Source organism: Paenibacillus nanchangensis (genome assembly GCF_046543445.1).
In the GTDB taxonomy this organism is placed as follows: domain Bacteria; phylum Bacillota; class Bacilli; order Paenibacillales; family Paenibacillaceae; genus Paenibacillus_AQ; species Paenibacillus_AQ nanchangensis.
This window is the reverse complement of record NZ_JBHOFD010000038.1, coordinates 1-57,671: the sequence shown is the minus strand read 5'-3', so window position 1 is coordinate 57,671 and position 57,671 is coordinate 1. Positions and strand designations below refer to the sequence as shown.

General features: G+C 54.6%; 57 protein-coding genes, 1 pseudogene and 1 riboswitch. Of the genes and pseudogenes, 3 read left to right on the top strand and 55 right to left on the bottom strand.

All coding sequences use genetic code 11. The annotated features are described in order from the left end of the window. Positions 1–38: 38 nt before the first annotated feature. The 30 genes from folP to pth form a co-directional block, all read right to left on the bottom strand. Positions 39–896, bottom strand: coding sequence for a dihydropteroate synthase (gene folP, locus ACE6ED_RS24650; RefSeq protein ID WP_410830080.1), 858 nt, complete (start codon positions 894–896; stop codon positions 39–41). Then, complete coding sequence (gene pabC, locus ACE6ED_RS24645; RefSeq protein WP_410830079.1) at positions 877–1,776, bottom strand: aminodeoxychorismate lyase; 900 nt, start codon at positions 1,774–1,776, stop codon at positions 877–879. Before pabC ends, folP begins: the two co-directional genes overlap by 20 nt. Beyond that, the gene (gene pabA, locus ACE6ED_RS24640) at positions 1,773–2,354 is read right to left on the bottom strand and encodes an aminodeoxychorismate/anthranilate synthase component II (protein WP_410830078.1); all 582 of its coding nucleotides are present in this window, start codon (positions 2,352–2,354) and stop codon (positions 1,773–1,775) included. The genes pabC and pabA overlap by 4 nt, the downstream gene beginning before the upstream one ends. Further along, positions 2,351–4,072, bottom strand: a complete 1,722-nt coding sequence (locus ACE6ED_RS24635; RefSeq protein ID WP_410830077.1) for an anthranilate synthase component I family protein — start codon at positions 4,070–4,072, stop codon at positions 2,351–2,353. Before ACE6ED_RS24635 ends, pabA begins: the two co-directional genes overlap by 4 nt. A 256-nt stretch (positions 4,073–4,328) precedes the next feature. After that, positions 4,329–5,267, bottom strand: coding sequence for a cysteine synthase A (gene cysK / locus ACE6ED_RS24630; protein WP_410830076.1), 939 nt, complete (start codon positions 5,265–5,267; stop codon positions 4,329–4,331). 207 nt (positions 5,268–5,474) lie between these two features. Beyond that, positions 5,475–6,413 carry a SurA N-terminal domain-containing protein gene (locus ACE6ED_RS24625; protein WP_410830075.1) on the bottom strand — a complete coding sequence of 313 codons (939 nt, stop codon included), beginning with the start codon at positions 6,411–6,413 and terminating at the stop codon, positions 5,475–5,477. A gap of 9 nt (positions 6,414–6,422) precedes the next feature. Further along, a complete protein-coding gene (hslO, locus tag ACE6ED_RS24620) occupies positions 6,423–7,307 on the bottom strand; it encodes an Hsp33 family molecular chaperone HslO (protein WP_410830088.1) in 885 nt (294 codons plus the stop codon). A gap of 67 nt (positions 7,308–7,374) precedes the next feature. After that, positions 7,375–8,148, bottom strand: a complete 774-nt coding sequence (locus ACE6ED_RS24615; protein WP_410830074.1) for a type III pantothenate kinase — start codon at positions 8,146–8,148, stop codon at positions 7,375–7,377. Continuing rightward, complete coding sequence (gene nadC, locus ACE6ED_RS24610) at positions 8,145–9,020, bottom strand: carboxylating nicotinate-nucleotide diphosphorylase (protein ID WP_410830073.1); 876 nt, start codon at positions 9,018–9,020, stop codon at positions 8,145–8,147. Before nadC ends, ACE6ED_RS24615 begins: the two co-directional genes overlap by 4 nt. Then, positions 9,010–10,632 carry an L-aspartate oxidase gene (locus ACE6ED_RS24605; RefSeq protein WP_410830072.1) on the bottom strand — a complete coding sequence of 541 codons (1,623 nt, stop codon included), beginning with the start codon at positions 10,630–10,632 and terminating at the stop codon, positions 9,010–9,012. Before ACE6ED_RS24605 ends, nadC begins: the two co-directional genes overlap by 11 nt. 36 nt (positions 10,633–10,668) lie before the next feature. Beyond that, on the bottom strand, positions 10,669–11,607 hold the full coding sequence (nadA, locus tag ACE6ED_RS24600; RefSeq protein ID WP_410830071.1) for a quinolinate synthase NadA: 939 nt from the start codon (positions 11,605–11,607) through the stop codon (positions 10,669–10,671). Positions 11,608–11,960: 353 nt separating this feature from the next. After that, on the bottom strand, positions 11,961–14,006 hold the full coding sequence (gene ftsH / locus ACE6ED_RS24595; protein ID WP_410830070.1) for an ATP-dependent zinc metalloprotease FtsH: 2,046 nt from the start codon (positions 14,004–14,006) through the stop codon (positions 11,961–11,963). A gap of 108 nt (positions 14,007–14,114) precedes the next feature. After that, a complete protein-coding gene (hpt, locus tag ACE6ED_RS24590; protein ID WP_410830069.1) occupies positions 14,115–14,654 on the bottom strand; it encodes a hypoxanthine phosphoribosyltransferase in 540 nt (179 codons plus the stop codon). Between the two features lie 63 nt (positions 14,655–14,717). Beyond that, positions 14,718–16,136, bottom strand: a complete 1,419-nt coding sequence (gene tilS / locus ACE6ED_RS24585; RefSeq protein ID WP_410830068.1) for a tRNA lysidine(34) synthetase TilS — start codon at positions 16,134–16,136, stop codon at positions 14,718–14,720. 66 nt (positions 16,137–16,202) lie between these two features. Then, the gene (locus ACE6ED_RS24580; protein WP_410830067.1) at positions 16,203–17,147 is read right to left on the bottom strand and encodes a protein kinase domain-containing protein; all 945 of its coding nucleotides are present in this window, start codon (positions 17,145–17,147) and stop codon (positions 16,203–16,205) included. After that, a complete protein-coding gene (locus ACE6ED_RS24575; RefSeq protein ID WP_410830066.1) occupies positions 17,131–17,877 on the bottom strand; it encodes a vWA domain-containing protein in 747 nt (248 codons plus the stop codon). The genes ACE6ED_RS24580 and ACE6ED_RS24575 overlap by 17 nt, the downstream gene beginning before the upstream one ends. A gap of 202 nt (positions 17,878–18,079) precedes the next feature. After that, the gene (gene spoIIE / locus ACE6ED_RS24570) at positions 18,080–20,584 is read right to left on the bottom strand and encodes a stage II sporulation protein E (protein ID WP_410830065.1); all 2,505 of its coding nucleotides are present in this window, start codon (positions 20,582–20,584) and stop codon (positions 18,080–18,082) included. Between the two features lie 472 nt (positions 20,585–21,056). Next, the gene (locus ACE6ED_RS24565) at positions 21,057–21,548 is read right to left on the bottom strand and encodes a S1 domain-containing RNA-binding protein (RefSeq protein WP_410830064.1); all 492 of its coding nucleotides are present in this window, start codon (positions 21,546–21,548) and stop codon (positions 21,057–21,059) included. Positions 21,549–21,671: 123 nt separating this feature from the next. Next, positions 21,672–22,022, bottom strand: coding sequence for an FtsB family cell division protein (locus tag ACE6ED_RS24560; RefSeq protein ID WP_410830063.1), 351 nt, complete (start codon positions 22,020–22,022; stop codon positions 21,672–21,674). 21 nt (positions 22,023–22,043) lie between these two features. Further along, complete coding sequence (gene yabQ, locus ACE6ED_RS24555; protein WP_410830062.1) at positions 22,044–22,607, bottom strand: spore cortex biosynthesis protein YabQ; 564 nt, start codon at positions 22,605–22,607, stop codon at positions 22,044–22,046. Continuing rightward, the gene (gene yabP / locus ACE6ED_RS24550; RefSeq protein WP_410830061.1) at positions 22,604–22,888 is read right to left on the bottom strand and encodes a sporulation protein YabP; all 285 of its coding nucleotides are present in this window, start codon (positions 22,886–22,888) and stop codon (positions 22,604–22,606) included. Before yabP ends, yabQ begins: the two co-directional genes overlap by 4 nt. Positions 22,889–23,173: 285 nt before the next feature. Further along, entirely contained in the window at positions 23,174–23,452 is a 279-nt protein-coding gene (locus ACE6ED_RS24545; RefSeq protein ID WP_410830060.1) for an RNA-binding S4 domain-containing protein, read from the bottom strand. Beyond that, on the bottom strand, positions 23,452–23,724 hold the full coding sequence (locus tag ACE6ED_RS24540; protein ID WP_410830059.1) for an HU family DNA-binding protein: 273 nt from the start codon (positions 23,722–23,724) through the stop codon (positions 23,452–23,454). The genes ACE6ED_RS24545 and ACE6ED_RS24540 overlap by 1 nt, the downstream gene beginning before the upstream one ends. A gap of 232 nt (positions 23,725–23,956) precedes the next feature. Next, a complete protein-coding gene (gene yabN / locus ACE6ED_RS24535) occupies positions 23,957–25,450 on the bottom strand; it encodes a bifunctional methyltransferase/pyrophosphohydrolase YabN (RefSeq protein WP_410830058.1) in 1,494 nt (497 codons plus the stop codon). A 55-nt stretch (positions 25,451–25,505) separates the two neighbouring features. After that, the gene (locus tag ACE6ED_RS24530; protein ID WP_410830057.1) at positions 25,506–27,353 is read right to left on the bottom strand and encodes a putative polysaccharide biosynthesis protein; all 1,848 of its coding nucleotides are present in this window, start codon (positions 27,351–27,353) and stop codon (positions 25,506–25,508) included. 215 nt (positions 27,354–27,568) lie between these two features. Further along, a complete protein-coding gene (gene spoVT / locus ACE6ED_RS24525) occupies positions 27,569–28,111 on the bottom strand; it encodes a stage V sporulation protein T (RefSeq protein WP_410830056.1) in 543 nt (180 codons plus the stop codon). A gap of 332 nt (positions 28,112–28,443) precedes the next feature. Further along, positions 28,444–29,568: a peptidylprolyl isomerase gene (locus ACE6ED_RS24520; RefSeq protein WP_410830055.1), complete on the bottom strand. Its 1,125-nt coding sequence runs from the start codon at positions 29,566–29,568 to the stop codon at positions 28,444–28,446. Then, entirely contained in the window at positions 29,555–33,079 is a 3,525-nt protein-coding gene (gene mfd / locus ACE6ED_RS24515) for a transcription-repair coupling factor (RefSeq protein ID WP_410830054.1), read from the bottom strand. The genes ACE6ED_RS24520 and mfd overlap by 14 nt, the downstream gene beginning before the upstream one ends. A gap of 162 nt (positions 33,080–33,241) precedes the next feature. Beyond that, a complete protein-coding gene (locus ACE6ED_RS24510; protein ID WP_410830053.1) occupies positions 33,242–33,472 on the bottom strand; it encodes an anti-sigma-F factor Fin in 231 nt (76 codons plus the stop codon). Positions 33,473–33,543: 71 nt separating this feature from the next. Next, positions 33,544–34,104 (bottom strand): aminoacyl-tRNA hydrolase, encoded by a 561-nt coding sequence (gene pth, locus ACE6ED_RS24505; protein ID WP_410830052.1) that lies wholly within the window; start codon positions 34,102–34,104, stop codon positions 33,544–33,546. Between the two features lie 138 nt (positions 34,105–34,242). On the opposite strand from pth, the gene ACE6ED_RS24500 reads away from it, so the two are divergent. After that, positions 34,243–34,443, top strand: a complete 201-nt coding sequence (locus tag ACE6ED_RS24500; RefSeq protein ID WP_410830051.1) for a hypothetical protein — start codon at positions 34,243–34,245, stop codon at positions 34,441–34,443. Positions 34,444–34,521: 78 nt separating this feature from the next. Here the strand turns inward: ACE6ED_RS24500 and ACE6ED_RS24495 are convergent, their stop codons facing one another. From ACE6ED_RS24495 to ACE6ED_RS24435, 13 genes are all read right to left on the bottom strand, one after another. After that, a complete protein-coding gene (locus ACE6ED_RS24495) occupies positions 34,522–35,475 on the bottom strand; it encodes a ribose-phosphate diphosphokinase (RefSeq protein ID WP_410830050.1) in 954 nt (317 codons plus the stop codon). A 50-nt stretch (positions 35,476–35,525) separates the two neighbouring features. Then, positions 35,526–36,929, bottom strand: coding sequence for a bifunctional UDP-N-acetylglucosamine diphosphorylase/glucosamine-1-phosphate N-acetyltransferase GlmU (glmU, locus tag ACE6ED_RS24490; RefSeq protein WP_410830049.1), 1,404 nt, complete (start codon positions 36,927–36,929; stop codon positions 35,526–35,528). Positions 36,930–37,149: 220 nt separating this feature from the next. Next, positions 37,150–37,434, bottom strand: coding sequence for a septation regulator SpoVG (gene spoVG, locus ACE6ED_RS24485; RefSeq protein WP_019914489.1), 285 nt, complete (start codon positions 37,432–37,434; stop codon positions 37,150–37,152). Positions 37,435–37,621: 187 nt separating this feature from the next. Continuing rightward, positions 37,622–38,449: a pur operon repressor gene (purR, locus tag ACE6ED_RS24480; protein ID WP_410830048.1), complete on the bottom strand. Its 828-nt coding sequence runs from the start codon at positions 38,447–38,449 to the stop codon at positions 37,622–37,624. Positions 38,450–38,523: 74 nt separating this feature from the next. After that, a complete protein-coding gene (gene ispE / locus ACE6ED_RS24475; RefSeq protein ID WP_410830047.1) occupies positions 38,524–39,378 on the bottom strand; it encodes a 4-(cytidine 5'-diphospho)-2-C-methyl-D-erythritol kinase in 855 nt (284 codons plus the stop codon). Positions 39,379–39,609: 231 nt separating this feature from the next. After that, entirely contained in the window at positions 39,610–39,792 is a 183-nt protein-coding gene (locus tag ACE6ED_RS24470) for a small, acid-soluble spore protein, alpha/beta type (RefSeq protein ID WP_410830046.1), read from the bottom strand. Between the two features lie 188 nt (positions 39,793–39,980). Continuing rightward, entirely contained in the window at positions 39,981–40,256 is a 276-nt protein-coding gene (gene veg / locus ACE6ED_RS24465; RefSeq protein WP_410830045.1) for a biofilm formation stimulator Veg, read from the bottom strand. A 171-nt stretch (positions 40,257–40,427) separates the two neighbouring features. Then, positions 40,428–41,375: a sporulation peptidase YabG gene (gene yabG, locus ACE6ED_RS24460; RefSeq protein WP_410830044.1), complete on the bottom strand. Its 948-nt coding sequence runs from the start codon at positions 41,373–41,375 to the stop codon at positions 40,428–40,430. Positions 41,376–41,508: 133 nt separating this feature from the next. Next, positions 41,509–42,393 carry a 16S rRNA (adenine(1518)-N(6)/adenine(1519)-N(6))-dimethyltransferase RsmA gene (gene rsmA, locus ACE6ED_RS24455; RefSeq protein WP_410830043.1) on the bottom strand — a complete coding sequence of 295 codons (885 nt, stop codon included), beginning with the start codon at positions 42,391–42,393 and terminating at the stop codon, positions 41,509–41,511. Then, entirely contained in the window at positions 42,390–42,941 is a 552-nt protein-coding gene (gene rnmV / locus ACE6ED_RS24450) for a ribonuclease M5 (protein ID WP_410830042.1), read from the bottom strand. Before rnmV ends, rsmA begins: the two co-directional genes overlap by 4 nt. Before the next feature lie 228 nt (positions 42,942–43,169). Further along, positions 43,170–44,333 carry a ubiquitin-like domain-containing protein gene (locus ACE6ED_RS24445; RefSeq protein WP_410830041.1) on the bottom strand — a complete coding sequence of 388 codons (1,164 nt, stop codon included), beginning with the start codon at positions 44,331–44,333 and terminating at the stop codon, positions 43,170–43,172. A gap of 283 nt (positions 44,334–44,616) precedes the next feature. Further along, a riboswitch (cyclic di-AMP (ydaO/yuaA leader) is annotated at positions 44,617–44,844 on the bottom strand. A gap of 194 nt (positions 44,845–45,038) precedes the next feature. Further along, the gene (locus ACE6ED_RS24440) at positions 45,039–45,809 is read right to left on the bottom strand and encodes a TatD family hydrolase (RefSeq protein WP_410830040.1); all 771 of its coding nucleotides are present in this window, start codon (positions 45,807–45,809) and stop codon (positions 45,039–45,041) included. 52 nt (positions 45,810–45,861) lie between these two features. Continuing rightward, positions 45,862–47,148 carry an HD domain-containing protein gene (locus ACE6ED_RS24435; RefSeq protein ID WP_410830039.1) on the bottom strand — a complete coding sequence of 429 codons (1,287 nt, stop codon included), beginning with the start codon at positions 47,146–47,148 and terminating at the stop codon, positions 45,862–45,864. A 287-nt stretch (positions 47,149–47,435) separates the two neighbouring features. Between ACE6ED_RS24435 and ACE6ED_RS24430 the strand changes: the two genes are divergently transcribed. Beyond that, positions 47,436–47,690, top strand: a complete 255-nt coding sequence (locus tag ACE6ED_RS24430) for an AbrB/MazE/SpoVT family DNA-binding domain-containing protein (RefSeq protein ID WP_410830038.1) — start codon at positions 47,436–47,438, stop codon at positions 47,688–47,690. Positions 47,691–47,845: 155 nt separating this feature from the next. Here ACE6ED_RS24430 and rsmI read toward each other — a convergent pair whose 3' ends face one another. The 11 genes and pseudogenes from rsmI to ACE6ED_RS24375 form a co-directional block, all read right to left on the bottom strand. Next, positions 47,846–48,745, bottom strand: a complete 900-nt coding sequence (gene rsmI, locus ACE6ED_RS24425; protein ID WP_410830037.1) for a 16S rRNA (cytidine(1402)-2'-O)-methyltransferase — start codon at positions 48,743–48,745, stop codon at positions 47,846–47,848. Continuing rightward, complete coding sequence (locus ACE6ED_RS24420) at positions 48,742–49,518, bottom strand: tRNA1(Val) (adenine(37)-N6)-methyltransferase (protein ID WP_410830036.1); 777 nt, start codon at positions 49,516–49,518, stop codon at positions 48,742–48,744. The genes rsmI and ACE6ED_RS24420 overlap by 4 nt, the downstream gene beginning before the upstream one ends. A 71-nt stretch (positions 49,519–49,589) precedes the next feature. After that, positions 49,590–49,958: a DNA replication initiation control protein YabA gene (yabA, locus tag ACE6ED_RS24415; RefSeq protein ID WP_410830035.1), complete on the bottom strand. Its 369-nt coding sequence runs from the start codon at positions 49,956–49,958 to the stop codon at positions 49,590–49,592. 27 nt (positions 49,959–49,985) lie between these two features. Continuing rightward, positions 49,986–50,786, bottom strand: coding sequence for a PSP1 domain-containing protein (locus ACE6ED_RS24410; RefSeq protein ID WP_410830034.1), 801 nt, complete (start codon positions 50,784–50,786; stop codon positions 49,986–49,988). A 255-nt stretch (positions 50,787–51,041) separates the two neighbouring features. Further along, complete coding sequence (holB, locus tag ACE6ED_RS24405) at positions 51,042–52,016, bottom strand: DNA polymerase III subunit delta' (protein ID WP_410830033.1); 975 nt, start codon at positions 52,014–52,016, stop codon at positions 51,042–51,044. An 87-nt stretch (positions 52,017–52,103) separates the two neighbouring features. Next, complete coding sequence (locus tag ACE6ED_RS24400) at positions 52,104–52,547, bottom strand: YaaR family protein (RefSeq protein ID WP_410830032.1); 444 nt, start codon at positions 52,545–52,547, stop codon at positions 52,104–52,106. Positions 52,548–52,683: 136 nt separating this feature from the next. Continuing rightward, entirely contained in the window at positions 52,684–53,013 is a 330-nt protein-coding gene (locus tag ACE6ED_RS24395) for a cyclic-di-AMP receptor (RefSeq protein ID WP_410830031.1), read from the bottom strand. Positions 53,014–53,094: 81 nt separating this feature from the next. Then, on the bottom strand, positions 53,095–53,736 hold the full coding sequence (gene tmk, locus ACE6ED_RS24390) for a dTMP kinase (RefSeq protein WP_410830030.1): 642 nt from the start codon (positions 53,734–53,736) through the stop codon (positions 53,095–53,097). 1 nt (position 53,737) lies between these two features. Continuing rightward, on the bottom strand, positions 53,738–54,412 hold the full coding sequence (locus tag ACE6ED_RS24385; protein ID WP_410830087.1) for an Orn/Lys/Arg family decarboxylase: 675 nt from the start codon (positions 54,410–54,412) through the stop codon (positions 53,738–53,740). A gap of 93 nt (positions 54,413–54,505) precedes the next feature. After that, positions 54,506–55,711, bottom strand: a pseudogene (locus ACE6ED_RS24380) (aminotransferase class I/II-fold pyridoxal phosphate-dependent enzyme); the annotation flags it as partial. Between the two features lie 230 nt (positions 55,712–55,941). After that, complete coding sequence (locus tag ACE6ED_RS24375) at positions 55,942–56,127, bottom strand: sigma factor G inhibitor Gin (RefSeq protein ID WP_410830029.1); 186 nt, start codon at positions 56,125–56,127, stop codon at positions 55,942–55,944. 211 nt (positions 56,128–56,338) lie between these two features. On the opposite strand from ACE6ED_RS24375, the gene ACE6ED_RS24370 reads away from it, so the two are divergent. Continuing rightward, the gene (locus tag ACE6ED_RS24370) at positions 56,339–56,863 is read left to right on the top strand and encodes a hypothetical protein (RefSeq protein ID WP_410830028.1); all 525 of its coding nucleotides are present in this window, start codon (positions 56,339–56,341) and stop codon (positions 56,861–56,863) included. A 107-nt stretch (positions 56,864–56,970) separates the two neighbouring features. Here ACE6ED_RS24370 and ACE6ED_RS24365 read toward each other — a convergent pair whose 3' ends face one another. Continuing rightward, on the bottom strand, positions 56,971–57,363 hold the full coding sequence (locus tag ACE6ED_RS24365) for a hypothetical protein (protein WP_410830027.1): 393 nt from the start codon (positions 57,361–57,363) through the stop codon (positions 56,971–56,973). Positions 57,364–57,671: the final 308 nt, after the last annotated feature.

The following is a 57,671-nucleotide window of genomic DNA, read 5'->3' as shown; positions in this document are numbered from 1 at the left end:
TGCTTCTTGGTTTATCCTGCTGAGATTGTAATGCGCCGTTATTCTTTAACTATTGGCTGTCCGGCATAAAGCATGGCGTCACACATATCCACCGTACGTTTGATGAGTTGGACATCATGAACCCGCACAATTTGACAGCCCTGGGCAATGCCAAAAGCGACCGTAGCCGCCGTTCCTTCGACAACGTTGTCGGAAGGCTGGTTCAGCACCGTGCGGATAAACTTTTTGCGGGAGGTGCCGAGCAGCAGCGGATAACCAAGCTTCGTTATTTCGTCCAGCGCCGACATGGTTCGTAGATTCTCGGCAAAATCTTTGGCGAAGCCGATCCCCGGATCAAGAATAATTTGTTCCGTACGCACTCCCGCCTGTAATGCTGCCTGGATTTCAGCCTCCAAGTCGGCTAGGATATCGGGGATCAGCTCTCCGTAGTTCCGGTCATGGCGGTTATGCATCAGCACGATTGGACAACCGGCTTCAGCCGCCACTCGGGTCATTTCGGAATCGGCTTGTCCGCCCCAAATATCATTAATGATATGCGCACCGGCGTTTAATGCCTGCCGCGCCACTTCGGCTTTGTAGGTGTCGACGCTCAGCACCAGCTGCGGGGCTGCCCGGTGAAGACTCTCCACGATGGGAATTACCCGGGCCAGTTCCTCTTCCAGACCAACCGGTTTGTGGCCAGGACGTGTCGATTCCCCGCCGATGTCGATGATATCCGCTCCGTCCTCCGCCATTTGCAGCGCATGCCGGACCGCCATATCCGGATTATTCCATAAGCCGCCATCTGAAAAAGAGTCCGGTGTTACATTCAAAATCCCCATAATCAGCGTACGATTCCCCAGTTCCAGCACCGTGCCGCCGCAGCGGTAGGTCCGTTTATAAAGCGTCGGTCTCATGCGCCCGTTTCACCCTCTCCCGATAAAGTTGTAAAAAACGCTGCGTAATTGTTCCCGCAGTGCCCGTTCCGATCAGCCGGCTTTGCCCGTCTGTACTCCAAAGTCTGTTCACAGGTACAAGCTCTTGAATGGAATTCGTCAGGAACGCTTCGTCGGCAGCATAAAGCGCCTCTAGTTCATACAGCCCTTCTTCTACGGCCATGCCGTCCTCCCGGGCAAGCTCAAGCACCATTTCCCGGGTAATGCCCGGCAGAATCCCAGCCGAAACAGCCGGGGTGTACAATACATTTTCCCGGGTCCAAAAGATATTGGAGACGATCCCTTCGGCAATTCTGCCCTCCCGGGTCAGCATAAGTCCTTCCGCCCCTTGGGCAGCCGAAGGATAACCCGTCAGCTCACGTTTGGCCAAAATATTGTTCATATAATGCAGCGATTTCAGCCGCACTTCACCCTCGGGTGTATTTCTGCGGTGATGAAGCAGCTGAAGGCTTTTACCTTCCTTGTACAGAGTTTCGGGAAGCGCGGGCAGCGGTTTGACATACAGAACCTGACAAGGTTCTCCATAATCGCCGGACGGGAGTCCCAATGCTTCTTCGCCGGCGGTTACCGTGTAGCGGATGTACGCCTCCTGCAGACCGTTTTTGTCCATCAACAAGGCAATCCAGCGCAGCAGCCGCTGTTCCTCCGCTTCCCATGGAATGCCCAGCCCGGCGCAGCCCCGCCGCAGCCGATCCAGATGCTTTTTCAGCAAAAACGGCTTTCCTCCATACGTCCGGAAAGTCTCAAACAGCCCCATACCGTACAAGAAGCCGTGATCCCGGACGGAAATCACGGCTTCTTCAGCACGGAGCGCGCAAAAATTGATTCCTATATACTTCATGCCCGCTCGCCGGCTGTTTGATTCAGGAAATTGCGGAGCATCGTATGCCCATGATCGGTAATAATGGACTCGGGATGGAACTGAACTCCCTCAATAGGGTATTCTTTGTGCCGCAGTCCCATAATTTCGCCTTCCGCGGTCTCGGCGGTAATCTCCAGACAATCCGGCAGACTCTCTCTTTCGACAATCAGCGAATGATAGCGGGTAGCCGTAAACGGCGACTCCATTCCCTGGAATACCGAGGTTCCGCGGTGCTGGATCGGAGAGGTTTTGCCGTGCATCAGTCTTTCGGCGCGTACCACTTTTCCTCCAAAAGCCTGCCCGATCGCCTGATGTCCGAGGCATACTCCAAAGATGGGGATTTTGCCTTTAAAATGGTCAATCAGCTCCAGGCTGATTCCTGCCTCGTTCGGCGTGCAGGGTCCTGGCGAAATCAGAATATGATCCGGAGCCATCCGCTCGATCTCCTCAATGCCGATTTCATCATTACGGCGTACAGTCACATCCTCGCCCAATTCACCCAGGTACTGCACCAGGTTATACGTGAACGAATCGTAGTTATCGATGACCAGAATCATAGTTGGTTCCCCCTTGAGTCCTTAGCGCCGCTTGTCCGGTACTGCCGCTCGCTGCGGAGTACGGCCTGAACGACCGCTTTGGCTTTATTGTAGCATTCCCGGTATTCACGGTACGGATCGGAGTCGATAACGATGCCCGCGCCGGTCTGGATGTACCCGATACCTTCCTTAACGGCCAGTGTTCGTATAATAATATTTAATTCCATATTGCCGCCGTAGTCAATCCAGCCCATAGAGCCTGTATAAGGTCCGCGGCGGACCGGCTCCAGCTCCTCGATAATCTCCATCGTCCGGATTTTGGGCGCGCCGGTGATTGTCCCGCCGGGAAACAAAGCGGCGATGGTGTCGTACGCATCCTTGCCGGCGCCAAGCGTCCCCTCGACTTGGGAGACCAGGTGCATCACATGCGAGTAGCGCTCGACCGTCATCAGCTCCGGCACGCGAACCGAGCCGTAGGCGGCGATGCGGCCGATGTCGTTGCGCTCGAGATCGACCAGCATGATGTGCTCGGCGATCTCTTTTTCCGTTCCGCGCAGCTCCGCCTCCATGGCGGCGTCCTCCGCGGAACTGTGGCCCCGCCGCCGGGTGCCGGCGATTGGCCGAGCGCTGACCCGGTCCCCGTGCAGCTTGACGAGCAGCTCCGGCGAAGCGCTGGCCAGCGTGAAGCCGGGCGACCGCAGCAGCCCCATGTACGGGGACGGATTCAGCGCACGCAGCCACTCGTAGACCAGCTCCGGCGGCGACGCCAGCTGCGATTCCTGCCGCAGCGACAGGTTTACCTGGAAGACGTCCCCTTGACGGATATACTCCTGTATCCGTCTGACCGCGTCTTCAAACCGGGGCTGGGAGAAGGCCGAGCGCATTCCCGGCCATTCGCCCCGCCATGGCCCGGAGGCAGGAGCTTCCGCTCCCGCCTCCGGCTCCGGTTCGGCGGCTGGCGGAGCGGAATGGAGCTGCTTCCAGACGCCGGCCATCCGTTCGGCACGCTTTTGCGCCTGAGCGTAGCACTCGCGCAGTCCGGCCGCCGCATCCTTGGCACCATCCGCGCCAGCATACCGGACAGCAGCACCCCCGGTAACATTCGTGCCAGCATCCTCAGCAGGAGCACCCTTGGCAGCATGTCGGGATGCCTGTTGCCCCCGGACTGCAGAGTGCACAGCATTCGGTCCGGACCCATCTCCGTCAACTAAGGTATGCACCGTGCAGTAAAGCATATTTTCAGCGTGATCATAGATCCAGAGCTCTTCGAACCGCATCCACAAGTAATCGGGAAAGCCGGGTTCGTCAGCCGCCAGCACGGGAAGACGCTCCAGCGAACGGACTGCATCATACCCAAGGAACCCTATACATCCGCCCACAAAAGGAGGGAGCTCCCCGTTTACCGGTCTCGGCGCTTCGTAAGGCGCCATCCATTGCTTTAGAACCTCAAGCGGTTTGCCCAACAATACGGCCTCCAGCCGGTTCGGCTGACCTGGGTCCATAATTCTCGCCTGCTCTTCCTTGCCCTGCAGGATAGAAACCGGCTCCACCGCCAAATAAGTGTAGCGGCCGCCTTTGCCGCTTTCCAGAACCACAGAGTAAGGGTTTCCTTCCCAAGCCCGGGTCCATGCTGGAGGAAGTCCGTAGAGATCAGGACGGGTCTTAATGATCATGGGCAGCAGTTTTTTACCTTCAGCGTACCACTGTTCCCATTGTTCTATGTGCGTAACTGCTTCCAAGTCCATCCCCCTAGCTTTGGCTTACCTCGCGGCCTGTTGCCGTTCGTTCCCGGTTGATTTCCCGGGTCGCTTGCCTGTCAGTATACTGTACCCGAAGCCTTTTTGGAAAGTCCCTTTCCCGAGAACGCTGGTACAAAAAAAGCCGGCCAAGGATTATTCCTTGACCGGCTTGCCTTGCGGTTAGAGATCAGCATCCGCCAATACTGCACGGCGGCCTGCGGAATTCGACAGGATTAAGCTGCGAAGTTATACAATATTAAGCTTCGAAGTTATAAAGCGGCGTGCTCAGGTAGCGTTCGCCGTTGCTTGGAACAACTGCGACAACCCGTTTGCCCGGGCCCAGTTCCTTGGCGATCTTGATCGCCGCAAACACGGCGGCTCCGGAGGAGATTCCCGACAGGATGCCTTCTTCCTTGGCTACACGGCGGGCTGTCTCGAACGCCTCATCATTTTCCACGTGAATGATCTGGTCATACACTTCCTGGTTGAGAATTTCAGGAACAAAGTTCGCTCCGATCCCTTGAATCTTGTGCGGACCCGGCTTGCCGCCGGCCAGAATTGGGGAGGCTGCAGGCTCTACAGCATACACTTTAATGTCCGGGAAGCTCTGTTTCAGCACTTCGCCAGCGCCTGTGATCGTACCGCCGGTACCAATACCCGCCACAAAAGCGTCCAGGCTGCCGCCGATGGACTCAATTGCTTCCACGATCTCCGGTCCTGTCGTTTCCCGGTGAATCTTCACGTTAGCTTTGTTCCGGAACTGGTCCGCAATAAAGTAGTCCGGGTTCTCGCTCAAAATCTGCTCCGCTTTCTTTACTGCTCCGTTCATACCTTCCGCTCCAGGCGTCAATACAAGCTCCGCTCCATACGCGCGCAGCAGGTTGCGCCGCTCCAAGCTCATCGTTTCAGGCATCACAATGATGGCCTTGTAGCCTTTGGCTGCAGCGACCATAGCCAGACCGATTCCCGTGTTGCCGCTTGTCGCCTCAAGAATCGTCGATCCCGGCTTAAGACGGCCTTCCTTCTCAGCTTCTTCAACGATGCTGATGGCAATCCGGTCTTTCACACTGGAGCCCGGGTTCTGGTATTCCAGCTTCACATAAATTTCCGCAGCGCCTTCGGGAACCACCCGGTTCAAGCGAACAAGGGGCGTGCCCCCGATCAATTCCGTTACATTGTTGACAACTTTGGCCATGAGAATAACCTCCTTGGAATGATGAATGAAGAGTTCGTCCCTTGCGGAAAAAAGTTCACAAGCTTGGGTCCGGGTATATGATTGATGCGGCTGTCCACCGGATGATCCGGAAACGTCTTCCTGGATGCCTACGCCGCAGCGCGCCATACCAGCCCGCCGCTGTTTATTTCCGACTATTTCAGTAGGTTTTACATTATCTTCATAATATCAATCTTCCTGCCGGTTGTCAACCTCAATCGATGCACCGTACTTCGCCCTTAATTCACTCTCCACCTGATCCAGCGGAACGGCCTGTTCCAGTGCAATCTCCCGGCGGATTTCCAGCCTTACGGTTTCCATGTCAGGCACAGGGGGCTCAGTCACACTTTCGAGCCGGATGATGGCGTAATGGTCTTCCATCGCCAGCGGTCCGGCAATGTCACCGGCGGAGAGCCCAGCCGCGGTAGCAAGCACCTCTTCCGGCCAAAACGGGTCATCTTCCTCCACCATGCCGATCCGGCCGTCCCGCTTCCGGCTGTCTTCGTCAGTGGACAGCTCCCTGGCGAGCTTGCCGAAATCCTCGCCCTGCTCCAGCCTGTCCAGCACCGCATCCGCCTCCTCATACGAAGCAAGCATAATGATGGAGAGCTCCAGACTTTTGCGCGGCCGGTAACGATCGCCATTCTCCAATAAATAGCGGTCAATTTCCTGATCGGTCACATTGATGCCGTGCGTGGCCACTGCCTGCAGCAGCAGCCGGTACCGGGTTTCCTCCCGGATCTCTTTTTTCGTCAAGCCAAGCTCGTTCAGCATCTGACCGTAATACTGCTCTTCGGAGCCGTACCCCGCCATCGAATGCTGCAGCTCCCGGTCGACTTCCGCTTCGGATACCGTCAGCCCCAATGCTTCCGCCTCCCGCTCAACCGCGATCCGGTTGACCATCTGCAGCAGCACCTCATCTCCGTACCGCCGCCGAAGCTCTTCGTCCCACTGCTTCTCCGTCACATTCCGCCCGGCGATTGAAGCGACGGTTCGGGTGCCGTCCCGTTTTTCTTTTGACCCGAACCTCCCATCCGAGAAGCTCCAGACGAGCAGAAGCACCAGCAGAAGCAGCGCCAAAGCCATAATAACAACGGTTTTTCGCAGCGCCCGTTCCTGTCTGGTCATACCCGCATCCTACGCCTTCGCTTGATTCAGAATATCCTGCAGCTGTTCCCGGTCAAAACGAAACGCCTCATTGCAGTAATGGCATACCACTTCAGCTTGGCCGTCCTCTTCAATCAGCTGTTCCAGCTCATGCCGGCCTAGACTGACCAGTGTCTGTTCCACACGCTCACGCGTACACTGGCATTTAAAAGTCAGTTCCATCTCATCCAGAACAACGGTGTCCGGCAGCAGCAGCCGCAGCATTTCTTCCGGCTCGAGCCCCTGCTCCAGCAGTGCCGTTACCTGGGGAAGGGTGCTGACCGCCTGCTCGATATCAGTAATTTCAGCATCCGTTAACCCCGGCAGCAGCTGAATAATAAAGCCCCCGGCTACAATGACCGCATTATCCGTACCTACCAGCACGCCCAGGCCGACCGCCGACGGCGTCTGCTCTGAAACCGCAAAATAATAGGTAAAGTCCTCGCCCAGCTCACCCGACACAATCGGAATGCTCCCGCGGTAAGGTTCCTTCATGCCCAAGTCTTTGATGACATGTATGAAGCCTTCTGTGCCAACCGCTCCCCGCACATCCAGCTTTCCTTGGCTGTTGCTGGGAAGATGGACGTGAGGATGGTCCACGTAACCTCTGACTTCGCCCGCAGCGTTGCTGTCCACCACAATTTGGCCGATCGGCCCATCGCCGCGCACTTGTATATTCAGCTTCTCATTGCCCTTCAGCATTGCGCCCATTATGGCCCCGGCGGTAGCCGTCCGGCCCATTGCCGCCGTGGCCGTAGGATACGTATCGTGCCTGCGCCGCATCTCTTCCACCAGCTCGGTCGTCCGCGCCGCAAAAGCTCTAACTTTGCCGTTCAGCGCTGTTCCCCGTACAAGCCGGTCTTTCTTTTTTTCCACCATGGGGTGCAAAGCCTCCTTTATACAAGAGTCGGGCGCTTCTGGCGCCCGTCTCTCTCCATCAAATTTAGTGTTGCCTGTTCCGGTCGTAAATAATGCGCAGTCCTTCCAAGGTCAGCATGGGGTTCACTTCGTCGATGCAGTCGGTCTCGCCGGCAATCAGCGAAGCCAACCCGCCGGTAGCGATCACCTTCAAATCCGGTGCTTTCATCTCCGTTTTGATCCTTCTCACAATGCCTTCCACCTGGCCGGCGTAGCCATAAATAATGCCTGCCTGCATCGCATGCACTGTATTGCGCCCGATAACCTTCTTCGGCTTCTCCAATTCAATCCGCGGCAGCTTGGAAGCGCGCTGATATAACGCTTCTGTCGAGATGACGAGTCCCGGCACAATCGCTCCGCCCAAATAATTGGCATCTGCATCAATACAATCAAACGTTGTTGCGGTGCCAAAATCAACCACAACCAGCGGGCACTGGTAACGTTCAATCGCCGCCACTGCGTTAACGATCCGGTCAGCCCCCACTTCACGCGGGTTCTCGTACCGGAGATTCAAGCCCGTCTTAATGCCCGGTCCCACCATCAGCGGATCTTTGCCGATGTATTTTACACACATTTCAACAATGACCTGAACCAGCGGCGGAACAACGGAGGAAATAATGACCCCCTCCACCTCATTAAGCGACAGGCCTGACATTTGAAACAAGTTATAAATCGCTACCCCGTATTCGTCAACGGTCGATTGACGGGAAGTGCTGAGTCTAAAATGATGCAGCAGCTCCCGCTGCTTGTAGACGCCAAGCACAATATTGGTATTGCCGATATCGACGGCAAGCATCATGCGAACCGGCCCTCCTTCTTCGCGTTCAGGTCCAGACTGATATCCAGACTCGCAAAAGAATACGTAAGCCTGCCCACGGAGATTACATCCACGCCCGACTCTGCCATCCCCCGCACCGTCTCCAGCGAGACATTGCCGGAGGCCTCGGTTCGCACATGCGGCGCTTTTGCTTTGATTTTGGCCACGGCTTCTTTCATCCGCTCAGCCGGCATGTTGTCCAGCATAATGATATCCGCCCCGGCCTCCAACGCTTCCTCCACCTGCTCCAGACTTTCGGTCTCCACCTCAATGGTCATCGTATGCGGGATATTGGCCCGGGCCCGGCTGACCGCTTGGCGGATGCCGCCGGCTCCTTTAATATGATTGTCTTTAATCATCACCGCGTCGTACAAGCCAAAACGGTGGTTTGCGCCCCCGCCTACCCGAACCGCGTATTTCTCCAGCATCCGGTGTCCGGGTGTAGTTTTGCGGGTGTCGACAAGGCGTGTCGGCAGCCCTTCCAGCGCCTGTACAAACGTATCCGTACGTGTGGCGATCCCGGACAACCGCTGCATCAAGTTCAGGGCCAGCCGTTCACTGGTCAAAATGGAATGGGTGCTCCCTTCCACTTCCGCCAGAACCGTCCCTTTTTCCACCCGTTGTCCTTCTCCGACTTTCGCGGTAAAAACAAGCAGGGGATCAACCACCTGGAACACCAGCTCGGCAACGGGAAGTCCGCAGATAATGCCGGACTCCTTCGCATGAATAATCCCTTTGGACTCATGCCCCGCGGGGATCGTTGTTTGCGTGGTAATATCGCCAGCCCCTACGTCTTCACGGAGCCAGCCCTTGATCCGGTCGACCAGTTCTTCATTGTATCCGTTAAACATCATCGCTAAATTCCTCCACAATCCCGAGTTCGCGGACCTGCAGCAGATGCTTCCGCCACTGCTTGTCGTCCCGCTGCGGGTAATCTTCGCGGTAATGGGCGCCCCGGCTCTCCTGCCGCGCCAGAGCAGATTCCGTCACAAGCAGGCAGCAGGTCAGCATATTTGCGAATTCGTAAGCCTCCCGCTTGGTGAGCGCCGCATGGAAGAGCGGAAGCTGACGCTTCAATTCATCCAGCGCTTTTTCCAGCATAAGTTCGTTTCGGCGGAGACCCACATAACGCACCATAACCTTCTGCAGCTTCAGGCGGCGTTCTACAATGGGCTGGGTCGGAGCCTCTTTGCGCTCCTTGTCGAAGCCCGAAACCGCAGGCTCTGTATTGCCCAGCGGCGGAAGCTGACGAATACGCTCTATAATCCGGCGTCCAAATACCACTGCTTCCGAAAGCGAATTACTGGCCAGACGGTTCGCCCCATGCACGCCCGTCGAAGAGACCTCCCCGCAGGCAAACAGCCGGGGAATGCTGCTTTCGCCGTTCAGATCCGTCTGAATCCCGCCCATCATATAATGTGCAGCCGGAGCCACTGGAATCCAGTCGGTGGTGAGATCAAGCCCATAGCTCATGCAGGTTTCATATATGGTAGGAAAACGATGCTTCACCTTATCCGCAGACTCATGGGTAATATCCAGATACACAAAAGTCGACTTAGTCGCTTCCATCTCGCTCACAATGGCGCGGGCAACGATATCCCGCGGTGCAAGCTCCAGCAGTTCATGATACCGGTCCATAAACCGTTCCCCATGGATATTCCGCAGTACCGCCCCTTCGCCCCGGACCGCCTCCGAAATCAGAAACCGCGGCGCACCCGGATAACTAAGCGCGGTCGGATGGAACTGAATAAACTCCATGTCTTTGATCCTTGCCCCAGCCCGGTAAGCGATGGCTACACCGTCTCCTGTCGCTACCTCGGGATTGGTCGTGTACCGGTAAAGCTGCCCTGCCCCGCCGGAGCAGAGAATGGTCGCATTGCCCTGCAAAAACAGCCGGCTTCCGTCCGGACGCTGCACCAGGGCGCCGATGCACTGGGTGCCGTCATTGATCAGATCAATAACAAAATGGTCATCCCATACTTCAATATTGGGATGACCGGCCACCTGCTCAGACAATGCCCGGACAATTTCGAATCCGGTTGCATCTCCATTGGCATGCAAAATGCGCCGGTGGCTGTGAGCGCCCTCCTTCGTCAAGGCCAGCACGCCATCCTCTTGATCAAACAGGGTACCGAGGCGAATCAGCTCCTGGACCCCTTCCGGCCCTTCGTTCACCAGCACATCCACGGAAGCGGACGAGCATAGTCCGGCGCCGGCAAGCAGGGTATCCTGCCTATGATACAAAGGGGAGTCGTCTTCAGATATGACCGCGGCGATGCCGCCTTGGGCATATCGGGTGTTACTCTCCATCAGCGATTTTTTGGTGATCATAACAACCTTCCGGTCTTCTCCGGCCTTGACGGCCGTGAACAATCCCGCGATTCCTGAACCGATTACAATGCAATCGGTCCGGACCTTGGGCAGCTCCCCGAGATCGAAATCAATCAAATACTGAGGTATACTCACCGCTGTTCACCTGTTTCAACGAAAGAGTAGCGCATGCTACCGGACTTGTAGCATGCGCTCTAAGGAAGTTCTGGCTCTGTCGGCGATTGCAGGGGGTACATAAATCTGCGGCTTCATCGTCTCCAGGCATTTGACCAATTTCTTGAGATTGTTTACTTTCATATTGGGGCAGACCAGGAACTTGGAAGCAAAATGGAACGATTTGTCCGGGCTGTCCTTGCGAAGCTGGTAACCTGTGCCGTCTTCGGTTCCCACAATAAACTCCTTGCGGTCCGATTTGCGGCAGTAATCAATAATCGCGGTTGTGCTGCCGACAAAATCGCCCATCGCCACGACCTCAGGACGGCACTCAGGGTGCACGACGAACTCGGCGTCCGGGTATTTGGCGCGCATTTCCACCACATCTTTGACGGTCAGCATATCGTGAGTGTTGCAGTACCCTTCCCAGATAATCAGCTGCTTGCCCGTCTTCTGTTGAACGTATTGACCCAGATTCTTATCCGGAACCCAAATAATCTCTTCCGCATCCAGCGACTCGATTACCCGGACCGCATTGGCTGAAGTACAGCAAATATCCGTCTCCGCTTTGATTTCGGCCGATGAGTTGATATAAGTGACAACTTTGGCATTCGGATGCTGCGCTTTCAGCTTCCGCAAACCTTCCACATTAACCATATCGGCCATTGGGCAGCCGGCCCGCTCGTCGGGAATAAGCACCGTCTTATCTGGCGCAAGAATCTTCGCGCTTTCCCCCATAAAGTGCACACCGCAAAACACGATCGTCTCCGCATCGGTTTCGGCGGCTTTTTGGGCAAGCAAAAACGAGTCCCCGCGAAAATCCGCGACCTCCTGAATTTCATCCCGCTGATAATAATGGGCTAAAATAATGGCGTTCCGTTCCTTCTTCAGCTGTTCCAGACGTTCGCGCAGTTCCCGGTTTTGTTCCTGTTTGCGCTCCAGCGCCAGAGCTTCCACGTTTCCTTCTCCCCCTTATGTCTTCGCGGCGGTAGGCCGGCGCAAATCCGTTAAAATCCCCCGTAAATTACCTAAAAATAAAGATTGTTAATATAATCACTAATGTACACAACGATCAACTTGCTGTCAATCGACGAACGGAGGCCTAAACAGGGGAATCTTAATGTATACTCCCCGCTTTTTTTCTCCCATACAAGGTGAGAAGCGCTGCAAAAACTTTTTCTCCCCTGCAAAAACCAAGCTGCTCTCATAACGAACATAAAACGGAAACTTGTCCGCTTTTTACTAATTAGCATACGTACAAAAAAGGCAGGCCGGAAAAGTCCGGTCTGCCTTTTTTTGAGCGGGGCTTCTTAGGATAACGGGCCTCCGCCTTTGTTGTCGTCGCCAGGATCGCTGTCCGTGCCGCTGCCCGGATTGTTCGGAATATCTTTGGACAGATCCGGCGCTGCCGGCTGCGCGCCCTCCGATTTGCCTTGAATCCGAACCCGCACGTCGCCGAGCGAGTCGATTACCGGTTCGCCGGCTTCGTCTTCGGACTTCGGTTCCGGTTTGCCGTCTTCGGTCAGATAGCCTTGCTCGATCAGTTCCTTGATCTGATCCAGTTCCAGCGTTTCCTTCTCAAGCAGCGTGTTGGCGATCAAGTGCATTTCCTTGCTGTGTTTGATCAGGAGATCTTTACAACGCTCGTAGCATTCGGTGATGAAGCGCTGCATCTCTTGATCGATTTCGTAAGCGATCGAATCGCTGTAATTCTGCTCGTGCCCGATATCGCGGCCCAGGAACACCTGTCCTTGGGACGTACCGAACTGCATCGGGCCAAGCTTATCGCTCATCCCGTATTCCATAATCATGCTGCGCACGATCCGTGTAGCTTGCTGGAAGTCGCTGTATGCGCCGGTACCGATTTCGCCGATGAACAATTCTTCGGCAACCCGGCCGCCAAGCAGGCCGGTGACTTTGTCCAGCAGCTCCTGTTTGGTTACCAGCATACGGTCTTCCTTAGGAAGCATGATGACATATCCGCCTGCGCGGCCGCGAGGGATAATCGTAACCTTGTGAACCATATCGGCATTCTCCAGGAAGTACCCGGCAATGGTATGGCCCGCTTCATGGTAAGCGACGATCCGTTTCTCCCGGTCGCTGATGATGCGGCTGCGTTTCTCCGTACCAACGATAACGCGGTCGATTGCTTCGTCCACCTCGCGCATGGAGATATCCTTGCGGTTACGGCGTGCGGCAAGCAGTGCCGCTTCGTTCAGCAGGTTCTCCAGGTCGGCGCCGGTAAAGCCGGTCGTCCGCTTGGCAATCGTGTCAAGCTGAACATCTGTTGTCAGCGGCTTGTTGCGGGCGTGTACTTTCAGCACCGCTTCGCGGCCCTTCACATCCGGACGGTCAACCGTAATCTGACGGTCAAAACGTCCCGGACGGAGCAGCGCCGGGTCAAGAATATCGGCGCGGTTCGTCGCAGCTACGATGATAATGCCTTCGTTGCCGCCGAAGCCGTCCATCTCGACAAGCAGCTGGTTCAGCGTTTGTTCGCGTTCATCGTGACCTCCGCCGAGTCCGGCGCCACGTTGGCGGCCGACAGCGTCGATCTCGTCAATAAAGATGATACACGGTGCGTTCTTCTTCGCGTTCTCGAACAGGTCGCGGACACGGGATGCGCCTACACCTACGAACATTTCCACGAAGTCCGAACCGGAAATACTAAAGAAGGGTACGCCTGCTTCGCCGGCTACTGCACGGGCAAGCAGCGTTTTACCGGTACCCGGAGGGCCCACGAGCAGTACGCCTTTTGGAATGCGGGCGCCAACCGCGGCGAATTTGCGGGAGTCTTTCAGGAACTCGACGACTTCGACAAGCTCCTGCTTCTCTTCATCCGCACCTGCGACATCCTCAAAGGTGACTCGTTTCTTCTCTTCATTGTATAAGCGGGCTTTGCTTTTGCCGAAGTTCATGACTTTGCCGCCGCCGCCCTGAGCCTGGTTGAACAGGAAGAAGAACAGAATAAACATGATCACCAGCGGGATCATCGAGGAGAGGAACGTCAGCCAGATGCTATCGCCTTCCATCTTCTTCTGCGTAAACTCGATCCCGTTGCTCTCACTGGCCTGCACCAGTTCCTGGACCGCAGCGTCGGTAGGAGGAATGTATGTGGAGAAACTGTCCGATTTCTGGCCTTCAGGTGCATTCCGGTAAGTACCCTGTACCAGGAAGGCGTTCCCTTCGAATTGGACCGTCAAATCCTTAACATTATTATCCTTAAGCTCCTGCCGTAACTCGTCGTATCTAGGGAAATCGGCGGCTTCATTTCCTCTGCTGACAAATTGGACGATGCCCACCACGACCAGAAATAAAATCAAATAAAAACCAGAATTTCGGATGAACCGATTCATCCCCTACCTCCTCTCGCAACACTTAAGTTATTTTAACATAGCCTGTCGGAGCACCTCAAATAGAGGAAGTCCGGGTCGCTGATCCGGATGATCAAGGCTGTCAATAGTCTAATTGGAATAAATCTCCGGCTTCAGCACCCCAATGTAAGGGAGATTCCGGTATTTCTCGGCATAGTCGAGCCCGTATCCCACAACAAATTCGTCGGGAAGCACGAATCCCTTGTAGTCGGCTTCCAGCTTAACCGTTCTTCCAGCCGGTTTGTCGAACAGGGTAACCACGGAGATCGAGGCCGTTCCCCGGCCTTCAAGCATTTCAATCAAGTAGCTGAGCGTCAGGCCGCTGTCGATGATATCTTCGACGATCAGCACATCCCGCCCTTCCACCGGAACGTCCAGATCCTTAATGATCTTCACAACGCCCGAGGACTTGGTTGATGCCCCGTAGCTGGATACCGCCATAAAATCCATTTCGACAGGTACTGTTATGACTTTAACCAAATCCGCCATAAAAATAAACGCACCTTTCAGCACACAAATAACCAAAGGAGTGCGTCCTTCATATTCCGCGCTGAGCTGAGCGCCCAATTCCCGGATTCTGGCCTGAATTTCTTCCTCGCTGATCAATATTTCTTGAATGTCATTCTGCAACTTGCGAGACCTCCTAAAAGATATACTATGAAAGAATTACTGTGAGCATAACGGCCGGGGGCCTTATTCCAGGGTAAGCAGCAGCACCGACGAAGTGATCGCGGTAACAGGCGCATGCTGCGAACGCCGGACGCCGGGAATCCAGACAATATTGCCCAGGCCGTCGCACACCATCGGAGTGCGCGGCCTTTCGGAAGGCGGTATTTTGTCGTCGATAAAAATATCCTTTACCTTTTTGCTTCCGTTTAATCCCATGACACGCATGGTATCTCCAGGCAATCGGGAACGCACGGTGAGCGGAAACACAAGCTGCCGCTCATCAAACCACGCGGTCTGTCTTCCGGGCGGCTCGGGGGTGGCGCGGAAGTCGCGCCGGTCCAGCCGGTTGATCGTTAACACTTTGCCAATCTCGCTCAGTTCCAGCCGGGTCTCGGGACAGGACAGCTCGTATGTATAGCCTTCAAGCCGCTTGGGAGGCTTGGACGAGAACTGAAGGATATCGTATTGCCGTATGCAGGTAAGTCCGCCGCCCAAATCCAGCCTCCAGGAAGAAGGTTTGGACGCGAGGATTCCTCTGCGTACGGATTCAACTTTGTGGAAGTCCACGACGGACGGATCCGCCGACAGATAATTTAATATTAGTTTAATCAAACGCCGTTGTAAAGCCGACGGCAGCGAGAGGAATGAAGGCCTTTCCAAGATCGAATTCCCGCCTTCGCCGCGAACCAGTTCCTTATAGGTCCGGGCTGCCTCATTATCGAGATAATCCGATTCGTCGGCCGCCACCTCTGCGAGCTGAGTCAGCGCCTGGGTCAGCCTTCCGTTATACCGTTCCAGCTCGGGCATCAGCTCCAGCCGGATGGCGTTGCGGGTATATTTCGTCTGCCCGTTGCTCGGGTCCTCCGCAAAGGGAAACATCATGTCGCGGCACAGCTGCAAAAGAGCCGTTTTGTTTATACGCAAAAAAGGACGGATGAGTTCCACATTTTTTTCGGCGCGTTTCCAGCGCATCCCCGCGAGTCCCGAAGTGCCGCTGCCCCGGAGAATCCGCATCAGCACCGTCTCCGCCTGATCGTCGGCATGATGAGCGAGCGCAATCTTGCGCGCGCCGTACTTAGCCGCCGTTTCCATCAGAAACCGGTAACGTTCCTCCCGAGCCGCTTCCTGGGGTCCTTTTCCGCTGGCCTTCATATAGCCCGGTATATCAAGCTCCGCCAGTTCAAACGGCAGGCCCAGCCCGTCCGCCAGGCTGCGGACCAGCTCCGCTTCCTCCTTGGACTCCGGGCGAAACCCGTGATTGACATGCGCGCAAATCAGCATAAGCGGCACCCGCCGCTCGGATATATGCTGGAGGACATGCAAAAGAGCCACAGAATCCGGCCCTCCGGAAACTGCGACTACGATCCGGTCCCCCGGCGCCAGGAGCCCGTGCTCGGCCGAGGCTTCCATTACTGACTCAATCATCCTGTTCATGCTATCCATAGGTGTAACTATCCTTTCTTCTCCCGGCACCCATATACAGGCAGCCGCCCCCGCTCCGCATCCCCTTCAGGAGCGGATAACCCAGTAAAGCGTAAATCCTAACAGACAAATCGACGCGACAAAAGCGCCGCGCAGCCATCTCGGCGTCTGCGGCCGGTCCGGTTTGACCGCCTTGGGCGTGTAGACATGCGCTCTCCACGCTTCCCGGGCTTCGCGTGAACCGGCGAATTTGCCCTGCAGCGCAAAACAAAGCCAAGAGGCTAGTCTACGGTCAGGCACAGCCTTCGCCAGCTTAATCAGATCCTCCGCGCCGCGGGTCTGCGGCAGCTGCGTTGCCGCGGACTTTAGACCAGCTTCGTCCAGCAGCCGGAGGCAGAGCACGGCAAAGGCGAACAGATCGTAGCTCTCATCCCCGGTCCGGCTGCCGGCGTTCCAGAATCCCCGGTCATGCCACTCCGTGAACTGCTTCACACTGCGCCCCATCGGGCTTGCGCCTCCAAAATCGATCAATTCGACTTCGCCGTAATCCGATACCATGACATTTTCAGGTTTTAAATCGCCAAATACAAAGCCGCAGGCATGCAGAACACGCAGCCGGTCCAGCAGCCTTAGTCCAATCAGTCCCAGCCAGGCCGGCCCGCGCTTGGCCAAGAAACGGTGCAGCGGCTGGCCTTCCACATAACGCATCACATAAAAGGGAACGTCCCCGCCCCCTTTGAAATCATCCGCTTCCAGCAGATACGACGACAACGGCGACTCCTGCCGGGCACGGTGCTCCAGCCGTTTCCGGTACGACTGGAGGGAGGTCAGCACATTGATTTCCGACTGGAGATCCAGCGCATCATATCCGATCTTAAGGGCGTACTTATCCCGTCTTCCCTGCCGCTGTACCAGGTACACCGTCCCGTTCGCTCCTCTGCCGAGCAGCCGCTCTACAATATATCGGTTGCCCCGCCACTTGCCCGCGATTACGGTGCCGGAGGCCAGGGGCGGATTAGACGACATAATCACCAAGCATCCCTTCTCTGAGGCCGCGGTCTCCCGATCTCGACCGCTGTCGATCTTCTTCCTTAAGTGTATCATAACAAAAATATTCCAGCACCTTGAATATCGCCGGGCCCGTAGGCGTTGCTCCCCGCATCTGCAGCCGCCCGAACAGCGACTTCAGCTTCGACAGGTCCGATGTCCAGCCGGTATCCATTACGGCCGCTTCGCTGGTTGAGGCGGGAAAATGGAACACGGAAATTTCGCTTTGGCCTTCCCTTGCTTCCAGGCTAAGCGCCAAATCGCGAATCGCTTCCTCGACCGCCCCCAGCTTCGGTTTCATGCTGGCGCTGGCATCAATCAGCAGCGCGATGCGCAGTGAAGACGTTTCCGTCAGTTCGTCGACCACCGAGACGACCTGGGAACGCTGGTCCGGAGGCAGGTCATGCAGCGACCCGTCGCCTAAAATTTTTTTCACCTCTTTATTAACCGCTTGCTGAATCGTCTGAACTACGGTTTTCCGCGTCATCATCTGCATGGTTTGTGCGAGCTGGGGGGTGCCGACAATACGGCTGAGCCCTCCGCCCGCCTTCGCGATATCCGCAATTTCCCGGCTCCCCAGTTCGCCGATTGTTCCATAATCGACGACACCGATCACGTTGACCGTGATTCCCTCCTGCCGCGCGTGCGCCGCGGCCATTACCGGGCTGTCTCCTACATTGGAGCATCCGTCCGTTATCAGCAGAATTTGTTTCATCGTTTTGTCCCCCTATTCTTTCATCCGAAATCTCTAGTACGCCATCCTCCTCTTCCAAGAGAAGCAGCAGCGTGTCCCGCAGCCCAGAAGGAGATTGTCCTACTATTTGCGTGAAAGAGTACTAGTTCTATGATTTCCAGAAGGAGTAGAGTTCAAACCGGCGCGGCACAAAAAAGATGGACGGACGGCCTAAAGAAAACTTCTAACTTACGGTACGGGGACGCTCCATCCGTGACAGACCGGGAATATGCAGCGTCGACCATTCCGGACGGAGATGATCCAGCCGGCTGACGACAAGCGTCATATCGTCGTGAACTTCATTTTGCTGATAGCGCACTACCTTCTCCAGCAGCAGGTCCGCCACCTCCTGCGGGTCGTCGGTGTTCAGCTCCTGGATCAGCCTCTTCATCCATATTTCTTTATTAACGGCATAGCCGGGGGCATCGTAAATACCATCGGTCATCATAATCAGAAGATCCCCGGGCCGGAGCTGCAGCGAGATCAAATCCACCTCCAAATCCTGAACGATGCCGATCGGCAGATTGCTGGCGGTAATCGGGATGACCTCATCGCCCCGTTTGATGAAGCTGGGAGCGGAGCCGATTTTCATAAACGTTGTCCGGGCCGAATACTGGTCGATCAGTGCCATGTCGACGGTGGCATAAGTCTCGTCCGGCGACCGCAGCAGCAGCACCGAGTTAACCGACTTGATCGCAAGCTTTTCATCCATGCCGGACTGCAGCAGCTTCTCCAGCATGCCGAGTGCCGCGCTGCTCTCCATTCGCGCCCGTTCGCCGTTGCCCATGCCGTCGCTTACGGACACCGCATAGGTGCCGTTCCCAAGCTCCAGCGTACTGTAGCTGTCTCCCGATAAATCGTTGCCCCCCTTGGCGGCGCCGGCCACACCAGTGCATACCTCATACGCTTTGGCCGTGCCAAATACGACGGTGGACAGCCCGTCCCGCGGATGAACGGCTGTTTCGGTCTTGACGGCGATATGCTCGTCCAGAATATCGGTAAGCAGCGGCGCAATCATTTTGCGGCATTCGTCAAAGCCACGGGTATAAGCATGCACGATTTCAATCTCAACCCGGCCGGGGTCCAGACTCAAAATATCAATACTGTGTATAGACAGGCCCAGCTTCTCCAGCGCCTCGCGGATCTGCCGTTCCTGGCGGTCCATCGCCTGCCCCTCCCGCTTGATTTCCTTCGCCAGGTCTTCCATAACCTGCGAGACGCCGGATAACTGCTCTGCCACGAATTGTCGGCTGTCGTATATTTGGCGCTTCCAGCGCATATCATGCTGGTATAAGCCGTATTGTTCCTGCATTACAGCAAGCACTTCATCCGTTTTGCCGCAGACTCTCCTCCATTCCGGGGGAAGGTCGCCGGGATTCATCTCAGGCTGGTCTTCCACCGCCGTCATCATATCGGTCATATATTTGTAGGTTTGATAAAATTTCGTATCCCAGCAGTGGGAGCGCCGGATGCAGCCGGAGCAGGCTTTTTCAGTAACAGCGTTCATAAAATGCTCCATTTCCCGCTCGCTTTTCCCCGCTTCCGCCTGCGGCACCTGGCCAAAGCTGCTGGACAGCTGGCGGAACACCTGGGAGAACTGGGTCACCCGCTCCGCCGTAATATCGCGCACCCGCTTAGCATATTCATGCTGCGAGTGGCTGTGATCCTCCGTTCCCGGCACATATTTGGCGATTTCTGCAATCGCCCGCCTTGGCGTAAGGAGAAACAGCACGATAGCGGCGCATGTCTCCCATGTTGAGGCCAATAAATCACCCGGACCGGCAAAATAAACGGAGAGGATAACCGAACCAAGCAGCATCCCGATGGAAACCGCCCCTTTCCGCCCGTTCTGCATCATGCCGGCCAGCATGCCGGAGAAAGCGAGCAGACTCATCTGGTGAATCGCTCCCACATTGGCGAGGCTGAGAATCAGCCCGGTCACCACGCCGACGGCCGCGCCAAGCGGAGCTCCTCCGGCCATTGCGAACAACAGCACCAGGTAGCGGGACAGCACATGCTCCAGGGACAAGCCGCCCACACTCCATCCCACGAGTCCGGTCATGACGGAAGCCAGCAAAATAATGAGGCAGAGCACCTCTTCGTTCCGCAGCGCCCGGCTTTTGGCACGGTAGGTCAGCAGCGGCACCGCTTGCAAAAATACCAGCGTCAGCACAAATCCCAGCATCGCGTTCAGCGTCGTCATCATCAAAGGGTACCAGTCGATGGAAGGCCCGATCACCACCCGGAACAAACCGACCATAAAGGCCGAGACAAATACCATAAGCGGAGCATAGGACAAGTCTATTTTTTGAAAAGCAGCCAGCCCCCGGTACAGTAAAACAAACAAAAGCAGTTCTCCCGCAATGACAAGCGCGCCCGGAAAAGGGATAAACAAGCTGCCGGCCAGCAGCGCCGCGCTTACCGGAATGGCCGCTTCTCTCCGCATAAACATTACGATGGCGAAAAAGGCGCCGGCAAACGGGGTGAGCTCATCCAGGATCATCGCGCGGCCAAGTAAAAAACCCATGCACGTGAGCAGGATCGTCCATTTATGTGCGGTCAGGAGCTGAACGCCCCGCCGGTTCTCCAGCCACCGCCGGATTCGCTCTCCCCGTCCGGAATCCTCCGTATACCCCTGCTGCCCCGATCTTGTCCACTCCGGAAAATTGACCACATTGCTTTTACTCATTTCCCTGGCACCACCTGTCTCGGAATTTATGGTTCCCATTATAAGTCGGCCTGGCTGCCAAAGTTTGTCAGAACAGCAGAGGTTGTCCGGAGAAATTTCCGACAAATTTGCCTCAACGCGGCAAAGGGGCGCGGAACGCGCGAATCCCATATCCCGCAGATGTTTCACCGCTCTCTTGCTCGGTCCAGCCAATGGCAGCTCTACCGTATCCGCCAAATCTTCGTCGGCGATTTCCCATACATGCCGCGGAATGCGCAGGGATGCTGTCGGTGAAAACCCTTCCGGCGACAAAATAAACAAAGTGCCCCGAACCGGGGCGCTTGTGCACAGGGGAAGGTCAGAGGAAAACATGAGATGCGAGTGTAGGGGAAGGGGCGGATGAAAACGTAAAAGGCGAGTGTAAGGGGAAGGGCATAAAAAATCAAAAAAACCGCTGGAGCTTACGCTCCGGCGGTTCGAAAATGTATAGTTCTTACACGCGTTTGGCTCCACGGCCTCCGCGCTTGCCTTCCGTATTCTTCTTCAGGGAAGACATTCTTTCTTCACTGTCTTTCAAGAACCGGGACATTTTATCCTCAAATGAAGTTTTGCCGGCTGCAGGCTTGAATGGACGCCCACCCCGTTCACGATTGTAACCGCCGCCGCCACCGCCACCGCCGCCATAACGGTCTCCGCCGCTTGGACGATCCGGTCTTGGAGCTCTAGGAGGACGAACTTCGGACGCGGGCTTATCGACGGCCTGTTTAATGGAAAGTCCGATCTTCCCGTCCTTGTCGACGTTGATCACCTTAACTGTCACCACATCGTTGATCTTCAGATGATCGTTAACATCTTTGACGTAATTATCGGCGATTTCCGAGATGTGAACGAGACCTGTGACACCTCCTGACAGATCCACAAACGCTCCGAAATGCGTGATTCCTGTCACCTTGCCCTCTAACTTGGTGCCCACTTCAATTGCCATAGAATAAAATGATCCTCCCTTAAAAATATACAGACGAAGCGCATCAGCGTCCTTCGCTGCGGTGATTTGATTATACAGTATAGAACAAAGCAAGGCAACAGAGTCAACCGCCCGTTTTCAGCTTTATTCTTCGGACTGCTCGGCGCGGATTGCGGTCTCGCCCTGCGGATACATATTATACCATTTGCGTGCCAGCTGCCCGATATATTCCTTGTCGTTCAGACGGGCCACTTCGTATTTCAGCTGGTTCATCGACTGCTCCACGCTCTGCAGATTGGCCTGCTTGCGTGCGAGCTCGTCACTCTTGTCCGATATCAGCCCGCTTTGTGCGTAGAAAATATAGCCGGCCCATCCAAAAAATACAGCCATCGTTGCCAGCCAGATCAACTTGCGCCGTTTGGCGCCTGCGGAGGCGGAGCCGCCCTGGCGGTCGCCCGCATTCTGTGTCTTCCTGTCAAGGGAAGGGTTGTTCATCCAAGCGTACCTCCATTTCAATCAGCGCTTCCGCCGTTTCGCCAACCACCGCCGGCATTTGCCGATCCACTCCGGCTGTTTCCACCCGGACAGCCGCCGCCGAAGCGCAGTAACCGGACGAGCCCACAGCGGTCTAAAGATCCGCAGCAGCAGCTTCAATATCGCGGAGAGGAGTCCGCCTACAAGTCCCAGGAGGAAAAGCGTCAACCTCCACAGCAGACGGAGCGGTGCGGCCACAAGCAGATCCAGAATCCGCAGCAGCAGCCTGCACATAAAGCGAAACGCCTGAATTAACATTACCACAAAACCCCGCACCTTGACACTGAAGATTAAAAAATAGATCCATACGCCGAGAAAAAGCCCCAAAAATACGTAAAAACGGAGCTGCCCTTGATTCCCGGCGTACAGCATGCGGAAGACAAACAAGGCGGAGACCAGCCAGTACAGCAAATCCACGGCCGCATTCAGCCATCTCGGGAAGCGCAGATTCAAGGACAGCACCCGGCAGCTGTCATACACGATTCCCATGCTGGTTCCCGCAAGCAGCATCCACAGCAGCGTGGCCCACTGCATATCCGGATTCATTTGAACAGCTTGGCGAACAGTCCCGGTGATTTGGTCTGGGAACCGGGGTCCAGATACACAAGGGAGTGGACGTTGCCTTCAAGCGACAGCAGTCCGTTTTCGAGGCTCAAATTTTTGATATGTAAATTCGTGCCGCGGATGGTGAGGTGACCAAGCTCCGTCCGGAGCAAAAATTCCTCGCTGTCAAAACTCTCGACATTTTGTACGCCGGTCAGTTCAAGCTGCTTGCGGCTGAGCATATGCAAATCATGCTGCTTGATTCCTTTATGGGTTTCGGTCATGGCATGTACCCCTCCTTCTTAGTCCTAATCTATGGGACTAGGGGGCGGTTTAGAACCGGCGGAATTGTCCGGTACAGATACGTTGCCCGTATCCATCCGCTTTGCCGAAACCGGAAAAACAAATAGGAGAACCGCACCTAAGCAGCCGGCCGCATCCTGTCTGATCCCAAGCCTGGCCAACGTAAAAGACAACGGCAAAAAGCGCGCCTTCACCGGTGTGAAGACGCGCTTGTTATTGGAATGTTCAATGAAGGAGACGTTTGGAACCGGACGCCAGGTCCGCTCCTACCACTCCAGATCCCCGCTTTTGGCCACCGGCTCTTCGCGAAGCAGCGTATACATCCCCGCGGCCTCATCCTTACGGGTCGTTTCCACCAGCTTCTCGACTCGCACGGTCACCAGCTTCTGTCCGAACTGCACGGTAATTTCGTCGCCGACTTTGACATTGCTGCTTGGCTTCGATTCCTTGCCGTTAATCAGCACCCTGCCCTGCTCGGACACGTCCTTGGCCACGGTGCGGCGCTTGATCAGACGGGACACCTTCAAGAATTTATCCAGACGCATTAGTTGACGGCTTCTTTAAGCTTGTTGCCGGCTTTGAATGCCGGTACTGTGGATTCCGGAATTTCAATCGTAAGACCCGTCTGCGGGTTGCGTCCCGTTCTGCCGGAGCGTTTACGCGTTTCGAACGTGCCGAAACCAATCAGCTGCACTTTGTCTCCGCCGGCCAAGGCGTCGGTTACTTCGCTCAAAAATCCGTTGACTACCGTTTCAACGTCTTTTCTGGACAAGCCGCTTTTTTCCGCAATGTTGTTTACCAGATCTGTTTTGTTCATGAATGGTCCTCCTAATTATGAGCCTGATACAAAATTCGAAATGGACGGACCGGCCGATCCCTGCCATTTCGTCTTAACACTATTCTGGATAATCGTGCGGATTCCTGCCGGGCAATGTCGGTTTTTTGACGAAATCCTCAGAAAAATACGTTTTTTTCGCTTCTTTATCCCATTTTACCCGTGGTTCGGGGGTTCCAAACACTGCTGCTGCCGCTGCGGGACGGCGCGGCTGCTACTTCCCTTCCTTGCGCTTCGCTTCCTGCCACAGGTGTTCCATCTCGTCCAGCGTGCTGTCACTGGCGGTTCGGCCCTGCTTGTGCAGGCTGTCTTCAATGTAGCGGAAACGCTCGACAAATTTGCGGTTCGTCCGGGTGAGCGCCTCTTCAGGGTCCGTATCGATAAAACGCGCCGCGTTAACGGCGGCGAACAGCAGATCGCCCAGTTCCAGCATCCGTTCTTCGCCAGTTCCTTCCTGTATAGCCTGCCGCAGCTCTTCCAGCTCCTCCGCGATTTTGGCGAGAACATCTTCGATATTGTCCCAGTCAAAACCGACTTTAGCCGCCTTTTTCTGCAGCTTGTAAGCCTTCATCAGCGCCGGCAAATCGCGGGGCACCCCGCTAAGCGCCGATTCGCGTTCCGGCTGAATGCCTTTGCGGCGCTTTTCTTCAGCCTTCATGCCGTCCCAGTTCCGCAAGGCCTCTTCCGCATTCCCCGCGGCTGTGTCGCCGAACACATGCGGGTGGCGGAAGATCAGCTTGTCGTTCAGCCCCTCGATCACATCGTATACAGTAAACGTCCCGACTTCCTCTTCCATCTGCGAATGAAGCATAATCTGCAGCAGCAGATCACCCAGCTCCTCTTTCATGTGGTCGGGATCGTCTTCATCGATCGTTTCGAGCACCTCGTAGGTTTCTTCGATCAGATTTTTACGGAGCGAATCATGCGTCTGCTCCCGGTCCCATGGACAGCCTTCCGGACTGCGGAGGATACCCACGATCTCATGCAGCCGGGCGAAGCTCCGCCGCTGAATTTCTTCTTCGCGGTTTGCCGGAATATAAATCAGGGACAGATTGCCGTAGCCCTCAAGCCGGTCGAGCTCGTAAAGGGGAACGCGCTCAATCTTTTCTTCGTTATCCACGCCCAAAGCATGTCCCACAATGACTTCATAATCGTCCGGGTAACGTTCCATCAGGCACAGCTTCGCCTCTGACGCCGTAAACGTATCGTACACCTGTCCGATCAGCGTATGAAGCTCCGGCTGCAGCTGGGAGCTGCGAATGCCGGAGGCGTCCAGCAGCTGAAAGCCTTCAATCGGGTCAAAGCCAAGGCGGATAAACGCTTCGTCAAGGAAGCTTTCGCCCCCGAGAACCGTCAGTTCAATCCCTTCTTCCGGACACCGCCGGCGCAGCTGGGAAACGGCCGATTCAGCCACCATCGGGTGACCCGGCACTGCATAAACCAGCTCCGCGCCATCCGGGAGCGATTTGGCCCGCTCGATAAGGGCGGACGTAATCGCCTCGTACACCTCCGGAAAAGAGGACAGCGATTCGTACAGCCCGTCAAACGACTCCGCTGCGATCTCCAACTCGGCCAGGGCAGCCATCACCGGATGCTCCTTTGTCCGGACGATTACGGCCGAAGCGGCGCGCAACCGCTTTACGATGCCCAGCGTGAGCTGATCGGGATTGCCGGAACCCAGTCCGACTATAGTTAATGAGGCGCTCATCGTCATCTCTCCTTATCCCGTCCGCTGGCTGGTCTCAGCCCGGGCGGCGGGTGTTCTAAGTATCGGTATTGCGGGGAAACAGCTTCCACCGGCTCAGCTTGTCGGCCAGCCGTGCGCCGAAGCCGGGCAGCTGCCGCAGCTCCGGCTCGCTGATGAGCCGCAGGCGCACGGTCAGCACCGCAAAGACGGCGCAGCCTGCAAGGACGCCGGCGAGCGTCTCGGCCAGCGCAGCCATGCGCCCGCCGGCCAAACCCAGCGCGCCCAGGGCCAGTCCGGCCCCCTGGGCGACCGCCCATGCCGCCGCGCCAAGAGCGGCCGTCACGAGCGCGGGCTTCGCCAGCGCCTCGGACAGCGACAGCCGCAGGCCGGCGGCCTGCCGCAGCCGCCGCATGTTCAGCGCGGCGGCCAGGAGGTACGCGGCCACGCCAGCGGCGGCCGCGCCGGCAATGCCCTGCTGCGGGATGAGCAGCAGGTTGAGCGCCGCCTTCAGGAGGGCGGCGGCCAGGAGGTGCAGCGCAGGGGCGCGCACCTCGCCGAGGCCCTGCAGCAGGGCGGCGGTGATGACGCTCAGCGTGCCGGAGGCGGCGGTGAACGCGAGCAGCCGCATGGTCGCGCTGCCGGCGTTGTCGCCGTAAAGCGCGATGTTGATCGGCTCGGCGAGCACCGCAAGGCCCACGGACGCCGCGAGGCCAAGCAGCCAGAACCAGCGCAGCGAAAGCCGGCAGCGGCTGTCGATCAGGCTGACGTCGCCCTTATACTTAGCTTCCGCCAGGGCCGGGATAAACATAACGGACAGGGAGGTAGCCATCATGGTCACAAGCTGGACGAGCGGCAGACCGCGGTTATAAATGCCGAACTTGACCATCGCCCCCGCCTCGCTGCCGCCCTCGGCCAGCAGTCTTGGCATAGTGAATACATCCACCAGCCCAATAAGCGTTACAGCGAGCGATCCGAACATAACCGGTACGGAATAGGACAGGAGCGTTCGAATGCCGGTCCACTTGCCTGCTGCGGGGGAATGTTTCCGTCCTGAGCGGTCGTCTGCTGGCTTTACTGGGTTTGTTGAGCTGTCTGCACTTGCTGTATTTACCGCATTTGTTGCGCCCGCCGCATTTGCTGCATTTACCGCATTTGCTGCGTTCGTTGCGTCCACCACATGAATCGCATTAGCTGCACCTGCAGCAAACGCTTTTGCTGGATCCGCCTCGTCCGCCGGGAACCTCCCTGCAGCTGCGGAGCCCGCAGACCGGATTGTCCGCCGCCGCTTCAGCCAGTACAGCAGCATAACGGCCAGTCCCGCCGCTCCGCCGCCAACCGACCCCAGCATGGCGCCGGCGGAAATGCCTTCGGCTCCCGCACCCTGCCGCGTCAGCAGCATCAGTGCGGCCAGCATAACGGCGACGCGGACCGTTTGCTCCACGATTTGCGAGACGGCTGTCGGCATCATGTTCTGCTGTCCCTGGAAATAGCCGCGCAGCGCAGACATCACCGGAACAAACAGAAGGGCAAAGGACACGGCCCGGAGCGCCTCGGTGATATGGGAGTTCCCGATCCACCGGGCAATCAGGGGCGCACCCGCATAGGTGGCGAAGGCCAGCAAAAACCCGCTAATTCCCGATACCAGGCAGGCCGAGCGCAGCACCTGCCTCCCTTCGGCCTCCCGTCCGTCCGCAGCGGTCTCGGCTACGAATTTCGACACTGCCGCCGGGAGCCCTAGCATGGCAAACGTAACGATCAGCGTGTACAAAGGGTTCACGGTGTTGTAAATTCCAAACACCGCGTCGCCGCCCAGGTTTTGCAGCGGAATTTTCTGCAGAGTGCCGATCAGCTTGGACAAAATAGCCGCCGCACTCAGGATAAAGGCGCCCTCGAGCAGTCCGGAGCGCCGGGAGGATAATTTCATGATGACAACCTACTTTATGGGCAGCACGGCCAGTAATGGAATGAATTCATATATTATACCTTAAAACCCCGATGCCTCCAATCCGCTGACGCTGCGCCCTAAAGCAAAACGCCCGCCTGTCCAGACCGAACTTCCTGGCAAGGCGGGCATCATTTTGTTTAAACCATAATCCGGGCAGCTGTTCCGCCGCCGCACCGGACAGCTGGAGTGAATCTCTACTGCTCCATTTGCTTGCCGAGGAAAGCAGCAGCTGTTTCGGCCATCTTCACTTCCATCTGCGACATTTTTACCGCTTCATCCTTGTTCATCAGGATTACCGCTCCAATCGGATCGCCGCCGGAAATAATCGGAGCCGCCACGAAAGATGATAATGCCTCCTGATGATCTCTGCCGATTTCATAAGTGCCGCCGTTCGTCTCCAGAATCGTCTTCCGGCCATCCATGCATTTCTCCAGCAGATTCCCGATCGGCTTCTCCAGATACTCCTTTTTGGACCCTCCGGCCAAGGTAATAAAGGAATCCCGGTCGGAAATGAGCGTGACATGCCCGGTGCTCTCATACAAGGACTCAGCGTATTCTTTGGCGAAATCGCCAAGCTCGCCGATCGGCGAATACTTCTTCAGAATGACCTCACCGTCACGGTCCACAAAAATCTCCAGCGGATCGCCTTCCCGGATCCGCAGCGTCCGTCTGATTTCCTTAGGGATGACGACTCGGCCGAGGTCATCGATACGTCGTACAATACCAGTAGCTTTCATTCACATGTTGCCCCGCTTTCTTAAGAAGTTTTGTCCAACTACTGTGTTCATTATGGGAACGGATAATCCCAGGCGATTTCTCGAGATTTCTGACCATAGTATTCATCTGTTGCCAGTTCCTTATACATGCGGCAAAGCGCGCAGCACCGGGCGGTAAGCCGGGCACTGCGCGCTTTGGTTTCGGTGCTTTGGTCATTCGGTGTTTTGGTTTCGGTGCTTTGCCATTTTCAGCAAGTATGATACTGCAGCTAAAAGACATGAACAGGCGGTATCTGTAGGCTTCGCATCCCCCAGGCCGTCTATTCAGGCCGCCTTCAGCCTCCGCCTAGGGTTTACTTGGAAGCCGGCGAAGCGGTGGCAGCAGGAGCTGCCGCCGCTGGCGCGCTTGCGGCTGGGGCGCTTGCAGCTGGCGCGGTTCCCGCAGGCGCTGCCGTTGCCGCTCCCGCGGAAGCCGCAGGGCTTGGCGCCGTCCCTGTACCGCCTGCATCGGAAGCAGCCGGCGCTGCCGAGCTCTTCGGCAGGTTGATTTTTTCAATAATGCCATCCAGCTCGGCATTCATGAAGTTGTCCACTTTAGCGGTGGCAACGGAGCTTTTCAGCATTTCCTTCTGGTCGGCGGCAAGCTGGTCATACGTCTTCTCCGTACGGGACTCCACTTTAATGATATGGTATCCGTACTGCGTCTCTACCGGATCGCTGACCGTCCCGATCGGCAGGGTAGCCGCGGCTGCCTTAAATTCCTCTACGTAAGAACCAAGAGTCTTGTCTGCAATCAGACCGCCTGCTTCCTTCGACCCCGTGTCGTCAGTATACTCTTTGGCCACAGCGGCAAAATCCGCGCCTCCATCGAGCTTCGCTTTCACTTCCTTCGCGCGCTTCAGCGCGTCTTCCGGTGTGCGCTGCTTGTTGTCCGCATCGGTGAATCCAATGAGTACATGACGCAGGGTTGCCACCGTATAGCTATCCTTGGTGTTCTCGAATTCCTTCTTCACTTCGTCTTCCGTTACTTTCCCCTTCATGTCTTCAATAACGGTTAGCAGACGGACCATGTATGCTTTCACGTCCGCTTCTTTGAGGTCCTGCTCCTTAAGGGAAGACTTAAAGGCATCGTCGCCGCGCTGCTGCTTCAGGAGGGCCATTTGCTTGTCAGCCTGCTCCTCGCCTGCCTTCTTCGCTGCCTCGCCCGCTTTGGAATCCAGGTATTCAAACGCAATCTCCTGCTTCAGCATGTACTCCTGGAAATCAGGCAGCTCCATTAATTGCGCATATTCAGGCGACAAAAACTTCATCGTCCGCTGTTCTTTATCAAATTCCGCAGCCGTCACTTCTCCGCCTTTATAAGTGGCGACCGCTTCTTTGTCATCCGAGTTGCCGCAGGCCGACAGCACTGCGATGGAAAGAGCCGCTGTCAGTGACACGGCCAGCACTTTCCAAGATTTTGTCTTACTTAACCGCATTGTGTAATTCTCCCTTCGATTTTAAAGACGATTTGACGTCTTCCAAAAATTGTTCCAGCAGCCCCAGCAGTTCCTTATCTCCCATACCTTTGACGTTGATACGGATTACAGGCTTCGAGCCTTGTTCAAATTGTACACGTCTTTCGTACCGATTGCCAATTTTGGCAAGCTTGGCGGTATCGAACGCCGAGGATGCACCCTCGTAAAAATTCAGCGTAACCTGGTCGCCGCGGCGGACCATCGAATCGATGCCGTAACGCTTGCCGTATACCTTCAGCCGAGCGACGGCAAGCAGACTGACCACCGCCTCCGGCAGCTCGCCGAAGCGGTCAAGCAGCTCGTCCTCCAGTTCAGCCGAATCCTCCAGCGAGGAGACTGCCGCCACTTTTTTATAGATTTCGATTTTTTGAATGCTGTCGTAAATGTATTCAGAGGGCAGATACGCATCGATTTCCAGATCGATCACGGTATTGCCTTCCTTCAGCGCCGTGTCCTCTTCCCCCAGCACCGTCACCTTCCGTTTGCGGATTTCCTCCGCCAGCATCTGTGAATAAAGATCGAAGCCAACTGATGCGATAAAACCGTGCTGCTCCGCACCCAGCAAATTACCCGCACCCCGGATCGACAAGTCACGCATGGCGATTTTGAAGCCGGAACCAAGCTCGGTGAATTCCTTGATCGACTGCAGCCGTTTCTCGGCCACCTCGGTCAGCACCTTGTCCCTCTGATACGTAAAATACGCATAAGCGATCCGGTTGGAACGGCCAACCCGTCCGCGGAGCTGGTACAGCTGGGATAAGCCCATTTTGTCCGCGTCATGGACGATTAGCGTATTAACATTTGGAATATCCACCCCGGTCTCGATAATGCTTGTGCTGACGAGCACGTCATATTCCCCGTCCAGGAAATCAAGAATCGTCTTCTCCAGCTCCGATTCGGACATCTGGCCGTGGCCGATGCCGACTCTGGCGTCCGGAACAAGCATCGAGATCTGGGCCGCCATCTCCTGGATACCCTGCACCCGGTTGTACAGGAAGTAGACCTGTCCGCCCCGCGCCAATTCCCGCTCCACAGCCTCGCGTACAAGCGTCTGGCTGTACTCGACGACATACGTCTGGACCGGGAAACGGTTCTCCGGCGGCGTCTCGATAACGGACAAGTCCCGAACGCCAAGCATCGACATGTGCAGCGTCCGCGGGATCGGGGTAGCGGTTAGGGTCAGCACGTCCACATTCGTTTTCAGCTTCTTCAGCTTCTCTTTATGGGTTACGCCAAAACGCTGCTCTTCATCGACGATCAACAGGCCGAGGTCCTTGAAGACCAAGTCCTGGGACAAAAGACGGTGCGTGCCGATCACAACATCCACCGTTCCCTGGCGGACCCCCTTGATCGTATCGTTTTGCTCTTTGCGGCTGCGGAACCGGCTGAGCACCTGGATGTTGATCGGGTAGGCGGCGAACCGCTCCTTAAACGTCTCATAGTGCTGCTGGGCCAAAATGGTTGTCGGAACCAGCACCGCTACCTGCTTGCCTTCGATCGCCGCCTTGAAGGCGGCCCGGATGGCTACTTCGGTTTTGCCGTAGCCTACATCGCCGCAGAGAAGCCGGTCCATCGGCCGGTTTTGCTCCATATCCTTTTTGATCTCGCCGATCGCACGGATTTGGTCGGGCGTCTCCTCGTAGGGGAACATTTCCTCGAATTCCCGCTGCTCCTGCGTATCCTTCTCAAAGCCGTATCCCGGCGCGCTTTGACGTTCCGCATACAGCTTGATGAGATCATCCGCAATATCCTGTACGGACGAACGGACTTTGTTTGTTACCCTTGTCCACTCGTTGCCGCCAAGCTTGTAGATTTTCGGCTCCTTGTCCTCCGAGCCGACATATTTCTGGATAAGGTCGATCTGCTCGATCGGAACGGACAGCTTATCGCCGCCGGCATACATGATATGCATGTAATCCCGGTGGATGCCGCCTACCTCCAGCGTGCCGATTCCCATATATTTACCGATCCCGTGATTCTGATGGACGACATAATCGCCGACTTTCAGCTCCGTATAGCTTTTGATCCGCTCGGCATTGTCCATAGTCTTGGAGACCTTACGGGCTTTACGCTGTTTCTGTGAAAACATTTCGCCTTCGGTGATGACAGCCAAATGGATGGAAGGCAGCTCAAAGCCGGAGCCCAGATGGCCTTGAACAATCTGCGGCTCTTCAATCCCGTAGTCGTACAGCACTCTGCGGACACGTTCCATCCGCTCTTCACCGTTTGCCAGAATCATCACTTTGACTCCGGACTTGTGCCAGCGCTCCATTTCCGCCTTCAGCACATTCATCTGACCGTGAAAATCCTGCATCCCCCGGCTGATGAAGCCCAAAATATTTTGCGGCTGAACATGCGGGACCTGACGCAGGAATGTCGACATAAACAAGCTCTGGAACGGACGGCGGTACACGATGTCGTCGTTGTCGACCGACAGCGGCAGCTCCGGCAGCGATTTCCCGTTTTGCAGCAGATGCAGGTTCCATTCGGATTCATCGCGTTCAAGCTGCCGTGCGGTTTCCAGCAGCCGTGCAGGCTCCTCAAATATTACGAGGGTATCCTTGCGCATGTAATCGTACATATGCGTTCGTTCAGGATAAAGCAGGGAGATATATTTATAAATTTCGGGAAAATAAGCCCCTTCGGCCATGAGCTCCCGTTCGCGTCCAATTTCTTCGCGCAGCCGTTGTTTGGCTTGACGGTCGGTCATTTTGTCCAGCTGGCGCTCCAGCAGAACGGACAGCTCGGCTGCGGCATGCTCCCGGCGGGAAGCGTCCGCAATGATCTCTCTTGCCGGGTAAATCGAGACGCTCCGCACCTTGTCGATGGAACGCTGATCGGCCGGGTCGAACGTGCGGATCGAATCGACCTCTTCGTCGAACAGCTCCACCCGGTAGGCCAGTGCAGACGTCATCGGGAAGAAGTCGATGATTCCCCCGCGGACGCTCAGCTCTCCGCGGTTCTCAACCCGCTCCACGCGTTCGTAACCCATTTCGATCATTTTTATTAAAAAGTCGTCCAGAGACAGCGTACCGTCCTGCGTTATCGTAATATTGGCCTCAGCCATGACATGAGGCGCCGGCAGCAGCCGGCGGACGCCGGAATACGGGGTAACGACGATACCGTCAAACCCCCGTGCGCACTGCGTCATGACTTCAATCCGCTGCGCCAGGGTTTCCGGGCTGGATACAGCCGATTCCGCGGCAACCAGCTCGTTGGCCGGATACAACAAAACCCGCTCAGGTGAAAGCGCTTCCTGTAAATCATCGGCGATCTTCTGCGCCGAGAACACGTTATGGGTGACGATCAGCATCGGACGTTTTGTCTCTTCGTGCAGGGCGGCCAGTATAATCTGCCTAGCCGATCCTGATAGTCCCGAGACCAGTTGTTCCTTCATTCCGGCTTCCACGCCGCGGACAATGGACTGGAAGTCGGTATCTTGTGAAAAAGCTTGGATAAGACCTTGTAGCAAAGGGCGCACCTCTCTTACGGCCCTCCGGCGCCAACCTTGCATCAGCGTCCCGGCAGGCCGGTCGTTATTCAAAATCGAAAAGAAGCCTCAGCTCATACGCCAAGGCTTGCGGATGACACGGAGACAGCCGCCTCGTAAAAATCTAAATGGATTCTTTCCTTCTTACTGGAGGGGATTGGCCAGCAGACTAAGCTCGGGATGCTGCTCCAGCGTTTCCTTGCAGTAGTCGCAGGTGACCTTAACCGTAGTTTCCCCTTCAGAATCATACGCTATTATATCCCTGCGCTCGTCGGGGGTCAAGGAATGAAGGCCAAGCCGCATTTCCGTGGCCGGGCCGGCGGGAAGGCTGCCGAGAAAGGTCCGGCAGTGCCTGCACACATAATGTATTGCCATCTATATGCCTCCTGAAGATACGTTATACCTTCAGTATGCCCGCTAGTCTTCCGTTTAGCCTGCCCCGGCCCTCACCCGTTGAACTTTGCCATGGTGTGTTCAAAGGAGTGGTCCAGACTGTATTCCAGCGCATCGCAAGTCGAGTCAATCATCGCTGACAGCCGATCGCTTTCTTTTTTAGGGAATGGCGACAGCACATAGTCTACGACGGCAAACCCCGGTTCCGGCCGGGAAATTCCCATCCGGACCCGGTTGAACACCTGGGTGCCGGTATGCTGAATAATCGACTTAATCCCGTTGTGACCGCCTGCGCTTCCCTGATAACGGAGTCTGATTCTGCCGATTTCCGTATCCAGGTCGTCATAGACGACAATCATATCTTCAAGCGGTACTTTGTAATAGTCCATATAAGCCCGGACGGACTCGCCTGACAGGTTCATATAAGTCATAGGTTTGATCAGGACGGTCTTGACGCCCTGAATCATTCCTTCGCCAATTACAGCTTTGCATTTATTCTGGTTGAACGAAATCCCGTGTCTCGCAGCTAGCGTATCAAGCGCCATGAACCCAACGTTGTGCCGGGTTTTGGCATACTGCGGTCCGGGATTGCCCAAACCGACGATCCATTTCATTATGCAGCCCGTTCCTTTCCCCGGCGCTCCGGCAGGAGACGCCCAATTTTGGTACAATAGCAATATAGAAGCGGTTCCTGGTCTGCCAGGCCATCGCTTCGCCCCCCATCCCAGACACGAAGACAGGTGATCGTAGCGATGCTTGACCCGGGCGAAGTGCTTACGCTCCATCGTCAGTTCCAGTATCATATCGAGCAGGGGATACCGGTCGAGGTATACCGTGACGGCGTCCATGTGGATATCGGTTTGTTGACCGCGGTCGACACGCATTTCGCCGAACTCCAAGGAACGCTGTACAACCGCAGCCGGTTTACCTTCGTCTCCAGGCCGGGATATTGATCCGGCCGCTTCACGCAGGCAAAGGGTTACCTCTTCTCTAGGAAGGAGTAACCCTGATCCGGATAGCCTGTCTTACGCTTACTCGATTTCAAACAGCTTGCTGATAGACAGCTCCTCATGCACACGGATGATCGCTTCGCCCATCAGCGGAGCAACGGACAATACCTTCAGCTTGGAGGTCGGATTCTCGCTGCGGATCGGAATCGTATCGGTTACGATAACTTCCTTCAGCGGCGAGTTCTCCAGACGTTCATGCGCCGGTCCGGACAATACCGGATGCGTACAGCAGGCATAAACCTCTTTTACTCCGCCTTCCATCAGCGCGTTGGCCCCCAGCACGATCGTTCCGGCGGTATCGATGATGTCGTCGATCAGAATCGCCGTCTTCCCCTCAATGTTCCCGATAATGTTCATCACTTCGCTCACATTCGGTTCAGGGCGGCGTTTGTCGATAATGGCCAGCGGCGCATTCAGGAAATCAGCCAGCTTTCTGGCGCGGACCACTCCGCCGTGGTCGGGAGACACTACAACCGGATTCTCAATTTGCTTGGAGCGGAAATATTGGGCCAAAATCGGCACGCCGAGCAGATGATCCACCGGGATATCAAAAAAGCCCTGAATCTGCATGGCATGCAGGTCCATCGTAATCACACGGTGTGCCCCGGCTTTTTCGATCAGGTTCGCCACCAGCTTGGCCGTGATCGGGTCGCGCGAACGCGCCTTGCGGTCTTGGCGGGCATAACCGTAATACGGGATAACCACGTTGATGCTTTTGGCGGACGCGCGTTTCAGCGCATCCACCATCACCAACAGCTCCATCAGGTTGTCGTTGACCGGGCCGCAGGTGGACTGCACCACATAGACATGGCAGCCCCGCACGCTCTCGGACAACTTGATCTGAATCTCTCCGTCACTGAAGCTGGTCGTATGCGATTCGCCCATCGGAATGCCGATATAGTCGGCGATTTGATGAGCAAGCTTGGGGTTGGAGTTACAGGTGAAGATTTTTAATTTGGAATCAAGATAAGTCATAAAATGCAAACCCTCCGTGACGGTTCTTTAAATTTCAATTCCGGCGCGTTCTATGATGGATTCTTCGAATTGTTTTTCTTCGCCTTGGCCCGCGAACGGATTTTGTCCGCGTAGCCCGGTTTGTTCTCCTGCCGCACTCTGGCAATAGCCAGATCGTTCTCCGCAACGGAATGGGTGATGGTGGAACCCGCCACGACATAACCGCCTTTACCGACTTTAACGGGTGCAATCAGATTGACGTTGCTGCCGATGAAGGCGTCATCCTCAATTTCCGTCTTTGCCTTATTATACCCGTCATAGTTCACGGTGATCGCACCGCATCCGATATTCACATTTCTTCCTACAGTTGCGTCGCCGATATAGCTTAAGTGGGATACTTTGGAGCCGTCTCCGATTGAAGCTTTTTTGATTTCCACGAAGTCGCCGATCTTGACATCCTCGCCAAGAACCGTGTCCGGACGCAAATACGCAAAAGGCCCAACGGAAGTCCGTGCGCCGACCTCAGCCTGCTTCAGTACGGAATGCATCACGCACGCCCCGTCCATTACGCGGCTGTCCTCAATATCGCTGGAAGGACCAATCTTGCAATCCTCTCCAATAACGGTTGCCCCCTTAAGAGAGGTTCCCGGGTAAATGACCGTATCTGCTCCGATTGTCACCTCTGCGCCGATGTAAGTCGAAGCAGGATCGATAATCGTTACGCCGCCCAGCATATGTCTGCGCGCGATTCTCTGCCGCATCAGACTTTCCGCCTCGGACAACGCCAGACGGTCGTTAATGCCGATGGACTCGGCTTCTTCCGTCGTTTGGTAAGCCAGGATGGTTTCGTTCTGTTCACGGAGAATACCGATTACATCCGTCAAGTAATACTCGCCCTGCGCATTGCTGTTGGTCACACGCTCAAGCGCAGCAAACAGCTTAGCGTTGTCAAAGCAATAGGTGCCTGTGTTGATCTCGCGAACCTGATCTTCTTCAGGCGAGCAGTCTTTCTGCTCTACAATCTTCCGCACTCCGCCGTCTTCGCCGCGGATAATCCGGCCGTAGCCCGCAGGCTGCTCCATCACCGCCGTCAGAATGGTTGCTGCGGCTTGGCGTTCTTCGTGCAGCGCCATCATGCCTTCCAGCGTCTCCGGCAGTACAAGCGGCGTATCGCCGCAAATAACGATTGTTGTGCCTTGCTCGCCGCCAAGCAGCTCCTTGGCCTGGCGCACCGCATGTCCGGTACCCAGCTGCTGCTCCTGCAGCACATACTCCGCTTTAGCGCCCAAATAGGCCTGGACGGCTTCTGCCCCATGGCCTACGATAACAATGCTGCGTTCGCAGCCCGTTGCTTTTACTGTATCCAATACATGCCCCACCATCGGTTTCCCGCAAACGGGGTGAAGAACTTTGTATAATTTGGATTTCATACGTTTGCCCTGACCTGCGGCAAGGACTACAGCCATTCTTTTCAAGAATGCCGACCTCCTACTCTTGAACTCATTACTGAATATATCTCATTCCAGGCAAAAAGAAAAGAGAACCATCTTTACGATGGTTCCCTTTTCTTCGAACCCCAATTAGAAAAGCGGGAATAGATGCCCCTCCCGGTTACCGGTATGCGGACCGGAGCATTTGCTTCGGGCATATCGATATCGGTATGACCGCGGGCCGCTAATGGCGGCTGCCGTCAGATTAAGCACCCTCCTCAATCACTTCCTCTTCGGTTGCGGCGCGATCATACTCGGCCAGAACCGCCGATTGGATCTTCTCGCGTGTGCCGGAAGAAATCGGGTGCGCGATATCGCGGAATTCGCCGTCCGGTGTACGCTTGCTCGGCATAGCCACGAACATTCCGTTATTGCCGTCGATGACGCGAATGTCATGAACAACAAACTCGTTATCGATGGTAATGGATGCGATTGCCTTCATTCTCCCCTCAGAGTTGACGCGGCGGAGTCTGACATCCGTGATTTGCATTGTGTGTGTTCACCACCTTTTTCCATCAGAGACTTGGTGTATAGTTCCACACAAGCAAACCAAAATCCTTCTTTTTTGTTCCATAAAATACCTGTATGGCAAGAATTTTTTTTCGTTCGGAGGTTTCTGACAAGTTTCGTTTTCTTTCTTGTGGATTCCACAAGATTTCGACAAACACCGCCAGAGGTTAATTTTCGAAATAATTGCCCGGGCTTGCCGTGATCCGCCGTTCTTTAGGATCGACCTCGGACACCTTTACCAAGGACACATAATCATGGAGCAGCCGTTCCTCCCACTCCACAACCCCGGATTCCACGAGCACGCCTACGCCAGCGACAACCGCATTAAATTCGCCGAGCAGGTCCACCATGCCGCGAACCGTGCCCCCTGCCTTCATAAAGTCGTCCACGATCAGTACTCTCGACTTCTCTTTCAGCGCCCGTCTGGAAAGGGACATCGTATGGATGCTTTTGTGGGAACCCGAGACGTAGTTGATACTGACGGCCGAACCCTCCGTAACCTGATGGTCCCTGCGGACAAGAACAACCGGAAGCCCGAGTTGGGACGCGGTGGCATAAGCGAGAGGGATCCCCTTCGTTTCCACCGTCATGACGACGTCAATGTCCACGCCGTGGAACGCCGTGGCGATAATCTGACCGGCTTTTTCCATCAATGACGGCAGGCCCAGCAGATCCGACATATATAAATAACCGCCAGGCAAAATCCGGTCGCTGTCCTCCAGCTGTCCGCACAAACCGGTAATGAACTCCAGCGCCGCTTCTTTCGGAATTCTTGGAATAAACCGCACGCCGCCGGCGGCTCCCGCCAAAGTCTGCAGGTCGCCGATGCCCTCGCCTTCAAATACTTCCTTGATAATAGCTAAATCCTCACTGATGGAAGACTTGGCCGATCCGTACCGTTCCGCAAACGTGGCCAGCGGCAGCAGCGCATGCGGCTTTTCCAGCAGAAATTGGGTCATATCTACCAAACGCTGACTTCTTTTTAGTTTTTTCACGGGCTACTCCTCGCCAAAACCGAATATTATACAAAAATATATCACTTTTGTACGGCTTTACACAAGATGCCCGTTCATGTCAGCAGGCGAACCGCATAAACTTCCTTACAAAAGCCCCGGAGTCCGTTATAAATCCGGGCCACCTTGGATTGCTTCTGAACGAGGCCGAACACAGTCGGTCCGCTGCCCGACATCAACACGCCGTCCGCCCCCAACTTTTCCATCGTCTCTTTAATCCGGCGGACCTCCGGATGCATGGGGAGCGTCACCTCTTCCAGCACGTTGCCCAGCAACCCGCAGACCGCCCCGAAGTCTCCGGCTTCGATTGCCGCCCGCATTGCCGCGGAGGACGGATGTTTTGCGATACGGCTGCTGCGGAGTCTACCGTACACCTCAGCGGTGGATACGTTGATCGGCGGTTTGGCTAGCACCACCCAGCATTGAGGCGGATTGGCGATCGGGGTCAGCTTCTCTCCCCGGCCTGTTGCAAGCGCTGTACCTCCGGTTATGCAGAAGGGCACATCCGAACCAAGCTCCGCTCCAAGCTGCAGAAGCTCCTCCTGCGGGATGCCAAGCTCCCAGAGGGCATTCAGCCCCCGCAAAGCCGCAGCCGCGTCGCTGCTGCCACCGGCCAATCCCGCCGCTACCGGAATATGTTTGTCCAGGTGAATATGTACGCCTCGGCGAACTCCATACCGGTCCTTAATCAGCCTGGCTGCCTGGAACGCCAGATTTTTTTCATCCAGGGGAATATATCCTGCCTGGCTAGTTATAATAATGGTATCCCTGGGCAGCTCGGACAGCTCCAGCCGGTCGGCCAGGTCCACCATTGTCATAATCATTTCGACTTCGTGAAATCCGTCCGGACGTTTGTGCAGCACATCCAGCATCAGATTAATTTTGGCCGGCGCTTTCTCATATCTTTTCACGGCGTTCACCCATTTCTCACTTTTCCCCTCAAAAACAACTTAACATATTATAAAAAAATCTCGATATGAAGTCCATTCCTTATCCTGACACGGAGATACGCCGATTACGCCGTGCTTTTACCTTTGGATAAAACAGAAGGATGAAACAGGCCCCCGGCCGGTCTCATCCTTCTTCTGCTTCAAGACGTAAGGCTTACGCCGGCAGAGGACCGGGCCCCCGTGCAGCTTACGCTACAACTTGGAGCTACGGGCAGCCTGTTCAGCCAGCTGAATCGCCCGCTTCACCATGTTCCCCGCATCCTTGGCCCGAATGCCGCCCCAGCCTTCACGCTCCACGGTATCGTAGAAGCCAAGTTCCTTCGCAAGCTCCGTCTTCAGTTCCTCCGACATCATGCTCCGTCTTCTTCGGCTCACCACGTTGACCTCCTTGGACAAAAATGAAAATATGGGTACACCCTTAGTATGCTTAGCCCGGCGGTCAAACATACACCTCTTTTGTGTACCGGACTCCGCCCCTATATCCGAATTTAATTTTATTGTTCCGTTGTTAAAAGAATAGCAAAGCGGCCTCCCCGCAGGAAGGCCGCTCAAGAACTGAACTGCTAAGATTTGATATACGTGATCTTCATTTGCCCTTCATCTTCACATACCGTGATTTCCACGGATTCAGTCAAAATGTCGGCGTAGCTGTAGGAGACGCGTTTGAATGTCTGCTGCTCCTGATCCAGCTTCACAATAAAGACAGAAGGGTACGTTTCTTCCAGGACACCGGTGCGTTCGACAGTCTTGCGACGGCCCCCGTTCGCACGGAGGGTAATCTTGTGACCTACGTGTGCTTCGAGACTGCGTTTAATTTCCAACAGCGCGTTATTAGCCATTGCCTGACGACCACCTCTTTCCTTGTCCATTATACCGCGTATTTAACTAAATGTCAAACAAACAAATAATTATAGTGGAATCAGATGGTTGTTGTCAACGACTTTTTTGCGTACCCTTTCCATACAAAAAGGACCCCTGGCGGAGTCCTCTCTGTCGTTTGTCACCGTATCTCATCCGATCACGGAAGGCGTTACTTTGAGCGTGGACAAATTTTGCAGCCCCGGCATTCCGATCCGGTAGCTGCCTCGTGTCTCAATCCCCCCCACACCCTGGGCGCCGCTAATCGTATGCTGCAAAATGTCGCTTAAATTCACCGTTTCCCGGATTGAGGTGAGCGCAGCTTTGGCCGCAACATAGACCGGATCGAGGGCATGAATCAAAATACGCCCCGGCGAGCTGGAAAAGTTTGCCCCCGCCTGAAGCAGCGCCTCAAAGTGCGACTGGCAGGCCCCCGCCACAATCGTCAGCGCATCAAAATTCCGTTCATACTCACGCGCCGTCCGGACCGCCGCCACAAAATTCTGCGAATTTTTATAGCTGCTCAAACTGTATAAGTCATATGGCTGAGGCCGTTTGAGCACACCGTCATGACCGGTAATCACCACAATATTCGGGCGTACCCGGGGAAGCAGGCGAAACAAGGCGTCGGCCATTTCGCTTTCCCGGACATGATGGCCTTCGGCGGGGATGCGCAGCTGTCCATACAGATTCAGACTTTTATTGAGATAAGCCGGGTCCCCGTCCAGATGCAGCACCTTTCCCGGCACTTCAAAATAGGCCTTATCCTTGGACGGCTGATTCCACAACCCGCCGGTCCCGCCTCCTAGCGGATCATTCTCCGGCTGGATATCCTTCCACAGCTGGGCCAGGCTGCGTTCGCTTATTTCCTGCCGTTCCTTCCGGATTTGGGACAACGATTGTCTGGCTTTAATCTGTGCCCGCTGTCCGCGTTCTGTCATCCGAAGCGGGGGCACCTGCATCAGGTCGTCCAAGGGGGCGTCAGCCAGCAGCCGGAATTCAGTCCCTTTAATGATGGCCTGATTCTGCAGCATTTGCTCCACTCGGAACGTTACATCCCCGCCGTACGATTTTCGGACGACCAAATCTCCCAGGTTCATCAGAACATCACCTCTACCCCAATGTATGGGCAAATGCTCCGGTTGGTTCATCCGGGATTGGAGTTCGCCGGTATTCCAGCGGACGTTAGGCCGCCCTTACGGCCTTATACTCACATCCCAAGTCTTTCACAGCTTAGCTTACGCCTGCCGCCAGCAAAACATCACTTAGTCTTGCATATTCCTCCAGACTCAGCGTCTCTCCCCGGCGAACCGGATCAATCCCCGCATCCGCCAGCAGGGCTTCCAGGCGCTCCCGGCCCTCTTTGGGGAAGAACCGGGCCTTCAGATTGTTGGCGATCGTCTTGCGCCGCTGTGTGAAAGAAGCCTGTACAACTTCAAAAAAGTGCTGTTCGTCCGCCACTTCCACGGCGGGACGCTCGCGGATTTTCAATCGGATCACCGCGGAATCGACATTAGGCTGCGGAATAAAAACCGTATGCGGAACCGTACAGATGATTTCCGGCTCACTGTAATATTGGACGGCGATGCTGAGGCTGCCGTATTCTTTTCCTCCTGGCGCAGCCGCCATACGTTCGGCAACCTCCTTTTGAATCATCACCACAATGTGCCGCAGAGGCAGCTTGTCCTCCAGCAGCTTCATCAGAATAGGGGTTGTTAAATAATATGGGAGGTTCGCCACTACGCTGACCTTGTCCACGCCGGCAAAATCCTCCTTGAACAGCTCCGGCAGATTCACCTTCAGCACGTCGGCATGCCGCACCTTTACGTGCGGATGATGTGCCAGCACTTCCTCCAGGATCGGAATGAGACGCTGGTCAATCTCAACAGCGGTGACCGCTCCTGCGGCCTCTGCCAGACGTTCCGTAAGCGCGCCGATGCCTGGACCGATTTCCAGCGCTCCCGTTGAGCCGTCAAGCTCGGCTGCACCTACAATTTTGTCCAAAATATTCTGATCGATCAAAAAATTCTGTCCCAGGCTCTTCTTGAACGAAAAGCCGTGCCGGTTAATAATTTCCTTCGTTCGCCTCGGCGAGGCGATATCCTCTCTGCCGTTCATACTCCGCCGCCCTCCTGCTCGATTCGGGCGACCGCGCCCGCAAATTCCTCTCTCGTGATGCCGAACATCGCCAGTCTCTTATACAGCTGCTTCCCGTTGCAGTAGCCGATACCAAGCAGATTGCCGAGCGCCATACGGCGTTCTGCGGCCCGCTCATGCACCAGCAGCCCGGCTTCCATAAGATCGCCGATCTCAATGACCGGCGGGTTGCCCTCAAACGAGGTATGCACATGCTTAAGAGCATGCCGGATCGCTTCCGGTGAAGCATTTTCCACTCCGATATCGCCTTTGCGCGTTGCATCCCGCTCCGGGATAAAAGCATGCTTGCAGCCTGGAACTTTGGACGATACGATCTTGCGGATCCGTTCGCCTGCATGGTCGGGGTCGGTTAATATGATGACGCCGCGCCGCTCGGCCGCCAGGGCAATCTTGGCGATGACAGACCGGTTAACGGCCGATCCTCCGGTCTCGATGGTGTCGGCGTCAACCGCCCGCTTCACAGCGACCGTATCACTTTTCCCCTCCACGACAATAAGTTCCTTGATCATAATCCTATTCTTCCTTTCCTCCTGCAGGAAATATGTATCCCGTTAACAACTATACGGTAAAGGCAAAAACAATCGGTATAACGCCAAAAAGAAGAGGACACGCCCCTTCTTTTGGGTAAAGAATGTATAAGAGTGATGAGCGCCCGCTCAGGTATCACCAAATTACAGGATATTCCGTTTAACTCCCTATACTATAGCCCATTCCGGCGTTTTTTGCAAAACGGCCGTTTAGTTCAGCTCCGGCTTCGACGGACCAATCACATACACGGTACGTGATTTACGTCCGAAGTTTAGAGCATGGCTGAGCGAATCGTAGTATACATCGATTTTGTTGCCTTTGATGGCGCCGCCGGTATCTTCGGCACGACGGAATCCAAGGCCTTCAATGTACACCCACCAGCCGATCGGAATCACTTTGGGATCCACCGCAATGGTGCGCCCTTCCGTTACACGTGTGCCTGATGCGGTACGGGTGCCAATACCCGGCTCTTGTGAAGAGTAAGCTGTCATGGACACGTTTTTGATCATGCGTTTGTACTCAAAATCAACTCCCGCTTTGCGGACAGTTTTGCTGAATTTTGCTTTGGTTGCTGTAGCTTTGGCTTTGGCTTGAGTAGCGGCAGCGGCCTTGACGACAACAGGCTTAGGAAGCGGTTTGGTTCCAACGGCAATTACTTTATCTTTGGTTGCTGTTTTGACCTCTTTACCGATCATGCGCATGGATGCCAGCTCGCCGTCCTGATAGACTTTTTCGATATGCTGGATCATAACGCCCGGTACGCCTGCCTGTGTTACCTTGGTCTTGCCCTTGAGCAGGGTGGGATCCGCCGTCTTGATGACACGGAAAGGCAAGCTTTTCGTCCGCTGTACAACCTGTTTGTTAATGCGGACAATCTTTACCTCCATGCCGGCGGTTATCGGAGTGTGTAACGAAGGAAAAATTTTGTCATGGCCTTTCAGACTGTAGCCCAGTTTGCTAATTGCTTCGCCGACGGTGTTTTCTGTCGTGTGCAGCTGTTCAGTCTTGCCGTCAACGGTAATGCTGAAGCTGCGTGCCCGGACGATGGCAATCCGGTCTCCGTCGGATAACGATCCGTCCATAGCCATGGATATCTTATCATGCGGCTGGAGCGGAATTTGTTCCTTGGACAGCAGGTCGCCAAGCAGCGACTCGCGGGTTTCAAGCGTCTGTGCCTTGCCGTCTATGACTAAAGTGATTTGTTTGCTGCTCTGCAGATCTACATACAGCAGGATAAGCAGGGCAATGGCAATCGAAAGAACGCCTGTAACCGATAGCACACGCCAATTCAATTGCTTCCACCTTAAACCTAAATCGTAGGACACGCTGGATGTTGGTGATTCATGGGAGATCTCTGGTTGGAATACGCCCATTCTATCCATCCTCCTTACAATAGCCCCGTCGCCACTGCAGCCGGATGAAGCTCGGCCCTGACGCAGCTATCAAGATTGACACAGGAAAAACGTCTGGAATAACGACGCGCTCCTGCTCACAAATCGCCTGCCCGGCAATGGCCATGGATAGCTGTTATATAACAGTGTCCAAGGCAGCCTCCGATTACTCAAAAAGAAAGAAGCCTAAAAAGAGTTCTGAATAGGAGGACTCTTTCGTGGCTTCTGACGACGCTTGAATGCTCGGAAGTGTCATGCACGAGGTTTCCTCTCTTACTTGCGCTTACGGGGTTAGCTGTCGGGTTCGGACGAAAGAGAGTCGCCCTATCTCCGGTCACCCGCTCATGGCGGTTGCCCTTGAATTCACCCCAAAGACCACATAAAGAATCAGAATACGGCCTGCAATACACCAGGTGTACGTTATGTACGCTTATACGGCAGACAATACCGGTTCCCCCGTTCCCCGGTTAAGGGGACTCAGCGAGACGATCCATGATCAATGGCTGTCATATAAACAGCTCATTGCACTGAAAAGATGATATCCTGTTTTGATGCATCTTGTAAAGCGGGCTTCAACCACGTTTATCTAAATATATGGTTAAAAATTTGTAATATTCCTCGATTTCTTGATTAAAAAACTTTAATACATCGGCCAAGCTCTTTTTTTCAACGGTTTTTCTCCCGATTTCAACGAATCCCAAATCGTTCCAGCGCGTTCGTATAAGTGATTTCGGCCAATTCTTCCCAGTTTAATCCTTTTATTTCCGCCGCCGCTTCGGCCACCAGCTTCACGTGCGCACTCTCATTTCGCTTGCCCCGGAAAGGGTGCGGAGTCAGGTAAGGCGCATCGGTTTCGATCAGCAGACGGTCCATCGGTGTCTTGGCGAGCACCTCTTTTGGCTGTTTGGCATTCTTGAAGGTGACCGGTCCGCCAAAGGAGAGGTGAAAACCAAGATCCAGGCACATTTTTGCCGTTTCCCAGCTCCCCGAAAACGAATGCATGACGCCTCCCACTTCCTGCGCTTTTTCTTCCCGCAAAATTTTGACCACATCCTCATGTGCATCACGGTTGTGAATGACGATCGGCATCTTCAGCTCCCGGGCCAATCCGATTTGCTGGCGGAAAACCCGCTGCTGAATGTCTTTTGGGGAAGTGTCCCAATAGTAATCAAGGCCAATTTCACCGATTGCCACGACCTTCGGATGAGCGCAAAGCGAAGCAATCCAGTCCAAATCCCCGTCTTCCATGGTGACCGCATCTTGCGGGTGCCATCCTACTGCTGCATAAATATTCGCGTACGATTCGGCAAGCCTCATCGTTGACGGGATCGTCTCCCGATTAAATCCGACATTGATCATTTTATTTACACCAGCCTCAAAAGCGCGGTTAATCACTTCTTCCCGGTCCTCGTCGAATTGCGGGGCATCAAGGTGGGTGTGAGTGTCAAATAAAGCCATAATTCTATTCCTCCAGTCCGGTTATTTATGCATAAATTTTAACCAAATTGTTTTATTTGCCGAACAGCCGGGTAATGGATTCGGGAAGCTGCGGAAGAGCCTTCCTAAGCTTGTCCTCCGGAAAATATAAATGGTACCTGCCCCGGTGAATCCCGCTGATGGAGCGGACGATATCCGACACCTCGGAAATTTCCCTGAGCCTGTCCTGACGGTCGAGCAGCAGAATTTGCTTGCCATGAAAAGCTTCGCCCGGCCGGAACACATCATAAGGAAGATCGGTCGGAAAGTCAATTTCAAGGTCGTAATACGGATGTAACCCCGCTTCGGCAAAACTGCGGCGGATATCATCAATTGTTTCCAGATCCAGACTTTCCATCTCTACATATTTATACAGCCTGCGATGAATGAAACGGCAGCACAGCTGGCTCAGCAGCTCATCCTGCTCCTTCGTCCACTGCATAAATGCTGTCTGAACAAGCGCCTCGTCCAGCTGCAGATACTGTTCCACGTCTACGGTTCCCTTAAACAGGTGCGTCAGCGGTTCCATCATAAAGCTGAATGCATATCCTTCCTGAAACAGCTCTTTTGCCCGTCTGAAAATTTGCCGTAAAATGATTTCCGAACTCCGGGTGACGGGGTGAAAATAGACCTGCCAGTACATTTGATAACGTGACATCAAATAATCTTCCACAGCGTGCATGCCAGATTCCTTGACCACAACCCGGCCGTCATGCGGACGAAGCACCCGCAAAATACGGTCGACATCTATGGTTCCATAGTTAACGCCGGTATAATAGGCATCGCGCAGCAAGTAGTCCATCCGGTCGGCATCCAGCGGTCCGGAAACAAGATTTACCACGATGTCATGCTCATAGGTTTTCTTTATTACCGAAGCTACTTTTTCCGGAAACTCGGGGCTAACTTCACACAGAATCCGGTTAATTTCCGTGTCCTCCAAAATAATCCGGCACGTCCAGTCTTCATGGTGCATTTCAAAAGCTTCTTCTATAGAGTGGGAAAACGGACCGTGGCCCAAATCGTGCAGCAGGGCGGCGCACAGCGTCAGCAGCTTCTCCTCCGGCAGCCAACCGCCATAATTTCCGCGCTCAAACTGGGAAATAATGCGCCGTGTGATCTCATATACACCAAGGGAATGGGAGAACCGGCTGTGCTCTGCGCCGTGGAACGTCAAATACGAGGTTCCCAGCTGCCTGATCCGGCGGAGCCGCTGAAATTCCCTTGTATTGATCAAACGCCAAATCAGGCTGTCCTGCACATGGATATAATTATGTACCGGATCTTTAAATACTTTTTCTTCGCTTAAGGGTTTATGGACCACTCTGCTCAACTCCTTCTGTGTTTTTTGGCGTCATATGTTTTATTATGTCGAAACGTGTCGATATAACGTTTTACAATTTAATCTCCTGTTTCTCCCACTTTTTAGATAAATAGGTGCGCTTTTTTGACATTTTAACTATAAATATTAGAAAAAAACTTAAAATTCGCTCAAAAGTAGGTTGACTGTTTTGGGAATGGTTGGTATTATAAATATCATAAAACGGTGAACATTGTCGAATAATGACTAATAGGAACCATGGTAAGTATTTGAGAGGAGCAGCGATTGTTATGATGAAATCAACGGGCATTGTAAGAAAAGTCGACGAACTGGGACGGGTTGTCATTCCGATCGAATTGCGCCGCACGCTTGGTATTGGAGAGAAGGATGCGCTTGAAATTTACGTGGACGGAGAACGCATCATGCTCAAAAAATACGAACCCGCCTGCATTTTCTGCGGCAATGCCGAGAATGTAACGTACTTCAAGGGAAAAATTGTGTGTCTGGACTGCATCTCCACCATCCCAACCCCTGTGACAAATTAACAAAGATAAGGTATAATAGATTTATCCAAATTGTTAATTCTAACCTTTTTATATCTCCTTGCCTCCCCGCCCGGGAGGTCTTTTTTTTGCCCAATTATTGTTATTCCGGCTGCCCGCTTACTTTTTGTCGCCATTCCTGTCAGCTAAATCTTCCGTTACATGTCAGATTTGGGCAGCAGCGCATTGTATATATCCCGTTTGGATACGCCGCGATCGGCAGCCGTCCGTTTCAATGCTTCTTTGCGCGGCATTCCTTCTTCCTCATATTTGGCGACATGTTCCTCGAGCGTCAGTTCCTGCCACCATGCTGATTCCGCCAGCTGCACAGCCTCTCTGCTCTCTCCCTCCAAAACAATGACATACTCCCCCATCGGAGGATGCTCTTCCAACCAAACCAGACATTCCTGCAGCGTACCGCGGACAAATTCTTCATAGCGTTTCGTCAGTTCCCGGGCCAATACGACACGCCGGTCGCCAAAAGCCTCCTGCATGATTTCGAGTGTACGGACTACCCGGTGCGGAGACTCATAAAACAGCAGCGTTCCCTGAGACATCCGCAGACCTGCTAAACGTGCAAGTATCTCCTTGCGGTCCCGGGGAAGAAATCCGACAAAGGTAAACGTATCGGTAGAAAGCCCCGAAGCAATCAGTGCGGACAAAGCGGCGTTGGCTCCAGGAACAGGAATCACCGGAATTCCTTCGGCTGCGGCCAGTGCCACGAGATCCGCCCCGGGGTCTGAAATGGCCGGCAAACCTGCATCGCTGACGAGCGCTAAATTTTTTCCTTCTATTATATAGCGGATCAGTTCAGGCCCGCTTGCGGCCTTATTGTGCTCATGATAGCTGAACAGCATCGCCGGCGAAATTTCGTAATGGCTCAGCAGCTTCCGGGTCTGCCGGGTATCCTCGGCAGCAATAATCTCGCACTCCCGGAGCATCCGCACAGCCCGGTAAGTGATATCCTCCAGGTTGCCGATCGGTGTAGCTACCAGGTACAGACTGCCCGTGCTTTTTTTCTCCTGATCCTGAAAGCTGCTTTGTCTTGATAAGCTCATGTTCTTGTTCTACCCTCTCCAGGCCCGTAGTAGATGTCCATAATCTCGGGGCAGTATTGATTATCTTCATTATATACGATCAGCGGGGGCTGCAAACGAACCTCGGGTTTGCCGTCGCGTGCCGCTTCAATCAGCACCATATTCGCCTCCAAGTGAGCACGGGGATGCACAAACCGGATGCTTTTGGGCTCCAGACGGTGCTTTCTCATCAGGCTTATAATATCTACGAGCCGCTGCGGCTTATGCACCATGCTGACTTTTCCGCCCGTTCTCACCAGACGGACGCAGGCCTGAATGACCTCCTCCAGCGTGCAGCCCAGTTCATGACGGGCCATGGCCTGATGCGTATTCAGCTTAATGTCGCTTCCATTCAGCGGCATATAGGGCGGATTTACCGTGATCGCATCAAACTGCCCATACCCTACCGAATGATGCAGTTCTCTTAAATCGCCTTCATGAATGTGGACCCGTTCCTCCAGGCTGTTCAGTTTGACGCTTCGTTTAGCCATATCTGCCAGCCGTGGCTGGATCTCCACTCCTTCAATTGACGCCTGCGTCCGGGTGGTAAGCAGAATGGGAATCACACCATTACCTGTACACAAATCCAGCACCCTTCCGCGAGGCGGAATCCCGGCAAACCGGGCAAGCAGAACAGCGTCCATGGAAAAACTAAATACTTCGTCGCTCTGGATAATCCGCAGATCATGAGTCAACAAATCGTCAACCCGTTCGGCAGGCAGCAGCGGCACCGCATGTTGTTCATTTGAATTCATCTTGTTCAGACTCCTACGATAGAATCACTTCAAAAAAAACCGTAGGCGCAAGCTCCTACGGCTGAATATCCTTATTTATTGAGAAATGACAGGCAGAACAGGCAGTCGCCTTCGGTGCGCAAGTGCCCGAAATACAAGTTACAGATATGGAAGCCTTCGTGATATAGACGGGCAAGATTATCGTATCCTTCCCCCACTACTTCCTTCTCTTCATTCCCTTGTTCTTCCGGAGCCGCAGCTTCCGTCTCCTCCGTCTTATCCTGATCGGCAGGAGCTTCGCGAATCAATATTTTCCTCAGCTGTTCATTCTCCAGAGTCAGACGCTGATTGGTTTCCATTAACTCCTTCACCGTCTGTTCCCATTCTCCAAGATTGGCCCGAAGCCGCTCTACTTGTTCTTCCATATCCTGAATGTGCGCAAAAATATTTTTCTTTTCCAAGATTCCACCCCGAAGTAACCTTATGGTTTACTTGACGACTACATCATCCATTGGAAGCTCCTTGACTTTGCCCACCTCGAACAGCTGCACGTGAACCGTACGGTTACCGGCGTTGATGCCGACGACTTTGCCGTCGCCAAGCGATGTAACCACCATTTTGCCAACCGCCGGCATTTCTTCTTTGACACTTTCGTAGTTATCATGCTCAAATTTCAGACAGCACATGAGCCGGCCGCATAATCCGGAAATCTTCGTCGGATTCAGCGAAAGGTTCTGGTCTTTGGCCATCTTGATCGATACCGGTTCAAAATCGCCCAGCCAGGACGAGCAGCAGAGCACGCGCCCGCAGGGTCCAAGCCCGCCGAGCATCTTCGCTTCGTCGCGAACGCCGATCTGGCGCAGTTCAATCCGGGTGCGGAAAATGCTGGCCAAATCCTTCACCAGCTCGCGGAAATCCACCCGGCCCTCCGCGGTAAAATAAAAGATGATCTTGTTGCGGTCAAACGTAAATTCCACGTCCACCAGCTTCATTTTTAGACCATGATCGCGGATTTTATTCAGACAGGTGGTGAATGCGTCCTTCGCCGCCTGTTTGTTCTCGTCTACGACCCGTGCATCCGCCTCTCCAGCGATTCGCATCACCTTCTTGAGCGGCAGGACCACATCACTTTCTTGAACCTGCTTCTTGCCGACAACCACTTTTCCGTATTCGACCCCGCGCGCTGTTTCCACAATCACGCATTGATCCCGTTCCACGGGAAGGTCCAAAGGATCGAAGTAATATATTTTACCCGCTTTTTTGAAGCGGACACCGATTACGCTGTACAAAAACCATTTACCCCCTTGTGTGCCGGTAAAGGAAACCTGCCAGGTTCGCTTCATTATGGTTCTGATGCCTGCCTTTTCCATCCCGCTGCCTAATAAATCTTCTACGGGAGCGACATCCGGAGGACTCATGTTGCTCTCTATATGCTATAAAACGGCCCGCGCTCTTGCGGGCCTTCGTGTCTTGGCACACTGTTCCCGGGCTGTTGAGCCCAGTCCAAGCATGCCATCTATATGAACATTTGCGCCGCCGGAAACTCAAGCTTCCAAGCGGATTAGGAACTGCTCCAGACATAGCTGGGGATTCATATGAAAACGCAGCTTGCGGCTGCTTTCGGCCGCTAAATCCATATACTCTACCCACTGTGAAGGCATTCGCAGCGGAGCAAGCTTGGAAATAGCCTCCAACTGATCTATAAAAACGATGCTTTCATGTCTTCGGTGCTGGAAGTACAGCATGTCTTTGAACCATAAGTGAAACAAACTGAACAGCGTGTCCATGTGTTCGGCAAGTCCCGATTTGAGCAGCCGTTGTCCAGCGGTCGCCACCGCGGAGCTGCCCCTGCCCAAGGACTCCTTCGCTAATTGTAACACTAGGTTTCTCATTTCTGCAAACCAATTCTGCTCCAAAAGCTCCCTGCATCCGTCCAATCCCGACGCAAGCGATACCGCGCACCGGGCCAGCGGAGCCGGGACTCCTTCATCGGCCAGCGCCTGAAGCATCAGGTCCATCGGAACTGCTGAAAAAGGAATACGCTGCGTCCGCGACTGAATCGTCGGGAGCAGTGAGCCGCCGTTGTCTGCGATCAGAATGGCGACGGCCGGAGCCGGCGGCTCCTCCAGGAATTTCAGGAGACTGTTGGCTGCCTGCACCGTCATTTTGTCGGCTTGATCGATAATGTATACCTTTGGATGACGGCCTTCCGAGCGATAGGAAAATATCCGCTGCAGTTCACGGATCTGATCGATCTTGATGCTTGCGCCATCAGGAACGACTACCTGCAAATCCGGATGGTTGCCATGCTCCACCTTCCGGCATTCCAGGCATGTCCCGCAGGCGTCATCTTTGCGCTCTGTACAAAAGATAGCCGAAGCAAAGGTTAGCGCCGTCCGCATTTGTCCGCTGCCCGCAGGCCCGCTGAATAAATAAGCGTGACTGACGCTGTCATGGTCAAGCGCGCTGCGCAGCATGGACTTGGCCCGCTCCTGTCCCAGAATATCATCAAAAGGCATATTACCCTCCATAACGCCTTGCGCTTAGCTTATATCTGACATAAAGCCCAACTCGTCCGCCCTCCTAATGAAAGGGCCACGGCTGTACTAGAACGATAAATTAATCAAAATCCCCCGGATTTCGCCCACCTTAGCCAACAGGTCAATTCGGCCCTGTTCGCTGTCCAGCAGTTCATCCGCAAGCGACAGCAGCGCGCTGTCGATTTCCTCCAGCAGCTTGTACCGTTTGCCGCGTCCGCGGCGGTCCCATCCCTTTGTATCCTTCAAGGTGACTCCGCGGCGTGCTGTCTCTTCCAAAAACCGTTTGACCAGCGTCCGGTAAATACTGAGTTCCCGGATCGTCATCGATTTGGACAGACGTTCGCCCTGTAAGTGAATCTCCTTAATCTGGCGGGTCAGCTCGTCCTTCGTAGCCTGCTCCCCGTGCTGTTGAAACAGGTCGGAGAACGATTTTTGCTGGATGGGTTTGCTGGGGCCTTCGGTAACGGAAAGCTCAGGTTTCAGAGGTCTGTAGCCCGGATTGATTTTCACAGGACAACTCCCTCCTTTCAAACAATTTGTGACGACACGTGGCTGAAGGAGGAAAAGCCTGCGCTTTTCCTCCTTCTTGCCGGGCGCAGCAGGGCGGAGTAAACCGCCGTATCCCGCCGCGGCGCCGTCTTCCCTTTTAATAATGCTCGAAGCGGTCGACCGGCAGTACAAACACTGTAGCGCCGCCTACTTGGACTTCAACCGGAAGCGGCAAATAGGAATCGGTTGTTCCGCTCATTGGAGTGACCGGAGTCACCAGCTGCTCGCGCACTTTACAGCTGTTCCGGATGACGGCAAGCACCGCTTCAATCTGGGTATCGTCTACCCCGATCAAAAAGGTCGTATTGCCGGCCCGCAGAAACCCGCCCGTACTTGCCAGTTTGGTTGCACGGAAGTTGGCCTTGACCAGCTCGCCGGATAATCGGTTGCTGTCCTTATCCTGGATAATGGCGATGATCAGCTTCATGAGCTATCCCTCCTACATTTGGTTTTCTATTGAAACAAGCGCGTATTGCATCGTGCTTACTTATATATTAGACAAAAGGTGTCATAAATCCTGCAAAATCCGGTTTTCCAGCATCCGGACGATATCCCGTTCCACTACGGCGATAGGCCGGTTGGCATCGATGATAATGATACGCTCGGGGTTCTCTTCCGCAATGCGTAGATACGCCTCCCTTACTTTCCGATGGAAGGTAAGACTCTCCATATCCAGCCGGTTCACCTCGCGGTTACCGTTTGCCTCAATCCGGGCCATCCCGACTTCCGGTTCTATATCCAGGTAAAAGGTTAAATCGGGCTTCAGGCCGCCGGTGGCAAACTGGTTGATACTCCAGACTTCCTCCATGCCAAGTCCTCTTCCTACACCTTGATAAACGAGACTGCTGTCGACAAACCGGTCGCACAGCACAGTCAGACCTTCCCGCAGAGCCGGCTCCACCTTCTCCGCCAGATGCTGGCTGCGGGCTGCAGCGTACAGCAGCGCTTCGGTCCGCGCATCCATCGCCGTATGCGCCGGATTCAGGATAATCTCCCGGATTTTTTCCGCTATCTCGATTCCTCCCGGTTCCCGGGTCACCAGATAAGGCATGGAACGGTTTTGCAGGAAAGCGGCCAATCTCCCGATGAGGGTGGTTTTTCCCGAACCGTCGCCCCCCTCAAGAGTAATAAAAATTCCTTCCCGTCTCACGTTACGCTTCTCCGCCTTTCTTGTTTCTGTAGACTGTGATGGTGTGTAAGGCCGGATCGGCCGTTCCCTGAAACTTGGCTCCGTCCCTCGCCAGCACCGCTAAACGGTCCCGCACTTCCGGGCGAATGGGCTCTCCCGGATACAAAGCCGGTATGCCCGGCGGGTACGGAATGACCATTTCGGCAGCCATCCTCCCTTCCGCTTGCTCCAAAGGGATGCTTTCCCGTTCATTATCCCGCAGCGGCCGAAGTGTGAACTGTACCGGTTCGGATACCGTAGAACCTACCGGAATGTTCCACGTGGAAACGTGGAGGGGGGGAGTGGATTGGACTTCGCATGATCCACTTGATGCATCGGGTCTAGTTGAATGGCCTCGCCCTTCGTAGTCAACAGGGCTATCAAGGCCATCGGGACCGTCAAGGCCATCGGGGCCATTAGGGCCGTCAAAGCCATTAGGGCCGTCGAGGCCATCAGGGCTATCAGGGCCGTCAAAGCCATTAGGGCCGTCGAGGCCATCAGGGCCATCAAGGCCATCAGGGCCATCAAGGCCATCAAGGCCATCAAGGCCATCAAGGCCATCAAGGCCATCAAGGCCATCAAGGCCATCAGGGCCATCAAGGCCATCAAGGCCATCGGGTTCATCTGGCCATCCAACTTCCCCTGCGGCTTCAGCCACCTCCGGCTGCCCATTGCCGCTTTGATCCGCAAGAACTGCGGCCGCAGGCCGAGGTGCCAGGTCGAGCGCAGACAGAGGCGCTGGTTCGCTCGCGTCGATATCCCGCAGGGCCGCGAGCAGCCGCCCTGCATCTTCAGCCGTCGATCCAAGGCTGAACAGCAGCACCACGTGCCGGTCGTCGCTCATCTCCGGCACGCAGCCCCTCGCTTCGAGCCTGCGCTGCAGCTCGAAGCCGTTCAGGACCCCGGCGGCGTCATAAATGACGACTTTGAAGGGGTCCTGCGTGGTGTACGCCGCCTCGCTGTGCGGCGGCGGCGGGGTGGCGCGGCGCGAGGCAGCCGCGCCGTCTGGCAGCCGCCCGGCCGGAGGCGGCTGCAGCAGCCCGTAGCGCGGGAGCTCGGCGAGCCCGCGCCGGACCTGCTTCACGGCGGCCAGCCCCGCCGTGAAGGCCTCGGGGCCCCGGCTGTGCACCAGTCGCCGGGCCAGGTCCAGAGAGGCCATCACCGGGTAGGATGGACTCGAGCTCTGGATCATCGCCAGCCGCTGGCGCAGCACGGCGCGGCCGATGAGCGGCCCCTGCACATGCAGCATGGCCCCCATAGTGAGGGCGGACAGCATTTTATGCGTGGACTGTACTACGCCGTCCGCTCCATATGATAATGCACTTTTCGGCAGTTCAGGATGCAGGCCGTAATGCGCGCCATGCGCCTCATCAACCAGTAAAGGCACACCTCTTTGGTGGCAAGCTTCCGCGATCTCCGCCAAACCGGTTCCCATTCCATAGTAATTAGGCAGGGTCAGCAGCAGTCCCGCCGCTTCCGGGTAGGCGTTAAGCGCCTGTTCAATATCCGCAAGACGAGGGATAACGGGAAGGCCGCTGCTTTTATCGTATGCCGGCTCCAGGAACACGGCTCTGGCTCCTGCGAGCATCAGCCCGTGCAACACGGATTTGTGAACGTTTCTCTGCAGCAGAAGCACTGCGCCCGGTTCAGCACATACAGTCAGAATCAATGCCAAATTTCCCGATGTACTTCCCCCTACCAGCAAAAAGCTCTCCTCCGCACCAAAGCAGTCTGCCGCCAGCTCTTGCGCTTCCCTGATCACCCCTTCCGGATGGTGAAGATCATCCGTCCCCGAAATCTCCGTCACATCGGCCCGCATGACCTCTGCCAAAAATCCCGCTTCTTCACCTGCACCGTAAGCCGCCCCATTTTTATGTCCGGGAACATGAAAGGAAGCGTTGGAGGTCTGTATATAGTGTTCCAGCATTTCATAAATCGGTGCCCGTACGTTCTTCATTTACATACCCTTTCATTTTAGGCTCATCCTCTATTGTATCGTAATTCCCCCCCTTCGCCTATGTTTCTTGCTTGCAGCATAGTAGGAATCGCATAGAAAGCAAAACGGCCTCCGCTTGTATGCAGAAACCGTTCACTCCCCCCATCTCAACCTTTTAATCTTTGGTTGCCTTCCTTCTTTTACGTCCAACCGGTACGACGCACGGGCACCTGCTGCGCCTTCCTTCCGGCTCAAGCGTTTTTCTGTAAGCTGATCTGTTTCATGCGTCCGATAAAAAAGCGGTACTTGTCGTCTTCCGCTTCCGTCCGCACCATCTCCGCTTCGCAATCCTCACAGATAAAATGCGAGACAATTCGAATGCCTTCCGCCTTCGTCTCTCCGCAGATAATACAAGTTTGACCGGCCTGTTCTTCCATTTAGCATCCCACCTTGACTCTTTTAAGAACAGTATTGGACAGCTTCTATTATTTTAAACCCTTTCATAGTCTTTTTACATAGGTGCCCGGTTCTGTTACATTTATATTCAGGCCCCTGCCCAAAGGTGAATGTCCCCAAGCCGTAACAAAAACGGGGTTAGCCGCCGATATTAGGATCAAGAGACGAATGAAGGAGGTCGGCGTTTTTTGTATGGAATCAAATATTGCAGGAGCGGCTACCTTTTATCAGTACAAGCTTCTTAAAAAAATCAATTGGCCCCTATACATGACGCGTATCTTCATTGCGCTGCCCATACTATGCCTTATTGCGGAGACTGGCTTTATCTCGCCTTATAGCATCCTTTATTTTTTGTTGGCGGCTCCGGTTATGTTCTGGATCCAGTATGTGATATCACGGTCGGTACTGCTGATTTCCGGGTATCCGCTGGCCAAACGATGGCGCGTGCTTTTTCGAATTCCGTGGATTGGTTATTTAACGGATCAATACGTCAGCTGCCGGATCTTCCGCAAAGTACTTCTACATAATTTCTGGATTGGTTTGTGTATCTCGGCCGTTTTTATTTTATGGTCTCCGCCTGCGTTTACTGTATCGCTTACTGTGTGGCATCTGTGGTTACTTCTTCCCAGACTGTATGTGATGCTGCGGCTGCGCGGTCTGCAAAAAGACGGAATGCTCAAGCTTAATCCGGCCGATGCCTCCTACTACGCACAGTAACTTACATCCTCTGCTGCTGAAAAAGAATAAGCTGTAACAAAAACCGCCCTCTTTTAGAGAAGGCGGTTGTTTTGATGAGTTCATATCGGGTAGATGAACAATAGGAGTTACGAGTTCTTTTTATCTTTAGGAACCATTACGACAAAATAATCATCATGAATAGCCAAATGGACCACCGCATCATCTTTTTCGAAAATACGGGAACCGTTATCCTCATCGGCCTCCTGCTCTTTCCAACCCCATGCTTTGATCGTATCGAGATAAGGCTGTGGAATACTATCCTTCTCTCTAAGGCCTGGCAGGGAGTATTGTACATAATCCAACGCAGCATTAGCCGTGGCACGATCCGGGGAATTCGCTTCCTTTGGAACAGGGAAACTTTTTTCGTTAAGCGCACCTTCAAACGATTCCCAGGTAGGCTCCTTTGTGGTTCCACATCCAGAGAGCAGACCAACGGAGAGACATATTATTATAAGCGTCCACATCACGCTATATTTCATCCCTTAAATCCTCCTTACTCTGCCTGCTTCTTAAGACGCAATTCATTTCCTTGTATGCGGTTTGGCAGTAGTTCATTCGTATTAAGGTCTCGCTTGTTAATTGCACTTTTCTATTATACTTGTTCATAGAATCATGTCGGTAACAAAAATGTTACCCAGATAAGTGCTATGTAAGCCATTTCTGTTCCTTTTTCCGACGATGGACCTTCCCTTAGTTTTCCTCTTTGCGCAAAAAAGGAACCTAATAAACAGCTTCCTAATACTTCGTAAGCATCCAAACAAAACACAAAAAAACCACCGCCGGAATT

Coding starts and splice junctions, on each gene's coding strand:
- folP (WP_410830080.1), bottom strand. CDS start 896: ATGAGACCGACGCTTTATAAACGGACCTACCGCTGCGGCGGCACGGTG.
- yabN (WP_410830058.1), bottom strand. CDS start 25,450: ATGAGCGCCTCATTAACTATAGTCGGACTGGGTTCCGGCAATCCCGAT.
- ACE6ED_RS24375 (WP_410830029.1), bottom strand. CDS start 56,127: ATGGAAGAACAGGCCGGTCAAACTTGTATTATCTGCGGAGAGACGAAG.
- ACE6ED_RS24365 (WP_410830027.1), bottom strand. CDS start 57,363: ATGAAATATAGCGTGATGTGGACGCTTATAATAATATGTCTCTCCGTT.
- ACE6ED_RS24615 (WP_410830074.1), bottom strand. CDS start 8,148: ATGATGCTTGCCGTCGATATCGGCAATACCAATATTGTGCTTGGCGTC.
- tilS (WP_410830068.1), bottom strand. CDS start 16,136: ATGGATAGCATGAACAGGATGATTGAGTCAGTAATGGAAGCCTCGGCC.
- pabA (WP_410830078.1), bottom strand. CDS start 2,354: ATGATTCTGGTCATCGATAACTACGATTCGTTCACGTATAACCTGGTG.
- veg (WP_410830045.1), bottom strand. CDS start 40,256: ATGGCTAATAACGCGCTGTTGGAAATTAAACGCAGTCTCGAAGCACAC.
- ACE6ED_RS24565 (WP_410830064.1), bottom strand. CDS start 21,548: ATGGCAATTGAAGTGGGCACCAAGTTAGAGGGCAAGGTGACAGGAATC.
- holB (WP_410830033.1), bottom strand. CDS start 52,016: ATGCCTTTTGATGATATTCTGGGACAGGAGCGGGCCAAGTCCATGCTG.
- ACE6ED_RS24420 (WP_410830036.1), bottom strand. CDS start 49,518: ATGAATTCAAATGAACAACATGCGGTGCCGCTGCTGCCTGCCGAACGG.
- ACE6ED_RS24560 (WP_410830063.1), bottom strand. CDS start 22,022: ATGAACAACCCTTCCCTTGACAGGAAGACACAGAATGCGGGCGACCGC.
- yabP (WP_410830061.1), bottom strand. CDS start 22,888: ATGACCGAAACCCATAAAGGAATCAAGCAGCATGATTTGCATATGCTC.
- ACE6ED_RS24495 (WP_410830050.1), bottom strand. CDS start 35,475: ATGACTTATCTTGATTCCAAATTAAAAATCTTCACCTGTAACTCCAAC.
- ACE6ED_RS24500 (WP_410830051.1), top strand. CDS start 34,243: ATGCTTGACCCGGGCGAAGTGCTTACGCTCCATCGTCAGTTCCAGTAT.
- ACE6ED_RS24510 (WP_410830053.1), bottom strand. CDS start 33,472: ATGGCAATACATTATGTGTGCAGGCACTGCCGGACCTTTCTCGGCAGC.
- yabQ (WP_410830062.1), bottom strand. CDS start 22,607: ATGAATCCGGATATGCAGTGGGCCACGCTGCTGTGGATGCTGCTTGCG.
- ACE6ED_RS24540 (WP_410830059.1), bottom strand. CDS start 23,724: ATGAACAAAACAGATCTGGTAAACAACATTGCGGAAAAAAGCGGCTTG.
- ACE6ED_RS24545 (WP_410830060.1), bottom strand. CDS start 23,452: ATGCGTCTGGATAAATTCTTGAAGGTGTCCCGTCTGATCAAGCGCCGC.
- spoVG (WP_019914489.1), bottom strand. CDS start 37,434: ATGCAAATCACGGATGTCAGACTCCGCCGCGTCAACTCTGAGGGGAGA.
- ftsH (WP_410830070.1), bottom strand. CDS start 14,006: ATGAATCGGTTCATCCGAAATTCTGGTTTTTATTTGATTTTATTTCTG.
- ACE6ED_RS24575 (WP_410830066.1), bottom strand. CDS start 17,877: ATGAAACAAATTCTGCTGATAACGGACGGATGCTCCAATGTAGGAGAC.
- pabC (WP_410830079.1), bottom strand. CDS start 1,776: ATGAAGTATATAGGAATCAATTTTTGCGCGCTCCGTGCTGAAGAAGCC.
- rsmI (WP_410830037.1), bottom strand. CDS start 48,745: ATGAGCTTATCAAGACAAAGCAGCTTTCAGGATCAGGAGAAAAAAAGC.
- pth (WP_410830052.1), bottom strand. CDS start 34,104: ATGAAATGGATCGTCGGTTTGGGCAATCCCGGACCGCAGTATGCCAAA.
- cysK (WP_410830076.1), bottom strand. CDS start 5,267: ATGGCCAAAGTTGTCAACAATGTAACGGAATTGATCGGGGGCACGCCC.
- rsmA (WP_410830043.1), bottom strand. CDS start 42,393: ATGAACGGCAGAGAGGATATCGCCTCGCCGAGGCGAACGAAGGAAATT.
- ACE6ED_RS24395 (WP_410830031.1), bottom strand. CDS start 53,013: ATGAAGCTGATCATCGCCATTATCCAGGATAAGGACAGCAACCGATTA.
- ACE6ED_RS24445 (WP_410830041.1), bottom strand. CDS start 44,333: ATGGGCGTATTCCAACCAGAGATCTCCCATGAATCACCAACATCCAGC.
- nadC (WP_410830073.1), bottom strand. CDS start 9,020: ATGATGTTTAACGGATACAATGAAGAACTGGTCGACCGGATCAAGGGC.
- ACE6ED_RS24625 (WP_410830075.1), bottom strand. CDS start 6,413: ATGACCAGACAGGAACGGGCGCTGCGAAAAACCGTTGTTATTATGGCT.
- ACE6ED_RS24530 (WP_410830057.1), bottom strand. CDS start 27,353: ATGAAATTATCCTCCCGGCGCTCCGGACTGCTCGAGGGCGCCTTTATC.
- ACE6ED_RS24430 (WP_410830038.1), top strand. CDS start 47,436: ATGATGAAATCAACGGGCATTGTAAGAAAAGTCGACGAACTGGGACGG.
- ACE6ED_RS24370 (WP_410830028.1), top strand. CDS start 56,339: ATGGAATCAAATATTGCAGGAGCGGCTACCTTTTATCAGTACAAGCTT.
- ACE6ED_RS24520 (WP_410830055.1), bottom strand. CDS start 29,568: ATGCGGTTAAGTAAGACAAAATCTTGGAAAGTGCTGGCCGTGTCACTG.
- yabG (WP_410830044.1), bottom strand. CDS start 41,375: ATGAACCTGGGAGATTTGGTCGTCCGAAAATCGTACGGCGGGGATGTA.
- ACE6ED_RS24440 (WP_410830040.1), bottom strand. CDS start 45,809: ATGGCTTTATTTGACACTCACACCCACCTTGATGCCCCGCAATTCGAC.
- spoVT (WP_410830056.1), bottom strand. CDS start 28,111: ATGAAAGCTACTGGTATTGTACGACGTATCGATGACCTCGGCCGAGTC.
- rnmV (WP_410830042.1), bottom strand. CDS start 42,941: ATGATCAAGGAACTTATTGTCGTGGAGGGGAAAAGTGATACGGTCGCT.
- spoIIE (WP_410830065.1), bottom strand. CDS start 20,584: ATGAGTAAAAGCAATGTGGTCAATTTTCCGGAGTGGACAAGATCGGGG.